Here is a 57,671-nt window from a genome sequence, read left to right on the forward strand (position 1 = left end):
GGATAGATTGAAGCAGGGTGTGGCTTCTGCTGAAGACTTGGCGCCGCTCGCGTACATTCAGCTTCAACTATTTGGCCTGCCGAAGCAGGCCTTCGATCATATCGTCATCGACGAGGCGCAGGATTACTCGCCGTTTCAGCTTGAGGTTCTGCGTTTATGCCAGCGGACGGCATCGATGACCGTGCTTGGGGATTTGCAGCAAGGTATACACGCATATGCCGGCGTTCAAAGCTGGGCCGAGCTGACTTCTTTGTTTGATGAAGAACAAATCGGTTTCTATGAGCTTAATCGAAGCTATCGCTCGACCATGGAAATTATTGAATTTGCGAACAAAATATTAGGCGAAATGACCGGCGGCGTGAAGCCGGCCGTCCCCGTCTTCCGGAGCGGAGATCCGGTCGTAACCGAAGCGGTTCCGGGTGAGCAGTGGCTTGACCGGATAGAAGCGTCCATTCGTGATTGGCAAGCGAAGGGTGAATACGAGACAATTTCAGTAATTGGCCGTACCGCGCTGGAGTGCGAGCAAATCTATCACCACTTGCAAGGCAAAGGGTTTGATGCTTCACTTGTACAAAGCAAGCAGCCGGCTTATGGCGGCGGGTTGTCGGTTGTCCCTGTCTATTTATCGAAAGGGCTGGAATTTGATGCGGTCCTGATTGCTGATGCCGGAGAGAATGCGTATGAGCGCCTGGATGCTAAGCTGTTATATGTCGGATGTACGCGCGCTTTGCACAAGCTGAAGCTGCTGCACAGAGGAAAACTGACATCGCTGCTGGGCGGAGAAGCATAACTTCGGTATAATAAGTAGCATTATAACGTTGCACCGGAGGCTTTCGACATGAACTGGGACGATTGGCTACCCCCTGTGTTGCTCTCATTAAAAGTATCGTTGGCAGCTAGCGTAATCGCTGCTGCCATAGGCATTATTGTAGCGCGTCTCATGACGCTGCGCGCGTTCAAAGGAAAAAGTATAATAGAAACGATAATCATGCTGCCGCTCGTGCTGCCGCCAACGGTCATCGGATTTATTCTGCTAATCTTGCTTGGACGCGGAAGCTGGATTGGGCAAGCCTATGAATGGCTATTTCAACAGCCTGTCGTCTTTTCCTGGACCGCCGCAGTTATCGCGGCAGTCATTGTTGCGTTCCCCCTTGTTTATCAAACAATGAAGGTAGGGTTCTCGTCGGTTGACCGTCACCTCGAGGATGCTGCTCGTTCGTCAGGCGCAGGAGAAGCTCAGGTACTGCGTTTCATTACGATTCCGCTGGCTAAGCGGTCGCTTATCACTGCGTATGTGCTCGGATTTGCCAGAAGCATCGGCGAGTTTGGCGCGACATTGATGATCGCGGGCAACATCCCCGGCAAAACGCAAACGGTGCCGACAGCCATTTATATCGCGGTAGAGACTGGCGATACTACAATGGCGTGGGCGTGGACGATCTCCATCATTGTTTTTTCATTTGTTATGCTGCTGTTTACGGGGCGGAAATTAGAACAATAATGTGAACGACGAATCCTATCTGAATGTGTCGGCGTAATACAATCAGAGAAGGAGAGTGACAGAGGATGCGGCATGTCAACGATACGAAAGAGCAGCTGACGGCTTCCTTGCACGAAATAGAGGCTTGGGAGCGTGAGCAGAAGGATTTATGGTTTTGGGAGAAGCTTGGACGGCTGCCGTTCATGCTGCTCGATAAAGTAACGCCTAAGTTCGTTCAAGAGAAGCTTGGACAAGCAGTGGATGAAATCGGCGGGTATATCCAGAACGGCGGCAAGTATCTCGTTTCCGAGCGTTCCGTAATTGAACGGATGCAGCGTAAGTCGGATCCAAGCGGTTCGAACGCATTGGCATCCGAAAAGGATCTATCTATCGACAGCGTGGCAGCTATGCCGCTTAGCGTAATGAATCAGACAGCTGAGGAGCTAGCCTCGAGCCGCTCTACGATGGCGACGCTGCAAGGCGCGACGACGGGTTTCGGCGGTATTTTTACGTTAGCGGTGGATATTCCGGCTGTGCTCGGTTTGTCGCTCAAAATCATACAAGAAATAGCGATCTGCTATGGATTCGATCCGAAGCTCAAGGAGGAGCGCATTTTCGCGGTGAAGGTCATGCAATTCGCTTCTTCCGATATCGTAGGAAAGAAAGCGATCTTAGAGGAGCTGAGCGCGTACGATTCAGCCAACCGCAGCAGTCAAATGATGTCGCAGCTGCAGGGCTGGCGCGAGGTTGTAGCTGTTTATCGGGATAATTTCGGCTGGAAGAAGCTGTTTCAGCTCATACCGGTGGCCGGCATGCTGTTTGGGGCATTCATTAACCGCGGCATGCTGAATGATGTGGCGGAAGCGGCAACGATGCTGTACAGAAAGCGAAGAGTTGTATTAAAGCTGGCGGAGGGCGGAATTGCACCATGATTGCAACCGGCAAAAAAATCGCAAACGAAGCGGCTGCCTTTATAGGAGAATTGTATTTTGAGCTTGGGAAGAACGAGCGGGATGCAATACAGCGAATAAATGAAGTTGTAAACGAGATTGAACGGACTGGCGCGTATTCACATACGTCCGAGGAGCTGATGCATGGGGCGAAAATGGCTTGGCGCAACAATAACCGTTGTATTGGCCGGCTTTTTTGGCAATCGCTGGAGGTATTTGACGCACGTGACGTTCAGGATGAACCTGAGGCGGCAGAACGGATTTTCCGGCATATGACCTATGCGACAAACAGCGGACGTATCCGGCCGGCGATTACAATATTCCCGCCCAGCCACTCGAACAACTGTATCCGAATATGGAATCATCAGCTTGTCCGTTATGCGGGGTATCGAACGGAAGCGGATATTGTAGGCGATTCTTCGTCTCTAGCCTTCACGGAAGTTTGCGAGAAGCTCGGTTGGAAGGGAGACGGCTCCCGATTCGACGTTTTGCCGCTTGTTATTCAAAAGGGGCAGCAAACGCCTCAGTGGTTTCCTTTGCCTAGCGGAACCGTGCTCGAGGTTCCCTTGTCTCATCCTGACCATGCCGATTTCGAGAAGCTGGAGCTGCAATGGTATGCTGTCCCTTTTATTTCGGATATGGAGCTGGAGATTGGCGGCATTTCGTATTCGGCCGCACCTTTCAATGGTTGGTATATGGGAACTGAAATCGGGGCCCGAAACTTATCCGATGCAGATCGTTATAATCAACTACCCAAGGTTGCTGAACTGTTTAAACTGAACACTTCGACAAACACCTCGCTTTGGAAGGATCGCGCGTTAACGGAATTAAATATAGCCGTGCTACACTCGTTCAAGAAGCATGGCGTTAGCATTGTCGATCATCATACGGCTGCGGAGCAGTTTCTCCGCTTCGAGAAGCAGGAGCAGGAAAACGGCCGGAAGGTCACCGGACGGTGGTCATGGCTCATTCCGCCAATGTCTCCTGCAACGACGGGCATCTGGCACCGCAGCTATGACGATACGGAGCGCAGTCCGGCCTACCGTTATCAAGCTGCTCCATATTAAGCTACAATAGATTCACAATTCTAGTAAGAGACATGAGTAAGCATGGGGGAATAATAGTCGTGGATTTTCAAATGCAATATTTATCCTTTTTCGTTATTCATACTGACGGGGACGAGAGTGCCACCTCATCCGGCAAACGCTTTAAGCATTATCAGACACTCGATGAGGATACGTATGAGGACAGTGAAATTCAGAGATTTCTGGATGATGAATTTAAGCGGATTGTAAAAAGAAAGGTTGAACGCAATCCGAACTCGGCTGGAGCGCCGACGAAGATTGGACGATTTATGGTCGAACCCGGCTATGAGCTTGGGAGCAACCAAAACTATAATTTATTTCAACGGCTCCGCGATGCGGATTCGAAGGAACGGTTCATAGGCATTGCCGATGAGCTCGTTCGGATTTATATGGATACGAGTGCCGTTAGGGGCGGAGCTTTTATCATCGCGCTTTCGAAGCTGAACACTTATTTCGACGAACCTTTTTTATTTTTGCTAAAATGCGACTTCGAGCCGAAGATCGCACGGATTTCTGATGAACGCAACCTCATATCGCAAGTGGAAATGGCTATAAGCGCCCGCAGCATCAAGTCGATCCAATATCCGCATATGCCGGAGGAAGGCATGCTTGAGCATTGGGAGCTGAAAATCCATCAGGCTTCGCATGCGCGGTATTTTGAGGACTTCTTAAAATATGTTTCTTATGAGAAGCCGCTACCTGAGGTGATGGGCGAGCAGGTCGTCGAGATGGTTCATCAATACATTGCCGACAAATGGCAGGAGGATGAAAGCTCGGAACGGCGTGAGGAGGAAAATGCGGTCGAGGTATGGGCGGCAAGCGAGAAGCGCGATTTGCAGGAATGGTGGTCGCAGGAGCAGGTGGAAGTTGCAGCTGCGGCATTAGTCGAGCAAAAACCTGATCTGCCGTTTTCGTTCAAGCTCGACAGCGTAACGATCAAAGGGCTGCTTGCCGACTTCGGCGCGTCGATTCATTTTGCCAAGCATAATGGCCGTTATTTGGTCGTTATTGAAGGGGACGCCTTCCAATTTGATAAAGGAATGTCGCCAGTCGAGCTATTGCAGCCGCTTGATCTCGTTGATGTATTGCCGCTTATCGGCAGCAAGCAGCCGTCTGATGTTCCTAATGAGTCGCAGAGCTACTCACAAATCGGCGAAAACGCAAACAGCGACGAAGGTGTGCCCTGGTAAAGGGGAAAAGATGTATTGAATTAGCAAATTAGGGGGAGGCTGTATAAGTGGACAACTTATTTTTCATAGAAATTGGCATGGGATGCGACCTGCACGGTCAAAATATTACGAAGGCATCGGTGCGCGCGGTTCAAAACGCCATTCACCACAATTCAATGCCGGGACTGCGGTCCGTGCTGCCGGGCGGCACCTTGGACAATATGAAGGTGCGCGTTAAGCTTGCGCTGCCTTGCGACAAGGCTCTGCTGGATGTCGAGCAGGTGAAAGCCGTACTGCCTTACGGCCAAGTCTCTGTTGAGCTGGTAGACGGAGGCATGCTTACGACGAGCGGTGTCGTCCTGCCCGATAAAGATGATAAAAACGATTTGATCTACGTCGTTATTGCGTCTGTCGAGGTGGGCTACTAATATCATCACCAATGCAAAAGGGAGACTACGATGGTTTTAAAGCTTTTTTTATTCGCGGTGCTTCTTGTATTTACAGCCTTCTTCGTTGCTACGGAGTTCGCCATTATCCGGATGCGCTCTAGCCGCGTCAATCAGATGGTTGCCGAGGGAATCAAAAACGCAAAGGCTGTTGAGCAAGTAACAAAAAATTTAGACGGTTACTTATCCGCCTGCCAGCTAGGTATTACGATAACCGCGCTCGGGCTCGGCTGGCTCGGTGAACCGACGATCGAACAATTTCTGCATCCCATATTCGATCGGCTGAATATTGAAGGTGAATTAAGCTCACTGCTGTCGTTTGTCATCTCTTTTGTCATTGTGACGTATTTGCACGTTGTTCTTGGCGAGCTTTTCCCGAAAACTCTTGCTATTATTATGTCGGAGAGGATTAGCCAGCTTACAGCGCCGCTCATCATCATTTTTTATAAAGTGATGTATCCGTTCATTTGGCTGCTCAATGGCTCTGCCAATCGTTTAGTGCGTCTGTTCGGCTATAAACCGGCGAAGGAGCATGAAGCGCATTCGGAAGAAGAGCTTCGGATTATTTTGTCCGAAAGCTATGAGAGCGGTAAAATCAACAAAAGCGAATACGGCTATGTGAGCCGCATCTTCGATTTTGACGAACGGCTTGCCCGTGAAATTATGGTGCCCCGTACAGATATGATTTGTTTATACATCGATCAGTCGCGCGATGAGAACGTGGCGATTATAAAAAAAGAGCAATATACAAGGTTTCCAGTTGCCAAAGGGAGCAAGGACAATATTATCGGCATCTTGAATACGAAACAATTTTTCCTGCAATATGAAAGCGACAGTGAGGTTGACATTCGAATGCTGCTTCAGCCGGTCATGTCAGTACCGGAAGTGACGCCGATAAAGAAGCTGTTGAAAAAGATGCAGCAGGAGCGTGTGCACATTGCCCTATTGCTGGATGAGTATGGCGGAACGGCGGGTCTTATCACAATCGAAGATATTATTGAAGAAATTGTCGGGGAAATTCGCGACGAGTTCGATGCGGATGAAGTGAAGGAGATCGAAGTGATCGAGCAGCAGCGTTACATGGTTGACGGGAAAGCGCTACTTAGCGAAGTGAACGAAGCTGCAGGCACCGATCTTGAAAGCGACGAAGTCGATTCGATCGGCGGATGGCTGTTTAATCAGAAGCCGGAGCTGCCGGTCGGCGAACCGTGGACGTATGGCCACATGACTTTCGTTATTCGTGAGCGCGACGATAACCGGATCCGCAAAATTGAAATTCAAACCGATTTTTTAGAAAGTGAGATTAGTGAATACGGACATGCATAGAGCGGGTATCCGACCTTGTAGCACCAGGGTGAGGATGCCCGCTATTTTGTTTAGGGAAAAACAAGCTATCCAGACAGTCCTGGATAGCTTGTGGTTACGAGTGATTGCGAAGCAGCTTATTGTCGAGAACGAAAGTACCGAACGGGATGAAAGCGGCAATAAACGCGGCTGCAACCTTCAAGATCGACCAGCGGCGTACGAGCCAGACATGTGCGAGAGCAAGCATATAAAGGACGAATAAAAGTCCATGCAGTCCGCCTACAATAGTGACCACCTGCGGAATATCTGCCCAGTATTTGAGCGGCATTGCGATGAGCAGCAGCACAAGAAAAGATATCCCTTCAAAAAATCCGACGATACGCAGTCGGCCTATAGCTGTTTTGAACATCTAATTCCCTCCGTTTGAATGAAGTCGTACAAGTCATAGAAACTTCTACAATAGTTGTACGATTTCGGAGGCAGCTTGTTTCATTGATTTTTTAATTTGCAACCCATTTCCAATTTTATCCTTCCTACCTCCTACATAAAGCTTAAATTAAAAACATAGTCACGACAGTCGTAACTGCAAGACCGATAAGCACCGGCTTCAAATTACGACGTGCCAGCTCGAATGGATCGACTCCACAAATGGCTGCTGCCGGAATGAGCGCCCACGGTATAATTGTACCGCCGCCTACCCAGATGGCCGCTACTTGACCGAGAGCGGTTAAGGTGGCAATACCGGAGCCAATAGCATGCCCGAACAGCTGTGCGATAGAGCCTGCGAGGGATATTCCGGAGAAGCCCGAGCCATCAAGCCCGGTTACGGCGCCAACAATAGTTAGCGTGATGGATCCGACAACGCCGTTCACTGGAACGACATGCGCTAGTGCAATACCCAGGTCATTCACGATTCCGTGAGAGGCTTCAGGGAGCTTCTCGCCGAACATCGCCAGAAAGCCGGAGTCTCCCAAATAGAAAAATGCGGCGATCGGTATGACGGGACCGAACACTTTAAAGCCGAATAGGAACCCTTCGATCAAATAGCTGGTCGTTTTCTCAAAGCCTTTGCCGCGATGCGTCAGCATCGTGATGAGGAGCATGATGAGGATAGCCGTCCCCCCGATAAGTGCGGTAGCATCTCCTCCTTGAAGATCCAGCATATACATCGTGACGACATCTATAGCGAATAAGATTGGTATGATAACGGCAAGCCATTGCTTCGTGCGAAGCGAAAGCGCCTCGCGATCAGCTTTTGCCGAGAGGTCTCGTACTTGCAGCGGATCATTTGTTGAAACGATGAGTCCGTCCTTCCACGTTCCAAGACGCTGATCGCGGCGCATCATCCAGAAGGCTGATACAGTCGTTACTACACCCATGACAATAACAAGCGGAATACTAGCCTGCATCACTTCGCTTACAGATATCCCCGCGGCATCAGCTGTAAGCTTAGGTGCCCCTTGGATAATATAATCTCCTGACAAAGCGATGCCATGACCGAACAAGTTCATGGCAACAGCAGCTCCTAGCGCTGGTAAGCCAACCCGAATCGCTACGGGCAGCAATACGGCTCCGATGAGCGCTACAGCAGGCGAAGGCCAGAAGAACCATGAAGTTACCATCATAATCAGTCCGATTCCCCAGAAGGCCAGTGCAGGCGTTCTTAAAAACCGCGCGAAGGGTGATATCATTATTTCGTTTATTCCCGTACGGATGAGGATGCGACTCATTGCAACGATAATGGATATAATTAAAATCGTACCTAATAATTCTTTAATGGCATAAATAAAACTGTTGAAAATACCGCTTACCGAACCGCTTGCCGATGTAGTTGCAAGTATCCCGATTCCCAAGATCCCCGCAATGCATATGAGTGTTGTGTCGCGCCGCATCAGCATAAATCCAATAATGGCGATTATGAAGCCTAAGTAAACCCAGTGAAGCGCCGATAATTGAATTTCCATCCCAATCACCCTCTCGTGACATACACGAAACCAGCCAGAGCCGATATCGTATTGTAATGTATGCTTGAGAGTGGATAGGCGTTCAACCAAGCAGGTTGCGTGGCAAATTTTGCTATGCTATTCTACTTGAACAAACATTCTTATAGCACTTCACTGAGGAGGGATCGGATGATTAAACGGAGCGTGGCGATGTTGATGCTCTCCATAATGCTTCTGACAGCAGGCTGTGGTATTATTGAGGATGTAGGACAAACGGTAAATTTTGCTACGGAAACGACGGAATACTTACAATCGTTAACGGACTTTGGACAAGATATGAATGCTCTTGCGGAGCAAGCAATGACCGACCTGGACGCAAGAACCGATTTGAAGGAACGTCTACTTGCGCTTAAGGAACAGGTTCAGCAATATGGAGCGCTTCAGGTGCCGGATTATGCGAAAGAGCTTCATCAATCCATATCTGAATATAATGCGACTCTGCAGCAGGGGCTTGATCAAGCTTTAACGAATATTGAGCAAGGAAGAGCTGTGTTCGAATCAACCGGTATTCCGGATACGATCAACAAAATTAATGAGCTGCTCAATCAAATCAATCAGCTCGCGCCGTAACAACAGAATAGGAAGGAAGAACAAAATTGATTAACATCAAAGTACTGGATGCAGCAATGACGTATTCAAAGGAAGACGGTTATGTAGGCAAGGTTCAATTCGGGGTTGAAGATCACGTGAATGAATACGAAATCACTTTGCACAGCAAGAGAGGTACGGAATGGGGCTATGGCTTGTTTTTCTTGCATGAATCGGGCAAGGAGGAGCAGCTGACTGCATTGGAAGATTTAATCGAAGAGGATGATGAGTTGTTTGACTTCCTCGTCGATGCGGCTAAGGAGAAGCTGGAGAAATAAGAAAGCGAGAAGGGGCTGTTCCATATGGTCATTGACCTTATAGAACAGCCCCTATTGTTTAATGTCCGCTTGATAAGGTTATGCCTACCTTGCGAATGATTAATTTACTCTCTTCATTTAGTCCGATGAAATTGACCTGCTTATCCTGCTGCTCATATTTACTTTTCACTTTGGCAATGGCGGTCACCGCGGATTGATCCCAGACATGAGAGTTGTTAAAGTCCAATACCACATGCTGCGGATCATTCTGATAATCAAACGAGGCGACAAAGCTGGTTGTCGTTCCAAAAAACAGCTGTCCTTTTATCCGATATGTTCTTATTTGCGGTTTTTCATCTGAAGTGGATACGCGAATTTTCGCGATTTTCCAAACGAAGACTAGTGCGCTGAGCAGCACGCCTGCAAATACACCTTTCGATAAATCGTGCGTAATAAGGACAATCGTAACGGTAGCAACCATAATGAATGCATCCGTTCGAGGTACTTTATGAATGTTGATGACGGATTTCCAGTCAAATGTGCTGATGGATACCATAATCATAACGCCGACTAATGCTGCCATTGGAATTTTATTGACCACATCGCTTAATACCATAATAAGAAATAACAGAAATGAGCCTGCGACAAGCGTAGAAAGTCTGGTTCGACCACCGGATTTTACATTAATGACCGATTGACCAATCAAAGCACAGCCTGCCATACCTCCAAAAAAGCCGGTCACGATGTTGGCTAAACCTTGACCGCGGACTTCTTTATTTTTGTTGCTGGCCGTGTCCGTCATTTCATCTAGGACCGAAGCCGTCAGCAGCGATTCCAAGATGCCGACGATTGCCAGTGATAAGGAATAAGGGAAAATTATCCACAAGGTGTCAAGTGAGAACAATACGTCCGGAATGTGGAACAGCGGAAGCGTACTTTCTATAATGCCTCTGTCACCAACCGTTTTGAGATCCGCACCAATAGCGACTGCGATAATGGAAACGATTATGATCGCCGCAAGCGGGGATGGAATGACTTTCGTAAATCTTGGCAGTATATAAATGATGAGAAGCGTCAAAGCAACTAATGCATACATGATCCAGGTTGCGCCTACAAAATGAACAAGCTGCGTCGTGAAGATCAGGATGCCTAGTGCGTTGACGAAGCCAAGCATAACCGATTGCGGTATGAATTGGATAAGCTGTCCAAGCTTCAGTACACCCATTACGTATTGCAAAATGCCTGCCAAAATCGTAGCAGCGAACAAATACTCGATACCATGGTCTTTGACCAGCGAAACCATAAGCAAAGCCATTGCTCCTGTTGCGGCTGAGATCATGCCAGGTCTTCCGCCAACAATAGAAATAATGACGGCGATACAGAATGAGGCGTATAGTCCGACCATCGGACCCACGCCAACCATGAGCGAGAATGAAATGGATTCTGGAATAAGGGCAAGCGCAACGGTTATACCCGATAAAATATCACCGCGCAGGTTGGAAAGCCAAGATTGTTTTAGTTTTTGAAGCAACACAAATAAACCTCCTTATAGTTTTGTGAAGCAAAACCCGCTTCGTAAGCATTCGCTTAGTTATGTGAAGCAAAACTCGCTTCGTAAGCATTCGCTTAGTTTTGTGAAGCAAAACCCGCTTCGTAAGCATTCGCTTAGTTTTATGAACAAAACTTTCATTATTTGACTTTCCACTCTCAGAAAAGTCGGGACCGATGCACACTGAGGGTTATTATACAGTAAATGGCGAACGATTTTTGAAATATGAAGATCCATTTAAGCGCATACATTTACTATTTGCATACGATATCTTTCGATATCTTCATTTTGGATAAAGATATGTCCAACAAAAAACACCGCGGAATGCGGTGTTTTAATCAAATCAATCATGGCAGTTGATTACATTGGACGTTCGATTTTTGCCTTTTGATTTCTTCCTCTAAAAAGCTTATATGAGGCGTAGCCGACAATGGCCGCCGCAAGTGCAGATGCAGCCCATACGCCGTATTTATAAATGAGAGCGGAAAGATCTTTCACCTGATCGCCGACGAACGTTCCTATAATGAAGTAAATAAGTGTCCAGACGAAAGCGGAAGGGTAAGCGAAAAGGATAAAACGTTTGAACGGCATTTTGTTTAATCCCATTACATAAGGGGTAACATGCCTCAAAAATGGAAGGCAAAGGCTTATGCTTATTGCATAACCGCCATAACGCTCACTCATTTGTTCGGATTTGATCAAAAACTTGCTAATATTTTTTTTGCTGCTGAACCAATTGGATAACTTGCTTCCGGCAAATCTTCCGATGCTATACCCAAATGTCATGGCTGAGCAAATACCCAAGCATGTCATAATAAATGCTGGTACAGGTGACAATACGTCAGATGCGGCCAAAGCGCCTCCGGTCATGACAACCGCTTCATTCGGTATCGGCAATCCAATTAAGCCCAGGCATAAGACGAGAAATAATGCGAAATAACCGACTTCTTCTATTATACTTAACAATAAATCATAGCCCATTAAGCAACATCCTTACTTTCCAAATAATTGAATTTTTATAAATTTACACTCCTGATAGGTTAACATAAACGAATCATAAAGGATACCTTATTTACGGATTACACTGTAGAAGGATTCAACATTTTGAGTTCGAAAGGATGAACTATGAACGGTAATCAGACTCGCAAAAAAGTAACGATTGCCTTATTTGTAGCCACTTTCCTGGCTGCTATCGAGGGCACGGTCGTCAGCACAGCAATGCCCAGCATTACTGGAGAGCTGCAAGGAATCCAGCAATACAGCTGGGTCATTTCAATTTATTTGCTGGCAACGGTTATTACAACACCTGTATACGGCAAGCTTTCTGACCTATATGGGCGCAAAAGGATGTTTATTGTTGGGGCGCTTATTTTTCTGGCAGGCTCGATGCTGTCGGGCGTTGCTCAAACGATGGATCAGCTTATTTGGTTTCGAGCGCTGCAGGGCTTAGGCGCAGGCGCCCTGACGACAATTCCGTATACAATCATCGGTGATTTGTATCCGTTCGAGCTAAGGGCAAAGGTACAGGGCTGGATGTCGAGCATTTGGGGCATTGCCGGAATATCTGGTCCGCTGCTGGGCGGTCTGTTGGTTGATTATGTTTCGTGGCGGGCAATCTTCTATATGAACCTTCCGTTCGGAATCGCAGCCATCTATTTGCTGTCGACATCGCTGCATGAGGTTTTCGAGAAAAAGAAAAAATATATCGATTACCCCGGAATTGCCACATTCACAATCGGCATGTTCAGTTTTCTATATGCGATGACGTTATTGCGCGATGCAGGGGACGGAAGCGTATCCTCTTGGGTAATCGGGTTGCTGTTTGGGACAGCGGTTGTTTTTATCTTGTTGTTTATCGGAATTGAACGTCGTACGCCGGAACCTATTATTCCGTTTCAACTATTCCGGAACCGAATGATAAGCATGGCCAATCTGAACAGCTTCTTATTGTGTGTTATTAACGTCGTTATCATTTTTTATTTGCCGCTATGGATTCAAGGCGTTTACGGTAAACCGGCTACTTATTCCGGGCTTGTCATGGTACCGTTATCGATTGCATGGCCGCTTGGCTCGATACTAGCGGGCAGCTGGATTGCCAAGTTAGGTTTGCGGTACATAAGTGTCGTAGGGGCATGCTTCCTTTTAGTGAGCAGCATCGGTTTCTCATTAATGAACGCTTCATCGCCGATCGTCCTGTTTATTGTATATACGTTTTTGGCGGGACTTTCATTCGGCTTGTCCTTAACCTCATTAACGGTTGCGGTATCATCAGCTGTTGGCTGGGAGCTTCGCGGTTCGGCGGTAGCCAGCAACAATTTCATTCGTACGTTAGGACAGACGACCGGTATTACCGTCTTTGGACTGCTTCTTAATACGGGTGAGGCGGAACGGATCGAATCAGAAGCGCTTGAAGCCAGCTTACATACGATTTTTATATGGGTAGCGCTGTTGTCGGTTTTTGTCGTATTTGTATCCGTTGGATTGCCTAAGCTGCAGCAGGCCGAGCAGCAGCAAAGAAACGTTTCTTAGGAAAGGTCGAATAGGCGAATGAAACGATTGAATTTGGAAGCACTCAGCGGGCAATTGAAGGAATGGAAGATGAAGTCGGTTATCGTCCTCGAGGGCGGGCAGGTTGCCTCGGAGTGGTACGACCTTAACAAAGATACAATTGGACCGCTCTATTCCTGCACCAAAAGTGTGTTGTCCGCGTTATTTGGTATCGCTCTCGATAAAGGCTATCTCAATAGTGTGGATCAGCCCATTACCGACTATTTGCAGCATCCTCCTGAAATCAGGGGCGCGCTAAGTAAAATCCAAGTGAAGCACTTGCTAACGATGACCCCAGGCTTTGATTGGCCGGATTTCGACAAACCCTATAAGACGTTTAGAGCGGCGGTCGATCCAACCGGATTCATGTTCGAGCAGCCGATTATATCTGATCCGGGTACGGCATTTACGTATAATTCTGGCGGTTCGCATTTGCTGTCGGTGATTTTGACGAAAGCGACTGGCATGACTGCGTTGCAGTTCGCCAAAGATAATTTGTTTGAACCGCTACAATTTCGACGCGTACGATGGATGGAGCGCGATGGAGTGAATGAAGGCGGTACGGGCATGAATTTATACGCACGCGACTTAGCTAAGATAGGGGTGCTGTATGCGCAAAATGGACGGTGGGGTAGTGAACAGCTGTTATCTCCAACATGGGTCCAGCAATCGACGAAGCTTCATCATAGGGGCTTGCTTCAATATGAACCGCCGATCTATGGAGGTTATGGCTATCATTGGTGGCATTCGCCGGAGAGTCATAACGGCCATACCGATTGCTATTTTGCATTCGGCCACGGCGGTCAATATTTGCTAATATCGCCTCAACTCGATCTTGTGATAGTCATCCGCAAGCAAGTGACGAAACGTAACGATGCGATTTTTTCCAGAAGGCTCATATTCGAGCATATCGTGCCGGCTTTTAAAGAGACTAGCGAAGTATTAAAGCATTAATGCTGTTCCATGGATTGTTGAAAAGATAGGAATTGTTAAGGCATCGATTATAGATCGGTGTCTTTTCTTATGTAATATTCATGTTAGACATATGCATTATGAAGTAAAAATCTATGTGATTATTTAGTGAAATGTATTGCCTAACGTCAACCTCTGCATTATTATGTTAGTTAAACTTACACAATGATAGTGCGGTTAATAGTATTAGCCATTAAAGTCAGAATATTTGTGCAATTAGTATCTGCAGCAGTAAAAAGGTATGCATATTGTAAGGAATGAGGGTTTATTTCCGGTGTTTAGCGCTTCTTTTTGAGCAAGTGACGAGAGAGCGGATGGAAACTTTTTGAAACCGATGGTTAGGCGGACTATTAAATAAAGATTCTGAATACGCTGGTAAATGCTCCGGACGCTGGGTGAATAATTTAATGCGATTGAAAATAGCGTTCCTGCTTCAACGGTGTCAAAAGTAGAAGTCTCAGACCGAATTTGGTAAATGGTTTGGCTAACCCGAGGAGGAGATATCATGGAAACTATCCTAATTCACAATGCCGTTGTGATGACGATGAACGAGCAGGATCATATTTTCACAGGCGATGTACTTATTGAAAATAATCAAATAAAACAAATGGGTGAGCGGGTCGATGCAGGCGCCGTTGATCGGATCATTGATGCGGCCGGTAAAGTGCTGTTGCCGGGCTTCGTTCAGACGCATATTCATCTCTGCCAGACGCTGTTTCGGGGCAGGGCCGATGACTTGTCGCTAATTGAATGGTTAAAAGAGAAAATATGGCCGCTTGAAGCCGCACACAGCGAAGATTCGGTTTATTACTCTGCCATGCTGGGCATCGGGGAGCTGATTCGCAGCGGAACGACTACGATACTGGATATGGAAACTGTTCAATATACCGAGTCGGCTTTTCAGGCGATTAAGGAAAGCGGCATTAGAGCGCTATCCGGAAAAGTGATGATGGATCATGGTTCAGAGGTGCCGCTCGCGCTGCAGGAAAATACAGAAAAATCGCTGCAGGATAGCGTGGATTTATTAGAGAAATGGCATGGCGCAGGTAATGGAAGAATTCAATATGCTTTCTGTCCGCGTTTCGTCGTATCCTGTACGGAGGAGCTGCTAATTGGCGTTCGTGATCTGTCTGCTGAATATGGGGTTATGGTGCACACGCATGCCTCGGAAAATTTGGGCGAGATTGCGATGGTTGAAGCGGAGCGCGGCATGCGCAACGTCGTTTATTTGGATCATATCGGGCTTGCAAAGCCGAATTTAATATTGGCCCATAGTATTTGGCTGGATGATGAGGAAAAGCGGATCATTCGCGAACGTGGTGTGAAGATCACTCATTGCCCGGGCTCGAATTTGAAGCTCGCTTCGGGTATCGCGGAGGTGCCGCTTCTACTCGAACAAGGTATTGATGTCGGCATAGGGGCGGATGGAGCTCCTTGCAATAACAACTTGGATATGTTCCAAGAGATGCGCTTGACTGCTTACATGCAGAAGGTGAAGCATGGTCCGACGATAATGAATGCAAGGACAGTGCTGCGCATGGCAACGATGGGCGGGGCACGCGTGCTTGGTTTGGAGCAGCAAATCGGCAGCGTCGAAATCGGGAAGCTCGCAGATTTGCAGCTGCTCGACCTTGAAGACTTTCACGTCTATCCGTCATTTGATGCAGACTGGTACTCCCGTGTCGTCTATGCAGCAACAAGAGGCGATGTGGATACGGTCATCATAGATGGACAGATCGTTATGGAGAGCAAAATCGTGAAGACCGTGGACAAAAAGATCGTACTGAAGGAAGCGGATCGCTCCTTGCGCAAATTGATCGAGAGGCTTTAAGGATGATCTTGATTGTTCGAAGCTAAGGTAGCTTCGTTTGCGAAGCGGATACTTGGGGAGGGACAGCGGATGGATATGTATAAAGTGCTGGCTGCGGTTAGTTCGGACAATCACCCGAGCGTGCTTGCAACAATCGTTTGCGTGGAAGGCCACTCTTACCGGAAGGCAGGGGTAGCCATGTTAATTAAGTTAAGCGGCGAGCACATCGGAACAATAAGCCCAGGCTGTCTTGAACATGATTTGCTGGAGAGGACAGCTGACGTCTGGGCATCCGGCCGGCACGAAGTAATTGAATACAATATGAATCCTGAGGAGGACGCGATTTGGGGTGAAACGGTTGGCTGCGGCGGTAAAATGATGCTGCTGCTCGAACCGGTCGTTGGCCTTTTACGGTCGACGCTGCTTGATGCGTTAAAGAACATTAAATCGGGGGTATCCGTAAAGCTCGAGCGCCGATGGAATGAAACTATTATGGATTATGTTCTGCGTGTGGAGGGAAGTGGGTCTGATGCTGCCGAGGGTCATCCGGAGACTGAAGCTGACGGTTCTAACCGGATGGCTATAAGGATAAGCCCCCGGCCGAGGCTTGTGCTGTTTGGGGTTGGCAATGATGCGTATGCGATCTACTCGCTTGTGAAGCACATCGGATTCCACATTGTAGCAGCGGATTGGCGGCCTTCATTATGCACGCAGGAGCGTTTTCCCGAAGCGGAGTGCGTAATAGGTTCACCTGAGGAAATTATGAAGCAGCTGCAATTATGTGGAGATGATTATTTGATCATTTGCAGTCATAACCTGCAGCAGGATAAAGAAATGATCCGGCTTGCGCTGCCGTTACAGCTCGTCTATATCGGCGTTATGGGATCTAAGAAACGAATACGGTGGCTGTTCGAAACGTTTCTTATTCCGTCCAACGTGAGGGCGCCGATTGGTCTCTCTATCGGAGCGGATGGTCCCTATGAAATTGCCGTCAGCATCGCAGCTGAGCTTATAGCTATACGTGCGGAACATAAATCGCGGTCGCGGAGGGAGGCGGGAAGCGATGCATATTTCAGCCCTTTACTTAGCGGCCGGACAGAGCAGGAGGATGGGGAAAAGAAAGCAATCGTTGGAGCTGGCAACGGGACTTATGCTCGGAAGCATGGCGATTCGTGCCCTATCATTAAGTCCTCTTGACTCAATAGCTGTTGTTGTACATCCGGATGATCCTTTAGATTGGCTACCGGCATTAGGGAATTCGGCTTTTAGTGCTTCACCTTCTGCTTGGCCATCTATTCAAGTGGTTACATGTACGGAAGCATCTCAAGGTATGTCCTTCTCGATTCGCTGCGGGTTAAAGGCACTGATTGACGATAATCCGAAGCTTGATGCTGTTGTTGTCGTATTGGCTGATCAGCCATTCATTACGACGGGGATGATCGCCGAGCTGATCGGTTATTTGTCCGAACGGCCGGAACTGGATTATGTTGCGACTGCAACGGATGTCGGCGGTGAGGGTGAGCAGAATGCCATTCTTATGCCGCCTGCTATTTTATCCCGCTCCATGTTCGAAGTGCTGCTTCAGCTTGAAGGAGATGCCGGCGCCCGTAAATTATTTGGTTTACCGCAATTTAGAGGTGCTGCTCTTCTCGCAGCGGATCGGACAACTGTGTTCGATGTCGATACTCCAGCTGATATGGTGCTTGCGACAAAACAAATTTTGGGTCAAACGTACATTCGGGAACATCGGTTTTAACGATAACAGGAGGGGAGAGCAATGAGCATGAATGTTCAGGAGACTCTGACGTCTCCTCTTGTTTGGCATCCGCAAACCGCTGCGGAAGCATGGCAATACAAACAAACATATGGCATACACAGCGTATTTGTAGCAGGCGGAACACTTCTACGAACCCACTGGGAATCGGGCGCAGCGCCGATGCCGCAGCATTTCATTGACCTTAGCGCCATACGTGGCTTGAACGAGATAAGAGTTGGTGAAGAAGGATTGCTTATCGGAGGACAGTCTAAGTTGCAAGAATGCCGTACGAATCCGCTTTTACAGCGCCATTTCCCAATGGCTGTAGATGCGATTCGCTCGATTGCGGCACCGTCAATTCGAAATTTGGCGACGATAGGCGGAAATATCGCTTCAATAGTAGGGGATTCGGTACCTGCTTTACTCGTCTATGATGCTTCCCTCATCTGGTATAACGGTCAGACAGAGCAGGAGGAGAAGCTGTCCGATTGGCTGCTCGCAGCAGGGCAATCCGGCTATCGGAATGATCGGCTCCTGTTAAGCTTGAAGCTTCCTCTTAAAAGTGAGACATCAAGAGGTGATCGAGATGAGAACTCAACGAATTCGAAGATGAAGCGTTTTGGCGCTTTTCATAAAGTCGGCCGCCGCGAAGCGTTTACGCCTTCGGTTGTAACGGCTGCCGTCAGCGGATCGATAACGGATACAGGGCTTCTGAACAAGATTCAAATAGCGGTCGGAGGCGGTCAGACGATTCCGCGACGGTTAATAGAAGTAGAAAAAGAGATCGTCGGAACAGCAGTGGATGGAGAGATGCTTCGCCACTTGTTCGACCGAGCATTAGAGCTCTATGAACCTCGCGAGGATGTATTTGCATCTGCTTCTTACCGAAAGCAGACAGCGGCCAATTTAATTGTAACCGAGCTATGGAAAGCGAGCGGCAGGTTTATCGGACAGGGAGGATGAGGCGTATGCTGTTAAACCGCACAAGCAGCGGAGGACGGTGGCGAATCCGGCCTGACGGGCCGGCCAAAGTAACCGGTGAATTAACGTATTTAACAGATATGACAAAGGAAGACATGCTTTACGGTCTCGTACTGCGAAGCGAACACCCGCATGCTCGCATTATTTCGGTTCAAACGGATAAGGCGAAGCAATTGCAAGGCGTACATGCCGTGCTTACTTACATGGATGTGCCGGGCCTGAATGCTTTTGGTATTGCCCATCCGGATCAGCCTGTGCTGTGTGAGGATCGCGCCAGGTATGTCGGCGATGCAATAGCAACGGTAGCTGCTGAAACATTAGCCATTGCTCAGCAAGCGCTAGAACAAATAGAGGTGGAGTATGAGATATTACCTCCCGTTGACGATCCGGAGTTAGCGATTTTAGACGATGCTCCACTGCTACACCCCCAAGGAAACACGCTGCATCGAACCGCGTTCAACAGAGGTGATGCCGAAGAAGGTTTTAAGCTGTGCACTCATATTATAGAAGAAACGTATTATACCCCCCGTCAAATGCATACGTACATGGAAACGGAAGGCGGTCTGTTCGTGCCGGGAGATGATGGCCGGCTGACGGTATATTCACCTACTCAACACGGTTTCATGGATCGTCTGCAATTATCCCGTATTTTAGCGATTCCGCAAAGCGATATCCGTATCGTATCGAGCCCGATTGGCGGTTCATTTGGAGGGAAAGACGAGCTGAATGTCCAGCCGTACGGTGCGCTGCTTGCTGTGAACACCGGTAGACCAATTAAAATGCATAACTCCAGATGGGAATCCGTTCGCGCCGGATTAAAGCGGCATCCAATGAAAATTACGATGAAGACGGGAACGGATGCGGATGGAAAATTGCTTGCTCATCAAGTTTATATTATTTCCGATACCGGTCCCTATTCGACGCTTGGCGCCGAGGTGCTGAACTTCGCGACTGAGCATGTTATCGGACCTTACCGTTATGAGCACCTTGACGTAAAGGGCGTTTCAGTATTTACGAATAACGGCATGTCCGGCGAGTTTCGCGGCTTCGGCGGTAATCAGGCGATCTTCGCGCTTGAAGGGCAAATGGATCGGCTGGCTGAGCGGCTCGGTCTTGAACCGTGGGCATTCCGCAAGCTGAACATGAGGCAACTAGACGATTTAGGACCGTTTGATCAACCGATTGCAATGACTGAAGGGGCCGATCAGGTTTGGGATGCGGTATCGACCAGCCCATTGTGGCTTGAAAGGGAAAAGATACCTCTCGAAGGTCAGTCTGCCGCAGAGCCATGGATAAAGACCGGCATAGGGGCCGCCTTCACGATGCACGGTGCTGGACTGGGCGTCGGCATTCCAGATCCGGCAGGAGGACGGCTAGAGCTGGCAGTCGACGGGAAAATCGAAGCGGTGTTCGGCTATGAGGAGTTTGGTCAAGGGCTGATCGCTGCGCTGGAGCAAATGCTGATCGAGCAGTTTGACTTTGCTCAGGAAGATATCCGAATCATCATTGGGGATACGGATGTCGTACCTGATAGCGGGTCAACGACCGCTTCGCGGGCGACCGCGATGATGTGGAAATCGTTGCAGCGGCTGCACACACCGTTTACGGAACAACTGCTTGAGCGTGCGGGCGCAATTGTTGGCCGTCCGGCTGAGCAGCTTCGCTTAAGTGAAGGCGGCGTTAGAAAAAAAGTAGGCGATGAGCTGCTGATTACCTACGGAGAGTTAGCGAAAGCTGAGGGTGAGCCGATACGCTGCGAAACGTCGTTTGTATTTCCGACTTCGCCGACCGATCGGGTAGGCGCGCATTTTATGTACACCTATTCGGCGGTTGCCGTCAAAGTTGAGCTGAACACGCTGACGGGTCGAGTGAAGGTGCTGCAGCAATATCACGCGGTTGCAGCCGGTCCGGTCATTAATCCGCAAGGCTTTCTTGGGCAAATCGAAGGCGGCAGCAGTATGGCGCTCGGCTTCGCGCTAATGGAAGACGCGGTCATGGAAAAAGGTCATTATATGACACGAAATTTAGATACTTATCTTGTTCCGACGATTGCCGACCAAAGAGGCAAGATTGAGGTCCAGCCTATCGAGCATTTACCAGAAAATGACGAGCATGGACCGCGGGGTATCGGTGAAGTTGGATCAGTGACGTTGGCGCCTGCTATTGCTGCTGCCATTCATCAAGCAAGCGGCAAATGGGTAACGAAATTGCCGATTGATCCGAGCTACTTGCAGGAAACGCCATTTTTTCTATCAAAGGCGGTGAATGGGGAATGAGCGATAAAGCTGCGGAGGTTCAAGTACCGTTTCAACTGCAATGCTCGGTCAATGGCGAACTGAAAACAATAGCGGCACCTCCTTCCACAAGGCTGCTGACGATTTTGCGGGATGAAATGGAGCTTACCGGCACGAAGAGGTCTTGTGAAATCGGCAGGTGTGGTGCGTGTATGGTGTTGATTGACGGGAGAGCGGTCAATTCCTGTTTAACAATGGCATATCAGTGCGCGGGTAAACAAATTACAACGATTGAGGGCTTGTCGGCAAACGGATTGGATCCGATTCAGCAAGCGTTTCTGGAGGAGGGCGGCTTTCAATGCGGGTACTGCACGCCAGGAATGATTGTCTCCGTCAAATCGCTGCTCGATGACAAGCCGAATCCGAATGTGGATGAGGTTGCGGAAGCATTATCAGGCAATATATGCCGCTGCACGGGATACGGCGGAATATGGCGCGCGGTGCAGCGAGCTATTGAAGGGAGGCGGTATTGGAAATGACAAAGAGGATTGATCAAATAAATGAATTAAGCCGTGAACAATTTGTCGAGCTGCTGGGAACGATTTTCGAGCGGTCGCCTTGGGTGGCTGCGGCGGTGTGGAAAGATCGCCCTTTCGCTTCAAGGGAAGCCCTTCACACAGCGATGATCAACGTCGTACGGGAATCGCGGGTGGATACGATCATTGACTTAGTTCGTGCTCATCCTGATCTTGGGACGCGTCTCGCTGTCGCTGAATATTCGGCAAAGGAACAAAAGGGAGCAGGACTGGATCAGTTAACGGCCGAGGAGTATGAACGTTTTTATGGACTGAATCAGATGTATGTGAAAAAGTTCGGCTTTCCCTTTATATTAGCGGTGAGAGGCAAGACGAAGGATGATATATTGGCGGCTATGGAAGCTAGAATCGGGAATCCGGCAAGTAAAGAAGCGGCGCAGGCGCTGCTCGAGATTGAAAAAATTTCCGGCTTTCGTATAAGGGATCTCATTACAGAGTAGAGAAAGGATGGAGCGTTATGCTTAAACTACGCAGCGGACGAACACTATATTATGGTAAAGGGGACGTGCTGAGCTATCGGACATATGCTGCTCCGCTCACGGTCAGATCCATTCCGGAATCTCCCTATAAAGGCGATACCAATGTTATTTTTGCACATAATATTAAGTTCTCGGTAAGCAGTGAAGCGCTTCTAACCTCGTTTACGGAAGGCGATAACAAGCAGGTCGTTGCGACCGATTCGATGAAAAATTTCATTTTGAGACAAACCGCCAATTATGAAGGATGCACGACAGAAGGGTTGCTTGCATTCATCAGTGAGCGTTTTTTTGATCGGTATCCGCATATTGATGCTATCGAAATAAGTGCAGATCGGCTGCCATTTAGCTCCGTTACCGTCGGAGAAGGCGGTGGCTGGAGCGATAGTCAGCTTGTGTTCCGTCGTTCCCATAATGAACATGCAAGTGCTGCGCTCAAATGGGTCCGCTCGAATGCCGGTATCCAGCTGGCTCAGCACGAGAGCTCTTTATCACATATTCAGCTTATTAAGGTGAGCGGCAGCTCTTTCTACGGTTTTATTCGAGATGAGTATACGACGCTACCAGAGAGCTATGACCGGCCTTTGTTTATATTTCTTGATATTTTTTGGACATATGCGGATGCAGCGGATGCGTTCGACAGCGAGCGCGGACATTATGTAGCTTCCGAGCAGGTGCATGATATCGCACATACGGTGTTCCATAAGAATAATACGCCTTCGATACAATATCTAATCTATCAAATCGGACATCGCATCTTAACGAGCTTCCCGCAGCTGGCTGAAGTACGTTTTGAATCAAACAACCGGACTTGGGAAACGATCGTGGAGCCGCTTGACCCGAATTCGGCCGGTGTATATACTGAACCGAGGCCGCCATACGGTTTTCAAGGCTTTACCCTGTCAAGGGATGATTTGACCGAAGGGAACGAGGGGCAATGAGCGGGCGCATAACGACTCATGTTCTGGATCTTGCGGGCGGCAAACCGGTTGTCGGAATTACAATTGAGCTATGGTTTTTGGGAGAAGGCGCCGAATCAAATTCACATAATAATAATTATGTTAACCAATATGAAGGCGCTCCGAAGCTTCTTGGCACATTTGAGACCAGCCACGATGGGCGTGTTGATCAGCCTTTGCTGGAAGGGGCGGCAGTGATGCCGGGTATGTATGAGCTTGTTTTCGGCGCAGGCGACTATTTCCGACGGGCGGCTCATTTGTCAGCTATTACCGATAACATATTCGATTTGATTCCAATTCGCTTTCGGATCGGGGATGCAGGCTCGCATTATCATGTTCCGCTTCTGGTTGCGCCTGGCGGGTACAGCACTTATCGCGGGAGTTAGAGGAGACAGATGTATATAGGAAACACATGTATACAGGAAACACATGTATACAGGAAACGTTCGTGGTGCATGAATATACCGAAGATATTGTATGGTTGGATATCGACAAGGAAAGGGGATTTGGCGATGACGTTTATAAATGAAAGGCCGGCAGTGGATAAAGCGTTATTGTCGCAGCTGCCAAAGGTCGATTTGCATGTGCATTTGGACGGAAGCGTGAAGCCTGAAACGTTAAAGGAGCTTGCGCTGGAGCAGTCCGGAACGCTGCCGGTTCATTCGGACGCCGAACTCCTGTCCAACATGCAAGTGAACGAGCAATGTGAAAGCTTAACGCAATATTTGAGCAAGTTCAGCTTTGTGCTGCCGTATTTGCAAACAGGAGCAGCACTTGAACGGGTAGCTTACGAGCTGGTTGAACAAGCATCCAAGGATCGAGTAAAATACGTTGAAGTTAGATTTGCGCCGCAGCTCCACCGGCTGCAGGATATGTCAGTAGATGAAGTTATACATCATGTAGTTGAAGGATTAAAGCGTGGCGAGCAGACGTTTGGGACTATTGCAAGAGCAATTGTCATTTGTTTGCGAAGCCATTCCTACGAAATGAATAAAGACGTTGTTCAGGAAGCAGCGCGATTTTATAAAAAAGGGGTCGTCGCAGTCGATCTGGCTGGAGATGAAGCTTCGTTTCCTGCCGAGCTGTTTCGCCAGCTGTTCGAGGAAGCCCGGCAGCTCGGCTTACCGATAACCATCCATGCGGGAGAAGCAGCTGGCGCCGAAAATGTTCAGGTGGCAATTACTGAGCTTGGAGCAGTGCGAATTGGACATGGCGTACGTATGCTGGAGAATCCAGAAGTGGTACGGCTGGTGAAGGAGCGACGGATTCCGCTGGAAATGTGTCCCCTCAGCAACATTCAGACGAAGGCTGTATCCGGATGGGATGCTTACCCGGTTCGCAGCTATTTGGAGCAGGGGATCATTGTAACCGTCAATACGGACAATATGACCGTTTCTGATACGAACATTTTGAAGGAATATGAGCAGCTGATTGAGCATTGCGGCTTCACATTGACGGAAATTGCGACAATCATAATGAACGGCGTGAAGGCAGCGTTTCTGGAGGAAGAGGAAAAGCGGTTGCTGATTGAGCGGTTTGAGAGTGAATTTACTGCTCTGGGTGTTGGAGTGGGGCCTTTCTGATTTATATGGGAGAATGAGATTTTAAATGGCAAAGCTAGCAGCAAAGAGGCTCAGCGTCTTAATAAAGATGACTGAACCTCTTTTTTTGTATATACGAAGGATTGGTTATTGTTTCCAAGATAATTAGTGATTGGTATACTTGAAGGGAGCGGATAGTGACTGATGAGTAGTATGCTTTAGTTGATACATGAGAGAGCTTGCTGGATTCATTGGAAATGCTGAAATCTCACCTCGCACCTACGTCTTACTTGTTGCCTGGTTGCCATAGTGGATTTTCCCAATAATGTTTATAACAGACTATATCAGATAACTTCTAACTTGGATTAGGGAGATGTCGATTCATTAGTAGTGGTATCGAGGATAACGGTAATAAGTGGCGCTCTGTCCTCATTTTTTTGCTTCAACATCTAAAATAGAGGGGAAATTTGGAGTTATTCTGCGATTTTAGGTAAAAAGAGATCAATTCATAGTGAATAAGACCAAAAAATTCCCCTATTGTTTGGTTACTTCCACCAACAAATGAATAACACCACAAATTCCGTTATATACTCTAGCCTTGCGAACTTTGGATAGTACATCGACAGTCTCTTATATTCAACAAATAAAGATTTACTATTCTGAATAAGTCATATACGAATGATAAAGGAGAGTTTATGAAACAAATATATTTTGTAAGACATTGTAAAGCAATTGATCAAGAACCAGAAGCTCGTTTAACCGAAGAGGGTATTCGGCAAGCGCTGGAGTTGGCTGAGTTTCTTAAAAATAAAAATATTGAATACATTATCTCAAGTCCATTCGAAAGGGCAATTCATACTATAAAACCATTGAGTAAAATGATTCCATGTGAAATTCATATTGATAATCGTTTACAGGAGCGGATTTTAAGCAGAGCCCCTTTGGACAATTGGATGGAAATACTTGAACAATCATATGTGAATTACGAATTAAAGCTTGATGGTGGAGACTCTTCGACTGAAGCGGTTGAGAGAGGTATGAGTGTAGTAAGGGAAATGATTGCAAGACCGGAAAAGTCGATATGTGTGGTAACGCACGGAGCTTTGCTGTCTTTATTGATTAGACAATTTAACAAGGAATTCGGGTTTGAAGATTGGAAGAAGCTTTCTAATCCGGATGTATATAAGCTCGAGATACAGGGAGATCAAGCTTTTATTGAACGAGTTTGGAAGCCTTGGTCCGGACCAAAGTAAAGAGTAATCGCAGAAATGATCTAAAGAACTCTCTACAATAAATTACAGAAAAGGATTGTTATTATGAATCAGTTAATTAATGAAGCAGTTATTAAATTGGTAGATAATTTACAATTACCTGAAAGAGTATTTAATATTGACGATTTACCTTGGGTGCCATTTGATGATGGGACTTGTTTTTTTAAACCACTACGTTTCGATTTAAGTACAGGCTTATGGACATATTTATTTAAAATTAAGAGCAATAAAGTATTAACTCGCAACAGACATACAGGTGGATGCGTTATTGGCTACAATCTTCAAGGACAATGGAGATATGAAGGGCGAAAGTGGATAGCAAAACCAGGGACCTTTATTTTTGAACCACCAGGAGACATACATACGTTGATTACTGAGGATGAAGAGGTAATTGCATTATTTATTCTGGGAGGGTCTCTTCAATACTTTGATGAGAATAACGCAATAATCGGACAGGACGACATTTACACAGTAATAAAGAAGTATAGGGATTATTGTACTGAGAATGGATTGGAAGTTCGTGAGGATTTATTTTACTGATTAAAGAACGCTATTCGGAAAACACCTGGAAAAGGAGAGATTATTTTGAGAACCTTATTTTATTACAATTGGCAGATCAGAGACGAATGGTTTCAAGTTTTAGAGCAGGTACCTGCGATTGATTTGTTAAGAGACAGACATGCTGGGGTTGGATCAATCCTCAAAACAATTTTTCACATCATAGATGTTGAATATAGTTGGATAAGGGTAGTCAAAAATGAGTCAGATATTACTTTTCAGTTTGAAGATTATAACGATCTTAAGTCATTGAGAAATTTATCAGAGAAAATCAGATCAGAAATAAAAGAATTTATTGATAATTGGTCCAATGATATGGAATGTGAAGCCGTTATCCCTTCATGGATGGATAAGACATTTAATAAGGGCGAAATATTACGACATATTTTAGTTCATGAAATTCATCATATCGGACAACTTTCAATTTGGTCGAAAGAACTGGGCATAAAAGTTGTTTCTTCAAACTTCATTGGAAGAGAACTGTTGGAAAGACATTGACTTCTGAAGGAAAAGAGGGCCGGAAATGTTAATTAGAATGGCTGAACACTCAGACATTGAAGCGCTGATCAAAATGAGGCTGGATTTTACACTTGAATACAATGCTGATCTTATTATTACAGAATCAATATTTGAGGAGTATCATCATGAAACGAAGCAATTTCTTAAGAATGCGATCGAATCAAAGCAGTGGTACATATGGGTGGCGGAAATTAACGGTGTCATCGTTTCACACATCTTTTTGGAATTGATTGCTAAAGTGCCTAGACCAGGGAAGAAAACAAACCCATTTGTATACATGACTAACGTATATACGCTGCCAAATTATCGGGGCAATGGAATCGGGAGTGAGCTTCTTTGTAAAATAAAGGAGTGGTCAGAAGCTAAAAATTTTGAATTTATTATAGTATGGCCAAGCGATGAAGGTATTGAATTTTATCGAAAAAATGAATATGTACATTGCAAAGAACCAATGGAGCTCATGCTGGAATAATATTTTGAAGAAATGAAGGTGTACGGGTGGAAGAAGTTAATGTTACTAATTATAACGCTGAATGGATCAATGATTTCGGACAAGAAAAAGCGAAAATTAAGAATGTTATGGATAAAATTATTCTTGGAATTGAACATATCGGTAGTACTTCAGTTCCGGGCCTAGGTGCTAAACCAGTGATTGATATGATGGTCGGGGTAAAAGAATTGTCTCAGGTCAGCCCTGAATATATTGTTCAACTTAAATCAATAAATTATGAATATGTTCATAAGCCTGAGTTTCCGGAAAGGCTCTTTTTTAGAAAGGGTCACTGGAGGGCTGGTACGCATCATCTGCATGTTTATATACATAACGGAGAGCATTGGTTGAATAATATTATGTTTCGAGATTATTTGAGAAGTCATCCGAAGGCGATGGACGATTACTATCGGTTGAAGAAGCAGTTAGAAGGTCTATATAAATCGGATAAAGTTGCTTACACGGAAGCAAAGGCTCCGTTTATTCAAAGCATTTTAACAAAATTAAGATCGGAGAATCAAACATGATTAATTGTCATTTTATAATTACGGGGACTTCTCGGGTATTGGTGAACAGTTAGCTAAAATGCTGCTGGAAGCGGATCATCATGTTCATGGCATTTCAAGAACTCATCTAAGGAATACCATTTGCGGTTCTTTATTAGAATAATTGAACATCTTTATAAAAAATCATAATAACTTAAATGAGCCTGCTGAATTGACATCGAATACTCCATGTTATATTATATGACATATAACCAATTATGTTTAAAAAGAAACTTGTTACATGTGTTATATAACTTGACGCCGTTGAATATTTTATCCAATACGTAACGAGGAGTGGTTCAGATGAGGTTTTTATTCATTATTGCAGGTATGCTTTCTGTAGCTAAACATAGTAAGGTAGATGACGATTGTGTAAGCAAGCTTAACGAAGCTTTTATTGGGAGCGAGCGTCACTGGAAGTCGCTCACACTTTTTGCATAAGCTAAGATGGTCTTTTGATAATTAAGGTGTTTCCTCCATGAGGGAACACCTTTTTTATGTGAAGTAAAATAACTTCGTTAGATAACAGCTTTATCAAATATCCAAATTTTCTGAAATCAACCTATTGTCGAGTACGCATTCATCCGCTTTTCGGTAACAAAGACGAACAATAAAACGCTTACTTATCATTTCATACGTCAATTTGTTTTAAATGTTAAATTACCTGACAAATTTTTATTGAAATATACGTGAAAATGCGGTAAATTATTGATAAAGATAGTTTTGTTAGCAAATGTAACGTCAAATTGATAGCTTGTCTTTTAGAACGAGAGTCTTTCTAGAGAATGTTTAACAAAATAGGAGTGTGGATGCGATGAAAAAGAAGCTGGTCTTGATAGGTAACGGTATGGCGGGAGTAAATTGTATTGAACAGATTTTGAAGCTGGCCCCGAACCGGTATGACATTACCATCTTCGGAAGTGAACCTCATCCGAACTATAATCGAATCATGCTGTCATCTGTTCTAGCAGGCGATGCGGATATTAATGATATTGTTATCAATAGTTGGGACTGGTACAGAGAAAACAACATTATTATCCACGCTGGACATACGGTAAGCAATATCGACACGAAACGCAAGATCGTCAGCACGGAAAGCGGCATTCAAGTGCCTTACGATGATGTCATTATTGCAACCGGCTCGCTGCCTTTCATGCTTCCGCTGCCGGGTGCGGACAAAAAAGGCGTTATCGCATTCCGTGACATTAAAGATTGCGAAACGATGTTTGAGACGGCGAAAAAGTACAAAAAAGCGGTTGTTATCGGCGGCGGCTTACTCGGACTAGAAGCGGCTCGGGGGTTGCTGAATCTGAATATGGAAGTGTCCGTCGTTCATAGCAACAAAATTCTGATGAACAGACAGATGGACGAAACGGGTGGGATTATGCTGCAGAAGGAACTTCAGCAGCAAGGTATGAAATTCCTTCTCGGAAAAAATACAGAGAAGATTCTAGGAAAAGAGCGGGTAACGGGTCTAAGATTTTCGGACGGCTCCGAAGAGTCTGCAGATCTAGTTGTTATGGCAATCGGTATCAAGCCCAACATGGCGATGGCTAAGAAGAGCGGCATTGAAGTTAACCGAGGTATTCTCGTTAACGATTTCATGGAAACAAACATTCCGAATGTTTACTCGGTTGGCGAATGCGTGGAGCACCGCGGCATTTCATACGGACTGGTCGCGCCATTGTACGAGCAAGCCGCCGTCCTTGCAAAGAAACTGGCGGGCCTAGAAACGGAAGGCTATCACGGTTCCGTCGTTTCTACGAAGCTGAAGGTTTCGGGTGTGGATGTGTTTTCGGCGGGTCAATTCTTGGATAATGTTGATACACGTGCCGTTCGTGTGCAGGATGAGTTCGGCGGCGTATACAAGAAAGTCGTCATTCGGGGCGGCAAGGTTGTCGGCGCTGTATTGTTCGGTGATATTAGTGACGGAGCGCGCCTGTTCGCCATGATCCGCAGCGGCGAGGATGTAACCGGGAAAGAAAAAGAAATATTGCTCGGCTCGGGCGGTTCGGCTCCATCCAACGCTGATTTGATTGCCTCGATGAGCGATGATGAAATTGTTTGCGGATGTAACGGTGTTTCCAAAGGCGCAGTTGTAACTGCGATCAATGAAAAAGGATGCACGAGCGTCAATGATATTAAAGCTTGCACGAAAGCGTCCGCTTCCTGTGGCGGCTGTAAACCGCTAATTGCAGATGTGCTGACGTATGTACTTGGCGCGGACGGCGTGAAAACCGTCAAAGAAGGCATTTGCGGTTGTACAACGCTTAGCCGCGATGAAGTGGTTGAAGGCATACGCGAGATGAAGCTGACGACTTCGAAGGAAGTCATGAACGTAATGGGCTGGAACAACCCGGAAGGCTGCTCCAAATGCCGTCCTGCCTTGAACTACTACCTCGGCATGGTATGGCCTGAAGATCACGAAGACGAGCGTGAATCAAGATTCGTTAATGAAAGAAATCATGCCAATATTCAGAAAGACGGCACGTACTCTGTTGTTCCGAGAATTTACGGCGGGGTTACGACACCGCAGGATCTGAAGAAAATTGCCGATGTAGCGGTGAAATATGAAGTGCCGCTAGTAAAAATAACAGGCGGACAGAGGATCGACCTTCTGGGCGTTAAGAAGGAAGACTTGCCTTCGATGTGGACGGATCTCGACATGCCGTCGGGTTACGCATATGGTAAAACGCTTCGTACGGTAAAAACATGCGTAGGATCGACGTTCTGCAGATTCGGAACGCAGGATTCGATGGCCATGGGTATCGAAATGGAGAAGCGCTTCGAACGTTTGAGCACACCGGCGAAATTTAAAATGGCCGTATCCGGCTGCCCCCGTAACTGTGCGGAAGCGACGATCAAGGATTTGGGCGTCGTGGCGATCGACGGCGGATGGGAAATTCATGTCGGCGGAAACGGCGGCACGAAAGTAAGAGTCACAGACCTGCTCGTTAAGGTGAAGACGGAGGAAGAGGTTCTGGAATGGACGGGAGCCTACATGCAGTATTACCGTGAAACCGGCAAATATAACGAACGTACGGCGGAATGGCTTGAAAGAGTCGGCCTGGATACGATTAAGGCTGCCTTAGAGAAGAAAGAAGACCGATTGGCACTCGTCGAGCGGATAGAACTTGCGCTCAGCCTGACGCAAGATCCATGGAAAGAAATTGTGGAGACTGATAAATTGCGCACAACATTTGAAAATCTACCTATTCCCACAATGAACTAGAAAGGGTGTCATCAGCATGAAACAAGTTAAAATCGGTCATATTTCGGAAATTGAGAGCATGCGGTCAAGAGTGATCTTCGTTGGAGATTTGGAAATTGCTTTGTTTAAGCTATCGAACGGTGAAATAAAAGCGATTGAAAACAAATGTCCGCATAAAGCAGGTAAGCTTTCCGAAGGAATCGTATGCGACCATCACGTATTTTGTCCGCTACATGATTGGAAAATCGATTTGAACGACGGCAAGGTGCAAGACCCGGATGAAGGCTGTGTCGTTTCCTTCAAGGTGGAGGCGGATGCTGAAAGCGGTGATTTAATTTTATACGTGGAAGAAAAGGCTTATCAAGCATCCTAAGGAAGACATTCGGGGAGAAACGGACCAATGGAAATGAATCAAACAAAAGCACTCATATATTCAACGTTCGCTATGACCGTATCATTCATGATCTGGTCAGTGTTTCCGCCGATTGCAGGGCAGATTCAGGAGCTTTTTAATCTAAGTACGCTTGAGAAGAGTATTCTGATTGCAACTCCTGTTCTGCTTGGTTCGATTATGCGGATTCCGATGGGTATTTTAACTGACCGTCATGGCGGCAGGAAAGTGTTTACGCTCACGATGCTGTTCTTGATTTTACCGGTAGTAGCAGCCGGATTTGCTGATTCTTATGTATGGATGTTGGTCTGCGCTTTATTTATCGGTATGGCGGGCACCACATTTGCTATTTCTTTAACTTTTGTATCCAGATGGTATCCGCCGCAGAGCCAGGGGTTTATATTGGGCATTGCCGGTCTAGGAAATTTAGGGGGAGCGGGAGCGAATTTTTTGCTTCCCTCCATTTCATCCGCATACGGCATTTCATGGGTATTTTTTAGCCTGGCAATTGGAATCGCGGTAATGGCTTTAGTTTTCCATACCTTTACCAAGGACGCTCCGAAGCCAGCCGAACCGAAAACCTTGAAACAATCATTATCCGTCATGAAAGATAAAGCAACTTGGCATTTGTCCATCTTTTATTTTTTGACGTTTGGAGGCTTTGTCGCTTTCAGTGTTTATCTTCCGACGTTTCTTAAAGAACTATTTCAGCTAAGCGCTTTTGATGCGGGACTTAGAACAGCGGGTTTTGTTTTGGCAGCTACCCTGATTCGGCCGGCGGGCGGTTATTTGGCGGACCGCTTCGGCAGCAAGAACGTATTAACGGTTGTCTTTATCGGGATATTGGTTGCCGCGCTTGTCTTGTCTTTCACGCTTGATCATTTCGTCTATTTCAGCTTCCTATGTTTGTTGATCTCCTTGCTGCTTGGTTTAGGCAATGGGGCCGTGTTCAAAATGGTGCCTGAAGTTTCTTCGGGAAATACAGGAGCGGTTACAGGGATTGTCGGCGCAGCAGGCGGCATTGGTGGATTTTTTCCGCCGATTGTACTCGGTATCGTCAAAGACACGACAGGACAATACAATTTGGGATTTATTTTCATGGTGATATTTGCTTTAGCATGTTTGATTTTGAATTATTCTGCCCTGAAGCCGAAAGAAAAGGCAGTCCAGAATGGCATGGAGTTCACGGCTTAGACGCATGGTACTGGCAGCGCTTGCCGGTACGGCTGGAGATGCGAACGGGACTGCTCATTAAAAGGAAGGTGCAGCCGTTTACCTAATTGGAGGTTTAATGATGGCGAAAAGAAAATTAGTTGTGATCGGAAACGGTATGGCGGGCGTACGCTGTGTCGAAGAAATATTAAACATCGATCGGGATGCTTTTGAAATCACTATTTTCGGCAAAGAACCCCATCCCAACTATAACCGCATTTTGTTATCGAAGGTGCTGCAGGGCGATACGACCATAAAGGACATCACGATCAATGACTGGCAGTGGTACGAAGACAATCATATCCAACTTTTCACGAATGAAACGGTAATTAATGTAGATACTGAACGCAAGAGAGTTGTTACGGAATCCGGCAAGAGCGTCACATACGATGAGCTTATTTTTGCTACGGGCTCCTTGCCTTTTATGCTGCCACTGCCGGGTGCGAATAAACAAGGCGTTACCGCCTTTCGGGATATTCGCGATTGTGAAACGATGGTGGAAACGTCCAAAAAATATGAGAAGGCCGTTGTTATCGGCGGTGGATTGCTTGGGCTCGAGGCTGCGCGTGGCTTGTTGAACCTGGGTATGAAGGTAGATGTTGTTCATATTTTTGACAGTATTATGGAAAGACAACTTGACCGTACGGCAGCCAAAATGCTGCAGACTGAGCTCGAAAAGCAGGGGATGCGCTTCTTGCTTGAGAAGCAATCGGAAGAGATTATCGGACGGAGCCGCGTGGTGGGGCTGAAGTTCAAAGACGGAACCAAAACCGATGCCGACCTCCTTGTTATGGCGGTAGGCGTTAGACCTAATGTACAGCTGGCTAAGGAAGGTAAGATTGAAACAAACCGCGCTATTGTCGTCAATGATTATATGCAGACGAATGTACCCCATGTATATGCAGTTGGTGAATGTGCGGAACATCGCGGCATAGTGTATGGGTTGGTAGCACCGCTCTATGAGCAAGGGAAGGTACTCGCAAAAACACTGTGCGGTATGGAAAATGAAGGTTATCATGGTTCGGTGCTGGCGACCCAGCTGAAGGTTTCGGGCGTAGACGTATTCTCCGCCGGCGAATTTATGGACAGCGACGAGGTAAAGTCGCTGAAATGGATTGACGGTATCCGCAGCACGTACAAAAAACTTGTCATTCGCGATAATAAAATTGTTGGTGCTGTTCTGTTTGGTGACATTAGTGAGGGTACGAAGCTCCTAAACATGATCAAGCAGAAGACGGATATCTCCGTCTATGAGAAGGAAATGAATACTGGAGCAAACGGCAAGGAAGCAGGAGAAGCCGCAATCGCGGCAATGTCCGATAAAGAGCTGGTGTGCGCCTGCAACGGGGTTTCCAAAGGGACGATCATGCAGGCCATTCAGGAGCAAGGATTGCAAACGGTCGATGAAGTGAAAAAATGTACGAAAGCATCCAGCTCCTGCGGCAGCTGCAAAACAATGGTCAGCAGTATTTTGGATTATGTGCACCGTCACGGTTTCGAGAAGACGACGGAGAAAGAAACCGTCTGCGCTTGCACAACATTTAGCCATGATGAACTTATGTTAGAGATTCAGAACCGCCGTTTTAGTGATACAGCAGAAATCATGTCCGCATTGGAGTGGCAAACGGAGTCGGGTTGTGCGGTTTGCCGCCCTGCACTACATTATTATTTAGGCGTACATGGGGCTGCTGCACCGCTGGTGCAAGCAGACGGACCGATAGGCATTCAGGCTGACGGTACTTTTGCAGTTATGCCTAGAATGTATGGGGGTATAACAAGCCCGGAACAGCTGCGGCAAATCGCGGACATTGTAGAGAAATATGGGATTCCTCTTGTGAAGCTGCTGGAAGGACCGCAGCTTGGCCTGCTCGGTATCGCGGCAGAAGACGTCTCGACCGTTATGACAGAGCTGAATTTACCGGGTAATGAACCGGTATACGGGAAATCGGTGAGCACGATTGGAACATGCAGCGGTATTAAATACGCCGTAGATGCGATGCGAGATTCAATCGCACTCGGGACCGCATTGGAGAAGAAGCTGGAGCGACTGCAGCTGCCGCATGAATTAAAGATTGGGGTATCTGCCAGCCCGCACAACCACGCGGGATCCCTTACAAAGGATATCGGAATCGTAGGGGCGCCAGGCGGATGGGAGATGTATGTAGGCGGCAACGGCGAAAGGCAAGTAAAGATGGGTCAACTGCTTTGTACGGCCGCAACGGATGAGGAGATTCAGACACTAGTTGCTGCTTTCCTGCAGTATTACAGAGAGACAGGGTATTATGCGGAACGGGTGACGCAATGGATAGAACGAATGGGTCTGCTGCAAATCAGAGAAGCATTGTTCGATCCGTTTCTATTGCAAATATTAGGAAGCCGTATGGATAAGGTGCTTTCGGTTTCGCCAGAGCAAGCAAATCAGCAGCAGACGGCTGCAGTGACAAGGTGATCAGATGAAACCATTAACGGTATTAACTAATAAACCGAATTTCGAAGCTATTGTCGAACACGACCATGTCATGGATACGCAATGTCCTTTTTGCAGCGTGCAGTGTAAAATGCAGATCGTCGAGCATCCTGGCGAAGAAAGAAATACGTATACCGTTCTTCCGAAGCCTAATGCCGCTTCGGAAGGGCGGTTGTGCATCAAAGGGATGAACGCCTACCAGCACGCTCTCAGCAGCGATCGCCTCACCTATCCAATGGCTAAAGTGGATGGAGCATTCGTGCGGATCAGCTGGGAGGAAGCATACCAGCTGATTCAATCCAATTTTACCAAAGTCGGAAAGCAGTTCGGGAACGATGCAATCGGCGTATACGGCGGTGGATCTTTGACCAATGAATCCGCGTATTTGCTTGGTAAATTCGCACGGGTCGCGCTGCGGACCAAATATATCGATTACAACGGGCGGTTTTGCATGTCTGCGGCTGCGTCCGCCGGCATTAAGGCGTTCGGAATTGACCGTGGTTTGACTAACCAGCTATCTGAAATTTCATCGGCAAAGTGTATTATTTTGGCGGGCACGAATATTGCGGAATGCCAGCCTACGCTCATGCCTTATTTTACGAGGGCGAAAGAGAACGGCTCATATATTATTGCTATTGATCCAAGAAATACAGGCACAACCGAGATGGCGGATTTGCATTTAAAGGTAAAACCAGGAATGGACGCCGCTTTAGTTAACGGTATGTTGAAAGTATTGGTGGATGAAGGTTATGTGGATGAATCATTCACTCAGGACCGTACCAACGGATTTAATGAGCTAAAGGAGCATCTTGCGGCTGTTGACTTGAACGAAATTGCGGAAATTACGGGCGTTCCGCTCGCGCAAATTCGCCAAGCAGCTGAAGCATTCGGCAAAGCGGCAACCGGTATGGTATTTACAGCAAGGGGCGTAGAACAGCAGACAGATGGGCATATGGCCGTACGAAACTTCCTTAATATGGTGCTGATTACCGGGAAGATAGGGAAGGAAGGCTGCGGCTACGGTGCGATTACTGGCCAGGCAAACGGTCAAGGTGGCAGAGAGCACGGACAAAAGGCCGATCAGCTTCCGGGATACCGTTTGATTGAAAACCCGGCTGATCGTTCCTATATCGCAGAGGTATGGGGCATACAGCCTGAAGAATTGCCGGGAAAAGGCGTCTCTGCGTATGAAATGATGGAAAAAGTCCATGAAGAGGAGATTCGTGCTCTGTTTGTTATGGGCTCCAACCCGATCGTATCCAACCCGAACGCTAACTTTGTAGAAGAGGGTCTGCGTAAGCTGCAGTTTCTGGTGGTTGCCGATATGTTCCTCTCGGAAACGGCGAAGCTGGCTGATTTGATTTTACCTACTTCCTCTTATTTGGAGAATGAAGGCACATTAACCAACCTGGAAGGCCGTGTTCTATTGCGGGAAGCTAGCCGGGCAGTTACCGGTGAAGTGAAGCATGATTGGGAAATCTTGTGCGGCATTGCGCATACCCTTGGGAAAGAATCTTATTTCTCCTTTACGTCTTCAGAGCAAATCTTTGAGGAGCTTCGTATAGCAACCCGCGGGGGAGTAGCTGATTACTATGGTATCACCTATGATCGGCTCCGGCGGGAGGAAGGTGTTTATTGGCCTTGTCCAAGTCTGGACCACCCTGGAGAAAAGCGATTATTTGAGACGAAGTTCGCTCATCCTGGCGGTAAGGCAGAACTGATTGCGGTGGATAATCATTTCCCTGATGAGCAGGTAAGCGGCGAGTTTCCGCTATATTTGACAACTGGCCGCGTGCTCTCACATTATTTGACCGGCGTTCAAACACGAAGAAGTCATACACTGGCTGCACGCAGCTTCGAATCCTTCATGGAAATTCACCCGAAGACGGCACAAAAGTACCGGATCGAGGAAGACTCGTTAATTCGTCTGGAATCGAAACGTGGAAGCATCGTCGTCCGCAGCAAGCTGACGAGCGAGATACGGGAGGATACAGTGTTTGTTCCCATGCATTGGGGCGATATTCAAAATGTTAACAAAATTACGAATCAGGCATTGGATCCGACATGCAGAATGCCAGGCTTTAAAGTATGCGCGGTGAATGCAAGGCCGCTTGTGGAATCCATGTAATAGCTAGCAACATGAAAATATTCTTAACCCCGAAGGATTGTGACCTTTGGGGTTTTTTTGCACACAACTTAGCGTTATGATTTATTTATCTTGGATTTCCTCCAGTATAGAGGTAGGGTTTGATGATAAGACGTGGCTATATTGGATTTCCTACAATATAATCGTCTATAAGTACGTATTGAAATCATTAAACATGCAGGCAAGCTAAGTGGTCAGCTTTGAGTTAATTTTATTTTGGAGGCGATTACATGGGCATATTTGAAATTGATTTATGTCAGGAAGCATTAATCGGTTCTTTTACAAAGGAAATAAAACCGTTGCTTACTGTAAACTCCGGAGACACTTTACGATTTCAAACATTAGATGCGGGATGGGGAACGGGGATAAGCAACAGGGAAAGGGAAAAACCGTTTAAAAGAAGAGCTAATATAGATAGCGGACATGCATTAATTGGACCTATTTATATCAATCATGCAAAGCCTGGTATGACGCTTGAAATACAGTTAAATGATATGATTCCTGGTCCCTACGGTTATACATCGGCTGGTCAATATCCAAACTGGCAAAATGAAAAGTTGAAATTAACGGAATACAATGAGATTACTCTGGATTGGAAGCTTGATAAAATCACGATGAGCGGATCATGTGAGTGGAACGGGAGAACGTTTTCGGTTGCTTTACGTCCATTTATGGGTGTAATAGGCATGCCGCCGGAAGAAAAAGGTATTTTCTCAACATGGCCGCCTCGACTTTGCGGAGGAAATTTAGACTGCAAAGATCTTATTAAAGGAAGCTCCTTGTTCTTGCCCATCCCTATAGAAGGTGGCTATTTGGCAATTGGTGATGGGCATGCTTTGCAGGGCGATGGGGAAGTTAGCGGTCAAGCCATAGAATGCCCGATGGAGCTAATCGATGTCACTCTCTATTTAAGAGAGGATATTCAATTAACTACTCCTCGGGCTAATACACCATCCGGCTGGATTACGTTCGGTTTTCATGAAGATTTAAATGATGCTTCAGTTCAGGCAATAGACGGCATGTTGACTTTAATGAATGAATTGTATGGATTAACCAGAGTTGAAGCGATGGCATTTGGAAGTGCGGTCATTGATTTGAAAATAACGCAGATTGTAAATGGGGTAAAGGGTGTACAAGCTTGTTTGCCGCATGGTGCTCTTAGATAAATAATTCAGGAAAGTGTGGATGGTTCTATGGAGTTTAATGCGATTTTCCTCGATTTTTATGGAACATTAGTTCATGAAGACGATGACATTATTCCTATTATTTGTGAAAAGGTGAAATCAACGGCCGCTCAGGAATGTGCTTTAAAAGATATAGGAGCCTTCTGGTGGAATGAGTTTTCTATTATGTTCAAAAATAGTTGCGGGGAATCTTTTCGAACCCAAAGAACGTTAGGCATAGAATCATTGGCAAATACCATTAGAAAATTCGAATCAAATTGTGATGCAGAAGAGATCATTCAATTGCAATTGGAACATTGGACAAAACCTAAATTGTACTCAGATACAAAGCCATTTTTACAAGCGTTTGAGGGAATTCCAGTGTACATACTCTCAAATATTGACTCATCATATATTCAGGCAGCCATAAAGTATCATGACATACATGTAAATGATATATTAACAAGTGAAGATGTACGATCATATAAACCACGACCGGAGTTATTTCTTGAAGCTTTGAAAAGATACCGCTTGAATACTGATGAAGTCATTCATATCGGCGACTCCTTAATAAGTGATGTCGGGGGAGCGCAAAATGTTGGAATACAAGCGATATGGTTAAACCGGTTAAACAAATCTAATACGAGAAGGAATTAAGCCGGATTTTATTTGTAGTGATTTGAATCAAGCTAGAGAAATAATATTATGATTGCTGTTATCGAAACAAACTCAAAATATGGCAGTCCAATAATTAAGAGTTGAATCAACCAAAACAATTAGCATACAAAGGATGTTCACATGGATTTTTATATACTTGTTTTATTAGGCGTAGTCGTTATATTTGCCGCAGGGTTCATACAAGGCTTAACTAGCTTCGGATTTGCTTTGATATCTATGCCACTGCTAACGCTATTTATACCGCTTCAAGAGGCTGTGCCTATTGTAGTCATTTTAAGCTTATGTACTAATGTTTACGTTTTTATTAGCACACGACGGTATATACAATTCAAAAAAATAGGGCTCTTAGTCGTTTCAAGTTTATTAGCCGCACCGGTTGGTACACAATTATTAGTTTACGTTGAACCTTATGTCCTGAAATTATTTGCAGGCTTATTAATTGTCGTCTTTGCATGCTTATTGCTCATGGGAAAAACATTTCCCATAAAAAACGAGCGAATCGCGTTCATTCCAGTTGGTCTAACAAGCGGATTATTAAATGGTAGTATTTCGATGAGCGGCCCGCCTGTCGCTTTGTTCTTGTCAAATCAAGGTGCAAGTAAAGAGACATTCAGAGCGAATATAACGATTTATGGCATCATATTGAATGTTATAACAGTTACTGCCTTTTTCTATAGAGATCTGATTACTCAGGATGTGATGATGTATACGGCGTGGTTTGTACCAGCGACGTTCATAGGAGTAATTATTGGAGTTAAAGCATTAAAGAAGCTAAACGATAAGCTGTTTAGAAAAATAGCATTATGGCTCATTATAACTTCGGGAATTTGGACAATAGTTAGCGCATTAAGAATTGTCTAAGTAAATAGCAGGATGATGATCGCGAGGTGTTTTATGGGCCGTAAATGGGAAGTAGTAGCTTGGACTTCTGAATGGCATTTGATGTATGAGATTATGTCGAAGGAATTACAGCATATTTTTCAGAAAGAAATCATTGAGATCCATCATGTTGGCAGTACTTCTGTACCATCCATCGGCTATGCAAAGCCTATTATTGATATTTTAATTATTGTAGAGAATATTGAAAACGTTAGTTTATACGATGGTTTGATGATGGGGCGAGGTTACAGGGTAAGAGGAGAAAATGGTATTCCGGGAAGAAGATATTTTACTAAAGGCGAGAATCCTCGAACACACCATATCCATATCTTTGAGAATAAAAATCCTCGGATTCTAACTTCTTTAGATTTGAAATCGTATTTAATGGAATATCCACTCGAAGCGGCTAAATATGGTCTGCACAAATTAAAGCTGCTTGAGTCTTATCCTCATGAGCTATATCAACAGGAAAAAGAGAAATATACAGATATCTTGGTCATGAAAGCTTTAAAATGGGGAAAAGCAAATAGAACTGCGGATTGGTAGTTATATATTTCCAACAACCCAAAGACATGATACATTAATAAGACATCATTTAGACGAAGCGCAGATGCCTTCGTCATTTTATTTTATGAAGGAGAACACATGGAAAATAGAATTGAAAAAATAAGAGCCGAAGAAAGAAAATACCATGAAGCTTGTTATGACAATTATAAGTTATTTGAAGCGGGATCGTGGCTGCATAAACCTGTGAGGACCGTAATGGACAACCTTTCATTAATGGAAGATAGAGAGTACCTTTCTGTTTTGGATCTAGGCTGCGGCGTTGGAAGAAATAGCATACCAATTGCTGAAACTCTGCTGAAACGAAACGGGAAGGTCGTTTGTGTTGATCTTATAGAGTCTGCTTTAGGTAGATTGATGAGTTATAGCAGGCAACATAGTGTTGACCATTATTTAGAGCCTATATTATCTGATATTGGCGATTATAATATCCCAATCCATGAATTTGATTTTATTGTTGCCGTATCCGCGTTAGAACACGTGAAATCTGTAGAAGTATTAGTAGATACATTAGGGAGAATGACGTTGGGCACTAAGTCAGATGGGATAAACTGCATTATTATGAGCACCAATATTAAAGAAAATGATGCGCTAACCGGTGAAAGCTTAGAGCCCTATATGGAAATAAACTTAAGTACGGATCAAGCAGTCCAGTTACTTAATAAAGTATATAAAGGATGGGAAGTTCTAGACACCCACGAAAAACCTCTAGAATTTTTAATCGAGAGAAACGGAAGAGAAATCTTGTTAAGATGCGATTGTTTAACTTTTGTAGCTATGAAGAACGGAAAAGGTGAACAATGAATGCTCTATCATTTTAGCGAAGAGTCCAATATAAAAATATTTAAGCCAAGAACGGCAAAAGCATTTTCTCATTTAGAACCTGTCGTATTTGCAATTGATCAAGAGCATGCTCTTCATTACTTTTTTCCTAGAGATTGTCCAAGAGTAATTTATTGGAAAGCAGATTGGAGCACTTCAAGGCTTTTTCTCCGATAGTACAGTAGATAAAATGATTGTCGTTGAAAATGACTGGTTAGATCGGATTCGAAATACAGAGCTGTACGTTTATACATTCGCTGAGGACGGCTTTGAGTTGTTTGAAGAAGCAAAGACAGCTGGGTATTATATTTCAAAACAAGAAATCACTCCATCAAAGGTTGAACTAGTCGGTGATCCTCTTGGAAAAATTTTAGCTGAAAAAGTAGAATTACGATTTACTCCGGATTTGTACCCAATAAGGGATAAAGTCATTTCATCTTCTTTAGATTTCTCGATCATACGGTTTCGTAATGCGAAAGGACCCTGAATGAAGAGGAGCTGCGAATATGAAGAGGAAAGCAGTTATATTTGATTTGTTTGAAACGTTGATAACCGAATATTCAAATGGTAGCAGAACTTCTAAACGAAGCTATAATTACATGGAATTACTAGGTCTGTCCAACGAAGATTTTAAGCAGGAGTGGGGCAGTCGTCAAAGTAGAAGAATGAGCGGTGAATTAGCCGATTATCCCTCGGTCATTAAAGATATTATGTTGAGTAGAAATTTACCATTTAATAAAGAAGCAGTTATGCATTTATATAAGGAACGAAAGAAAGAGAAGACAATCCCGTTTGAAAATATCCGTTTAGACATCCTAGAACTGTTATCCACACTTCATGAAAAAAACATAAAAATAGGCTTGATAAGTAACTGTACAGAAGAAGAGGTGCAGTACTGGAAAAAGAGCATAATTTCTCATTTTTTTGATGATGTTATTTTCTCCTATGAGGTCGGTATGGCTAAACCTGATAAGCAAATATATTTATTAAGCTGTAAGCATCTTTCATCAGCACCAGAGAACACGATATTTGTTGGTGATGGCGGTTCAGGAGAGTTGGAAGGAGCAGATAAGGCGGGATTGAGAGTTTATCATGCAACTTGGTTTAATACCTACATTCAAAGTGATTTCACAAAATTGAAAAGCCCTTCTGATTTATTGAATAAATTGGAGTGATAACATGAAGGATCATGTAAGCCAGGACAAGAAACGGTGAGCATCGTTTTATCCGGGCAGCTTTACTTTGACGGCAAATAAGCTCGAAAGGTAGGTTAACCCAAGATTGTTTTTCAAGATACAGGAATAAAGAAGCCTCAATTACGAGCTGAAGGGCTTATACATAACAAGGATTTTACCCGATTTTTAGTTCAATGCGATGTTGAAGAAACCTTCTATCGATTTCCAGGCGGCGGTGTAGAGTTTGGTGAAACAGCATCTGAAACGATCGTAAGGGAACTGTTCGAAGAGTTTGATTTGGAATTAAACATCGGACAGCTAGCTTTAATCAATGAAAGCATTATTGAGTATGATGGCATACAACGACATGATTGTACGTTAATTCACTGGTGTTGGTTAAATCATGATTCTGTTCTTATAGATATGAAAATGCATAAAGAGCACGATGATATTAAACTGGTCTGGAAATCGTTAGAACAATTAACTGAAAAACCGTTATATCCTGAAGGAATTTTAGAAATGATGATGCGTAAAACCGTGAGTCAAGTGCATCACAGTGTTATTCGAAAAACGTATTGACGATGACTAATAATGAGCAGGGAGACGATGTTTATGTTGCAGGAAAGCATGAATCAGCCTTGGTTAGCCGATCATATTCAGAGAAAAGCGAAAGAGCATAATTTTACAATGTCTTGTGATAATTTAACAGGCAGTTTGCTGCGATTGCTGATCTCGACCAAACCGAATTGTAAAGCACTTGAACTAGGTACTGGAGCGGGATACTCTACGACCTGGCTGCTTGATGGAATGGATCATGACTCATTATTAATAACAGTTGAATCGGAAGAGAAGTATATCAATATTGCTAAGGAGGTCATTCTTGATCGAAGAGTTGATTTTCGAGTAACTGACGGGGTGGATTTTATTAAAGAGCATCTCGACCAGAAATTTGATTTGATATTTGCTGATACGTGGCCAGGGAAATTTTATCTGCTTGATGAAGTGCTAGGCATGCTGAAACCAAACGGTCTTTATATTATTGACGATCTGAATCCTCAGCCGAACTGGCCAGAAGGGCACGGAGACAAGGTTCATAAGCTAATTGAAGCACTTGATCAAAAAGAGGATTTTCATATATTGAAATTAGACTGGTCTACTGGAATTATGATTTTAACTAAGAAGTGATATAGGGAGACTCAGATGAAACTCAAACATTGCAGCTTTCGGGAGCTATTTCCCTTATTATTAGTGAAAAGGAGTGTTCTAAAATGAATCATATTATTCGTATCTTTGATCACATGTACTGGGCCAATACGAAGATTGTTCATTCTTTGCAAGCAATTGAGGGTGATATAGAAAAGCTATTACGCTTATTTGCCCATGTCCTTTCTGCCGAAAAAGTTTGGTTAACACGTATTAATGGAAAAGATGCTTCAATGATTTCGATTTGGCCTGATGATTTTAGCCTTGAAGAGTGTGAGAACATCGTTCAAGAGAACAATGCTGGATTTATGCATTATTTCAAGCAGCATACAGATGCTGATTTGTTAAACGTTATATCTTATCGAAACAGCAAGGGAGAAGGTTTTAATACAACAGTCTATGATATTTTGACGCAAGTTTCCTTGCATGGCAGTTACCACCGAGGACAGTTAGCAGCTCTTCTTCGAAAAGAAGGGATAGAACCCATTAATACGGACTATATAACTTTTGTAAGGCAATTAGATGATGTCGGAACAAACGAATAAGGGAGGTATTTACTGATGAGTAATCACTCGATCAGTAGAGGCACTAAAGAAGAAAGTGAATATGTACGGAACCGATTAATCGCATTCAATGACGAAACCGTCCCTTCAGATTTAAATAGGAACTATGAAGAAATCAATCTTACCTTGAAAAATGATACAGGAGATATCATTGGCGGTTTAAATAGCGTATGGTGCTGGAACTGGATCGAGGTTGATATATTATGGGTCGACCAAAATTATCGGGGCATGGATTATGGATCTAAGCTTCTAACTGAAATCGAAGAAATCGCAAAAGAAAAAAAGTGTACGTTTATTAAGTTAAATACGTTCAGCTTTCAAGCTCCAGACTTTTATTTAAAAAAAGGCTACAATGTTATTGGCGTTATTGAAAATGCTCCTAGAGGATTTAAACATTATTACTTTATGAAAGAACTAGAGACTAGGTGATTAACGTGATTATATGGATAAATGGTGCGTTCGGAGCAGGGAAATCGCAAACTTCGTATGAATTGCATAGAAGAATGATAAACTCCTACTTATATGATCCAGAAAACGCAGGTTATTTTATTCAGAAGAATACCCCAAAAACAATCCATAAGGATGATTTCCAAGATTACTCCATGTGGCGTGAGTTTACTTATTCGATGCTGAAGCATCTTGATACTGCATACGATGGAGTAATTATTGTGCCGATGACCATCGTACATCCGCCTTATTTTAATGAAATTATAGGCAAGCTAAGGGAAGATGGCGTACTCATCCATCATTTTGCTCTATGTGCTTCGAAGGATGTTTTGAGAAAGAGGCTGCGGAGTCGTGGGGAAAGCAGCAACTCATGGGCTGTCCAGCAAATCGACAGATGCGTGACGGGGTTAGCTGACCAGACGTTCCAGCATCATATCGATACAGATAACATGTCGGTGAAAGATAACGTGGAGTATATCGCTTTAATGTCCAATATCAGCCTGTCACCAGATAACAGAAGTTCGCTGAAACGGGTATATGACCGAGTGAAAACTCAAGTAAAACAGATCCGTTTCTAATTATTGTTTAAAATTTAGGAGGAACAACTTTTGTCTAACTTAATGCAAAATAAAACAATCGTCATCATGGGTGTAGCGAATGATCGAAGCATCGCCTGGGGCGTAGCCAAATCTCTTCACAATCAAGGAGCTAAGCTTATTTTCACCTATCGAAAAGAAAGATCGTTAGAAAAGCTCCAGAAGCTATTGGAAAGCCATCAAATAGAAGCTTTACAAACCGTATCCTGCGATGTGTTAGATGACAGCAGCGTAGCATCAGCATTTAAGGAAATTGAATTAGCTGCAGGCACCATTCATGGTGTTGTGCACTCGGTTGCTTTTGCTGAAAAGGATGAGCTGCAGGGGGAGTATGTGAATACGACAAGAGAAGGTTATATGTTAGCCCAGAGCTCAAGCTCGTATTCGTTGGTCGCCGTTGCTCGGGAAGCGAAGAGACTCATGACAGAAGGCGGCAGCATTGTGACTCAGTCCTACATTGGCGCTGAACGGGTAGTGAAAAACTACAATGTTATGGGAGTAGCGAAAGCCGCATTGGAAGCAAGCGTTATGTACTTGGCAGAAGACTTAGGGAAATACGGAATACGGGTAAATGCTATTTCTGCAGGCCCTATTCGCACGTTAGCTGCAAAAGGTGTGTCCGGCTTTAACGCTATCATGTCCACTATTGATGAACGGGCACCGCTTCGTCGAAATATTGATCAGGATGAGGTTGGCGATGCAACCATGTTCCTATTGAGCCATTTATCCAGAGGAATTACAGGAGAAGTTCTTCACGTGGATGCGGGTTATCATATTTTGGGTATGTAGGCTAGTATTCAGAAGAAAGTTGTAGAAATGCCTTTCATTATGAGATATCATTGATTTAGGTAATGATATCCAATATTGGAGGGCGTATTCATGGAACGTTTTGAGATTTCGAACACTAATAAAAGTTTGGAAGTTAACAATGCTAGCATTGCCGATTCTAGATTTGTAAATGTGTGTGCTGAACGTCTCTATATGGAAAACATAACACTTGCCGGTACGAAGATAACGGATGCAAACCTCAGTGATTTGGAGATTGACGGGGCTCAGCTTGGCGGAGCATTCATACATAATATTGGATTGCCGCCGGAAGGACATCCTCATTACGAACCTGACAAGAAACAGAGACCTTTACGGTTTGAAAACTGTATGCTTAACGATAGCACGATCGTGAACTGTAATTTAACCAATGTAGAAATTTCTGATTGCAATATAACGGGTCTGAAAATTAATGGGATACTGGTTGAAGACTTATTGAGAGAGTATGCAAAGTTAAAATGATAGGAATTCTAATTGCCACCTGTATTATATAGGTGGCTTCTTTATCATTTAAGTAACGAAACGGGTGAATAAGTGATGATTCAACTATTCGATATAAGAGATCAGATTAAGCGATTAGATGCGGCGGTCGATTATTTCTGGAAGCAGTGGAAGAGATGCTTCTAATGCAGCTTCGATTTTTCGGTTCACTTTATCGACATCGATACTTATAACAGGATCATCTTTTAAGTTATATTTTGCTTTCAATCGTAAAATACGATAGACGCTCCGGTCTAAGGTTTCTTCAGTCAGTATTCCGTTGTCCGTACTTTTCTTTAGAGCTTGTAGGACGGATACTTGCTTATCGTAATCATGTCCGACAAGCAAGATATCACTGCCAGCTTGTACGGATTTTATGGCAGCTTCACCTATATCATAATGCTTTATGATTCCGCCCATCGTCATGTCATCGGTAATAACGACTCCATCGAATTTGAGGTTTTCCCTTAATAAATTGGTTATTATTGTTCGTGACAACGATGCTGGATTTTGTTTATCGATATTCGGAATAAGCAAATGAGCAATCATTATAGCATCCGCACCCTGCTTTATGGCTTCTTCGAACGGAAGCAGCTCGAACGATTGCAGCTCTTTCAATGTTTTGTAAACGACAGGCAAATCAAGGTGTGAATCGACGGAAGTATCCCCATGTCCTGGAAAATGCTTCACCACAGCCGCGACTTGTTCAGATTGAATAGCTTTCATCGTTTCAATGCCATGACGAACAACGGTTTGTGGATCAGAACCGAATGATCTATCTCCAATTACCGGATTGTTCGGATTGCTGTTAATGTCGAGCACGGGAGCGAAATCCATATTAAAGCCAAGCGAATGCACTTCTTTACCTAATGCCAAACCGATCTGACGGGTATAACTTCTTTGGTTAACCATTCCGACTTGTTGAGCCTTTGGGAGCTCGATGAATTCATCAGGCATTCGACTAACCTTTCCGCCCTCTTGATCAACACTCAACCATAAAGGAGCTGTATTAGAAATATTCGCAGCCTTCAATTGGTTGAGCAAGGTCATGGTTTGGTTAGCGTCAGCTATATTTTCCTTATACAAAATAAACCCGCCAATATGGTAGGATTCGATCATTTTCAGAGCGCGAGCTTGTATGGATGTTCCTTTCAGCCCTACGATTACCATTTGACCAATTTTTTCATCGATGGTCATTCCGGCTATTTTTTCTTTGATGGGATCTATGGCTTCATTAGGTTTATTAGCTGTACTCGTCCCACAACATACTAGCAGTGAAAAGATCAATGAATGAGATAATAATAAAGCTATTTTTTTGTACATGAATTATTCCTCCTTTGTTGCAATATCCCCTGGATCAGCCATCCTCATACCCGTATATTAGTATAGAAAATTAAAATTTCAACCATACATCTATCAAGAAACCTACATATGGGGAGGCTTTATATCAAGATGGATCAAAAAGAAAGCATGAGCAATGATGTGTATAATGAAAATCTGGATCAAATTCGAGCATTATGCTTATCATTTCCAGGAACAAACGAACGGTTGAGTCACGGGGCCCCAACTTTTTTTGTGAATGAGAAGAAGTCGTTTGTACAGTACCATCTGAATCACCATGGCGATGGGAAAGTTGCATTATGGTGTGCCGCACCTTCAGGCGCGCAACCGATACTTGTCGAATCCAATCCAGAAATTTATTATATTCCTGCGTATGTTGGACATCTTGGTTGGGTAGGTGTACGACTTGATCGAGATGCTGAATGGCACGAAGTGAAGGGTGTCATTCAGGACGCATATTTGACTAAAGCTCCAAAGAAGTATGTTGAGATTGTAAGGGCCGGTTTAAAAACATAGTTAATAAGAAAGTAGGGAAAATATGCGGGTCGTACAGCTAGAAAGCAAGAAATTAGTCGGCATTCGTGTTGTTTGTGAAGGAGATCAATACGTAAATGAAATACCGAAGGCTGCTAAGAAATTAGAGGAACAAGTTCTTAAAATAAAGAATGTAATTGATCCTAATAAAATGATAGGTGGATTTGTAGTGGGAGATTACTTGGATGAAGAGGATGGGTACTGGGTTTGCGTAGAAGTAGAAGAATATGATGAGATTCCTGCAGGTATGGTTACTCTAACTGTTCCTGAACAGAGATATGCCGTCATTACACATACGGGATCTAATAGAGAGATTAGAAATTCATATGAAGCTTTACATCATTGGATTAATGAAAATGGATTAGAAAGAGTTCTTAATGCGTGGCATCTGGAGATAACTAAGAATTGGAGAATCCAAGAATCCAATTCATATGAAATCGACTTATATGATACGATTAAGTGAAAAAATCTTTACCCTAAACATTGACGCTACATAATAGGAGAGTATTTTAATGCTTAAATATAATATTTGTTTCATTAAACGCGGACAAGAAATCTTATTGTTGAACCGGGAATATCCGAGCTGGATGGGCTGCTGGAACGGTATAGGCGGCAAGCTTGAGCTGCATGAGACTCCAAGAGAGTCGATGATTCGAGAAATAGAGGAAGAAACGAATATAAGAGATTACGTATTACATTTTAAAGGTATCGTAACGTGGACAAGCGACGGATCAAATTTTGGTGGTATGTACGCTTATGTAGCAGAGGTATCGGAAAGCTTTGAATATCAGACACCAATAAAGACAGTTGAAGGAATTTTGGATTGGAAAAAAATAGACTGGATTATGCATAGCCAAAATGTTGGAGTTGCATCTAATCTCCCTGAAACGCTTGATTTGATGTTAAATGATTCGCATAGCTACGACCATCATTGTGTATATCTAAAGGGAAAATTGCAAGAACATATCCCAACTCTCATTCATCCACATATGGAGACAGATGAATGGTTAAGGGAGCAATATTTCCAGAAATATCTCTTAAAACAAGGATTTACACGATGAAAATTCTTATCGCACAACCCAAATTAGAAAAAGAGATCAGACAGCTTGAACAAGAAGCCCTTAATCATCCTTCCGTTGATATTATTATTTTTCCTGAGGGATATTTGAATCACAATGTAGAATTGGCCTGTGAGCTTGCTAAGACATCTAATAGAATAATCATTTCTGGACATAAAAAACCGAAGGATCGCGCAATTATCATTAATCGGAATGGAGTAATTAGTTTAGATCGTGCGAAATATGATAGCTCCGTAATCGTTGAAGTGGAAGGGAAACGAATTGGACATATCCTATGTGATGAGTTGGTTTTACAAGGATTAAGCGGATTGGCGACTTCCAAAATTGATTTTATTGCTCATCCGATCGGTGTAGGGATGTTCAGTGAAGAGCAGTTTGATGAGTGGATAATTGAAGCTAAGAAAATAGCTGTGGCTTATCAAACGTTAGTGATGGGCACAAGTCATGCTGATGGTTCATATCGCGGCTCGGATGTTTCAATCCCAATCGCTTACTGTGTTGATGAGAATGGGCAGGAAGTGTTTATTGCAAAAAATGATATACGAAGTAGAATTTTGGATACGGATACTAGGACTGTAGAAATTATTGATGTAATCTCTTCTTGAGGTGATTAACGAAGACCATCGGTTTCGGGAACGTATCTAATGATTACGCAAAGTATCGCGATCATTCACCTGCTGTTTTATTCGAATAAAAATAGGATATGAGGCGTTGGAACAAAAGGAGGAGTGGTATTGGACTGTCTCGGATGTCGAATAGCCAATAAGATCGAGAACGTACATGTTGTATATGAAGATGAATTAATTATCTGCATTCTTGATATGGAGCCATTTAATGAGGGACATCTCTTAATATTACCTAAAAACCATTTTCTTGATGTAGACGAAATAACGCTAGAAACGCTATCAGCAATCATGAATGCTTCTGTAAAAATGACCCAGGTGTTAAAGAAGGTGTTTAACCCTCATGGGATAACGATATGTCAGAATGGCGGCATTTTTAATGATTTGACGCATTATCACATGCACGTCATACCTCGTTATTCAAAGGATGGATTTGCTTGGTCGGAGCCGATTATCAATCATGGAGCCGAAAGAAGATTGAATGAAACAAAGCAACGAATGGTAACCGAAGGAGGATTACATTGATAATAGCACTCATATTTGATTTTGAGTCTAGCGTTCTAAAACCATCTTGAAAGAAGGTGATAAGCCATGCATGTAAATATTAATCAATACCTTATAAGTGATGACAAGAGTCTTCTTGATATGGAAACTATAAAAGCCTTCTTATCCCGGTCGTATTGGGCGAGTAAACGAACGGCAGAGAGAGTGGAGAAGTCGATGCAAAACTCGCTCTGCTATGGTGTATATGACGGAAACAAACAAGTTGGGTTCGCACGAGTGGTGACAGACTTTGCAACCATGTATTGGCTATGCGATGTATTTATTGATGAAGAGCACAGAGGACAAGGCATTGGTAAAAAATTAGTAGGGAGTTTAACGACATCAGATGAACTGAAAGATCTGCTTGGGATATTAGGAACAAAGGATGCTCATGAACTGTATGAGCAATTCGGTTTTACATCGGATAAAGAGAGAATGATGAGAAGAATGCCGGATTATATCCGAAACCTAAGTTCCCATTAAATCAAAAGGAGTGATTGGAATGAGTGAACAGCAATCGAAAATAAACAGCCCTATATCAGGTGGAGTGCCAGCTGTATTTGTTCATGTAAAGGATTTGAAATTGTCTATTCAATGGTACAGTCATTTACTTGGTTTATCAGCAACTGACACAAATCCTTCAACCTTCTATATATTCAGGTTGGAGAATGGTGCTAATATTTTTCTTGTGCAAAGTAACGAAGTCACGCCTTCTCCCCACGTTTTATTTAGCTTACCTACGCCCAATCTTGAGCAAGCCCTGCAGTTTTTTGAACAAAACTTGATCGAGATCGTGAAGGAAGATGAAGAAACGATCCACTTTAAAGATCCGGATGGAAATATAGTTATGGCTTGTAATATATAATTGAACATTAATTTTCATAAAGGTTGATTTCTGTTTGCCATATAGGTTATTTTTCTTATAGAGATGTTTACTCAAAGAAAAATACAGAATAGAGGAATCGTGTTGAAATTCAGGCCTTGTATAGATTTGCATGACGGAAAAGTAAAACAAATCGTTGGCGAAACGCTTAATACCGAGATTATTGAAAATTTTGTATCCAAATATGACTCTACTTATTATGCCGAACTGTTTCAGAAGGATGGATTAATTGGGGGTCATGTCATTATGCTCGGTGGCGGCAATGAAACAGCTGCTGTCAATGCACTTAAACATTACCCTGGAGGCTTACAAATAGGCGGAGGTATCACCTCGGACAATGCAATGTATTATTTGGATCAAGGCGCATCTCATATCATTGTCACGTCTTATATATTCCAGGATGGTCAACTGAATGAAAATCATTTGTCAAAGACCGTATCTGAAGTTGGCAAGGATCGGTTAGTTATCGATCTTAGTTGCAAAGAGAAGGATGGTAAATGGTATGTGGTTACGAATCAATGGAAGCAGTTTAGCGATTTTGAAGTAAATAAAGAAAATATCCGATTCCTTGAGCAATATTGCGACGAGTTTCTTGTACACGCGGTTGATGTGGAAGGGAAGCAGCGCGGCATTCAGCAAAGTCTGGTCAGCTCGCTTGCGGATTGGGTTACCATACCCACTACATATGCGGGCGGAGCCAGATCATTAGCTGATATGGATCAATTTAATGAACTGTGCAATGGTAAATTAGATATTACGATTGGCAGCGCACTCGATATTTTCGGTGGAAATCTTTCTTATGAGCAGGTTGTAGAGTATAGCAGAAGGAAACAAGCATGAGGGGTTAATACGCAATAAAATAAAGACACCGTGACCTTCTATGTGAAGGGATAGCGGTGTCTTGTTAGTTATAGCGTAAAGATTTTCAAAAGGAACTTGTAACAAATCACGTTGAATCTGCGTTTATGATGTTATCCTACATGAATCGGAAAAGAATGGTAATCTCGATCGACAGCGCTAAGAATAGTGGGACAAGTTGAGAAGAATCCATGATGCGATCCAAGAGCTCAAGGAAAAGCACCAGAGGTAACGGTTATTTTTGCGAGACTGTACCACGAATGATAGCATCAGCTGCTTGCATTTGGAATCGAAACGAGGTTTATAAATGAATGATATAGAACTATCTAAGCTGTTAGTGGATCAAATCACATCATTACATGGAAGCAGCAGCATATCAAAGATTTATAAAGGTTATTCTAGTGATGAGAAATTCATCGTCGAGAAAGGCAATCAAACGTTTTTGTTAAAAAAATTTGCTTTGGATGACTTCCCGAGTAAGCAGACTGAATATGAAGCATTGAGGATGATGCAGCAATATGACGTCAAATGCTCTAGACCACTAGAAATAGGATCGTTAGAAAATGTTGGTTTTGGCTACATGCTCTTAACGTATATCGAAGGACAAGAAGCAACTGAAGCGCTGCCTTCGTACGCGTCAGTCGTCCAATATGAGATAGGCGCCCAAGCCGGTAAAGAGCTGGCCAAGATGCATAAGTGGCACGCGCCATCTTCGATTGCTCCCTGGTTTGACAGAAAGTTAGCAAAACATAATCAGTATATGGAACAGTATTATAAAGGAGATGTCAGAGTTAAACATGACATGAAAGTCTTAACCTTTATTGACCGAAATTTGCGAGTAATGAAAAATAGGCCCAACATGTTTCAACATGATGATTTTCATGTAGGGAATTTGATTGTGAAGAATGAGAAATTATCGGGTGTCATTGACTTCAATCGGTTATACTGGGGAGATCCCGTACATGAATTTCTGAAGGCTGGCATGTTCAGCTCGGAAATAAGCATTCCGTTTACGATCGGACAAATCAAGAGCTATCATAAGGATCAAGAGCCAGACGAGTTATTTTGGAGGCTTTATTCTCTTTATTTAGCGATGACCATTATCTCTTCGGTTGTATGGATTTTAAAGGTCAAGCCCGAGGAAATCACGATCATGATGGAGAAAATCGAGCGCGTACTTGAGGATCACGATTATTTTAACAACATTATTCCACGGTGGTATTTGGAGGAACAAAAGCAATGAGACCAGATCATTATGCACTACTGTTTGAATTCGTGAAATGGGCAGGTGAGCAATCACATATTGCAGGTATCGCTTTAGTTGGCGCTTGTGCAAGAGATGAAGAAGAAGATGAAGATTCGCACATGAATTTCGTTATTATTTCAGATAAGAAGGCAAAAACACTGGAAGCTATTCTGCATCAATTTCAATTTGATTTGATGGAGCAGGCGACTAAGGAGGAGTGGGGCATCCTCACCTCATTAAGAATAGTATATGCCAATGGAATTGAAGCCGAATATGGCATAGTTGAAGAAGAATGGGTTAAGAATCCACTGAATCAGGGAACAATCGATGTCGTTACAAAAGGATTTAAAGTAATATGGGAACGAGAAGCTTTGTTTGAAGGGATTACACAGTTTATTGCCAATCATAATCAGTAGATAAGTAAACAATAGAAACATCGGAAAAGTGCTGGAGGTTAATGCAGGTTCGACAGCGGATATTGTTCAATATACAGATAATGGCGGAACAAATCAGTAATGGGAATTGGTTCGAATTAACTATGTTGTAAAATAAATAGGCAGCCTCTTCGGCTGCCTATTGAAATTTCATAGATAAGGGGGAGAATATGCTATGCTTCAAACTACTAGAATACTTGCTTTTGGCCGAACAGCAGAGCTCATGGAATATGATGATAAGCATGTTTTGAAATTGTTTAAAAAAGGACTTCCAGACCATCTCGTAAATGAAGAATATGTGATCAGCCTGCGAGTACATCAATCGGGTATGACGGTTCCAGAGCCAATCAAGAAGACAGAAATGGATGATCGGCCCGGAATTGTTTATGAGAGAGTTTACGGAGATACGATGCTCAGCCGTTTAAGTAAAAAGCCTTGGTTAGTATGGAAGGAGGCTGCCAGGCTAGCTCAAACTCATCTCGATATGCATACAAGAAAGGTTAGCGGCCTGCCTAAGCAAAAGGAGTTGCTGCATTATAAAATTAACGAAGCGCCTGTACTAACCCCTGAAGAAAAGAGTGAAATCATTGAGCGATTAAGACAACTGCCGGAAGGGCAGAAACTGTGTCATGGTGATTTTCATCCGGATAATGTCATTGTAGGGAATCGAGTGTGGGTCATCGATTGGATGACGGGAATGACCGGTAATCCAGCAGGCGATGCTGCACGGACGATTTTACTGCTTCGAATGGGTACACTACCAGAAGGAACACCGGCATTAATCGCAGCTTTATTCGCTTTTATAAGAAATCAGCTCGCAAATCGATATACAAAACGATATCTCAAAGGCGGTAATGTAACCGCTAATGATGTTGAAGAGTGGTTGATCCCTATCGCAGCAGCGCGTCTATGCGAATGGGTACCGGACAAAGAGAAGCAAAATCTGGTGAACCTGATTAGAGCTAAGCTTAAGGAGGATTTATGATAAACATACGGACATATTGCGAGGAAGATCTTACTTCGCTTACAGAGCTAATGCATGACCTGGGCTACCCGACAACCGTTGAAAGAATGAGAAAAAGGATGAGTTTTATCGAAAATATCCCATTACAATTCACCTTTGTTGCAACTCGAGAAGAGCGGGTAGTCGGTATGATGGGTATTCGCCAAATTTACTCTTATGAGGAAGACGGCATTACAACGCAAATATCACTTCTGGTTACTAAAAAGGAATATGAAGGTCAAGGTATTGGGAGATCTCTTGTAGGTTTTGCAGAAGAATGGGCTTTGGGGAGAGGTTCCAATTTATTGTATTTGACTAGCGGGATTAGGCCGGAGCGAATTCGAGCGCATGAATTTTATAAATCGATCGGATTTGATACAACAGGCTATCGTTTCGTTAAGAAATTAGAACGGTGAATGAGGTTGGCCGCGTTGTAAATCGACTGATAATTGCAAATAATTGTTTCACATTGGACCTTACAGATGTATAATCATGGAAATGGTACAACAGGGGGATAACGATGAGCAGCATTAAAGCAATTATATTCGATTTGGATAACACGATATTAGATAGAACGAGTACGTTTAGGCAATTTACCGTTTCCTTTTTAAATACTTATTTTGGACATTTGGAAGACAATCAAGAGATTCTTGAACGAATGATTGACCTCGATCAGGATGGTTATAAGGACAAAAATGTATTGTTTCATGAATTATTAGAAGAATTGCCTTGGAACGTGAAACCCGAGCACCATGAATTATTACAATTTTACAGAAACGAATATGTAAAGAGTGCGGTTCTTATGGAGCAGGCATTAGAGGTTATTCGTTATATTCGTAAGAACTACAAAACAGCCTTAATCACGAATGGTAGAAACGAGATACAATACGGAAAAATTGACCGAATGGGTATTCGAGATGAATTTGATTTTATTATCGTCTCGGAGGAAGCGGGATGTAAAAAGCCGGACAGCCGTATTTTTGAAGCCGCGATTAACCATCTGCAGCTGCAACCCGAGCATTGCATTTATGTAGGGGATCATCCCGTTAACGACATGGAAGGTGCTTATAAAGCAGGAATGGAAACGGTGTGGATGAAAGTGAATCAGCCGTGGAGAGATGGACTTTCGGCAAAGCCATTACATACAATCGAGCGTTTAAATGAGCTATTAGCGTTATTTTGAGGAGGCAGGCATGATTGTAAAATTGAACCCGCTAGATTTGAATAGTGATCAGTTATCATGGTTATGTGTTGAGCCTATCCTTATTAAAGTTAACTGCTTGCTATGATTACAGGCCCTTTACGAGAAGTATGCACTGACGGCTCAGCCATTCATCGAACAGAAGAATAATCACGTACGAAATCATATAGACGACTATCTCATTTTATCCGAACAATAAAAGCAGAAAAAGGGGAAGATAGAATGGATGTAAGATTTCCTATTGGCAGGTTCAGTTATGAAGGTGAAATTACGCAGCTGCAAAGAGAAGCTTGGATTAACGAGATTGAGCAGCTGCCGAGGAAGCTTCGGGAAAGTATCGAAGGGTTAGAAGATACGGAGCTTAATACGCCCTATCGTGACGGTGGTTGGACGATTAGACAGGTCGTTCACCACATTGCTGATAGCCATATGAATAGCTTCATACGATTTAAATTGGCTCTTACTAAAGAAACGCCTTCGATAAAACCGTATTTCGAGGACCGTTGGGCCAACCTTCAGGATAGTGCAGCTGCTGAGGTTGACCTATCCCTTTCACTAATCGATACCTTGCATAAGAGATGGGTCATTTTGTTGAAGTCACTTACTAACTCTGATTTTAAGAAACAATTTTATCATCCAGAATCCAAAGAAACCGTCAGCTTAGACTATAACCTTGGTATTTACGCATGGCATGGCAACCATCATGTAGCTCATATTACTGCATTCAGAAGCAAAATTAAATCATGGAACGGGTGAATGGAGATGATACAGTATAAAAACGGTAAAGATCTGACTGCAGAGCATCTATCCCAGGTTTTTCAAAATTCGGGCATTAAGCGTCCTTATCAGGACTTGGAACGGCTGCAAAAAATGATAGATAACTCAGATATTATTATAAGCGCTTGGAATAATGATAGGCTTGTAGGTGTTGCGCGCGCGATCACGGACTACTCCTATTGCTGTTATCTGTCCGATCTGGCAGTAGACCGGGAATATCAACAGCTTGGTATCGGTAAG

General features: G+C 44.2%; 66 protein-coding genes (2 of these 66 cut by a window edge). 61 read left to right on the forward strand and 5 right to left on the reverse strand.

Annotated elements, in window-relative coordinates:
* The 7 genes from DFP97_RS06460 to DFP97_RS06490 all read left to right on the forward strand — a co-directional run.
* Positions 1-790: the 3' end of a HelD family protein gene (locus DFP97_RS06460; RefSeq protein WP_114379155.1), read on the forward strand. 1,292 nt of this gene lie to the left of the window's left edge; 790 of the gene's 2,082 nt are visible here — the last part of the coding sequence; the start codon falls outside the window, past its left edge; it ends in the stop codon at positions 788-790.
* 48 nt (positions 791-838) lie between these two features.
* Positions 839-1,501, forward strand: a complete 663-nt coding sequence (gene modB, locus DFP97_RS06465) for a molybdate ABC transporter permease subunit (RefSeq protein WP_114379156.1) — start codon at positions 839-841, stop codon at positions 1,499-1,501.
* Positions 1,502-1,566: 65 nt separating this feature from the next.
* Positions 1,567-2,412 carry an EcsC family protein gene (locus DFP97_RS06470; protein ID WP_114379157.1) on the forward strand — a complete coding sequence of 282 codons (846 nt, stop codon included), beginning with the start codon at positions 1,567-1,569 and terminating at the stop codon, positions 2,410-2,412.
* Positions 2,409-3,497, forward strand: a complete 1,089-nt coding sequence (locus DFP97_RS06475) for a nitric oxide synthase oxygenase (RefSeq protein WP_114379158.1) — start codon at positions 2,409-2,411, stop codon at positions 3,495-3,497. Before DFP97_RS06470 ends, DFP97_RS06475 begins: the two co-directional genes overlap by 4 nt.
* Positions 3,498-3,556: 59 nt before the next feature.
* Positions 3,557-4,705 carry a DUF3900 domain-containing protein gene (locus tag DFP97_RS06480; protein ID WP_245975941.1) on the forward strand — a complete coding sequence of 383 codons (1,149 nt, stop codon included), beginning with the start codon at positions 3,557-3,559 and terminating at the stop codon, positions 4,703-4,705.
* 47 nt (positions 4,706-4,752) lie between these two features.
* Positions 4,753-5,112 carry a Lin0512 family protein gene (locus DFP97_RS06485; RefSeq protein ID WP_114379159.1) on the forward strand — a complete coding sequence of 120 codons (360 nt, stop codon included), beginning with the start codon at positions 4,753-4,755 and terminating at the stop codon, positions 5,110-5,112.
* A 30-nt stretch (positions 5,113-5,142) separates the two neighbouring features.
* On the forward strand, positions 5,143-6,456 hold the full coding sequence (locus tag DFP97_RS06490; RefSeq protein ID WP_114379160.1) for a hemolysin family protein: 1,314 nt from the start codon (positions 5,143-5,145) through the stop codon (positions 6,454-6,456).
* Between the two features lie 94 nt (positions 6,457-6,550).
* Here DFP97_RS06490 and DFP97_RS06495 read toward each other — a convergent pair whose 3' ends face one another.
* A complete protein-coding gene (locus DFP97_RS06495; protein ID WP_114379161.1) occupies positions 6,551-6,844 on the reverse strand; it encodes a DUF3817 domain-containing protein in 294 nt (97 codons plus the stop codon).
* A gap of 142 nt (positions 6,845-6,986) precedes the next feature.
* Positions 6,987-8,399 carry a hypothetical protein gene (locus DFP97_RS06500; RefSeq protein WP_114379162.1) on the reverse strand — a complete coding sequence of 471 codons (1,413 nt, stop codon included), beginning with the start codon at positions 8,397-8,399 and terminating at the stop codon, positions 6,987-6,989.
* A gap of 168 nt (positions 8,400-8,567) precedes the next feature.
* Between DFP97_RS06500 and DFP97_RS06505 the strand changes: the two genes are divergently transcribed.
* Positions 8,568-9,008 (forward strand): DUF6376 family protein, encoded by a 441-nt coding sequence (locus tag DFP97_RS06505; protein ID WP_114379163.1) that lies wholly within the window; start codon positions 8,568-8,570, stop codon positions 9,006-9,008.
* Between the two features lie 26 nt (positions 9,009-9,034).
* The gene (locus DFP97_RS06510) at positions 9,035-9,304 is read left to right on the forward strand and encodes a hypothetical protein (RefSeq protein WP_342773251.1); all 270 of its coding nucleotides are present in this window, start codon (positions 9,035-9,037) and stop codon (positions 9,302-9,304) included.
* A gap of 58 nt (positions 9,305-9,362) precedes the next feature.
* Here the strand turns inward: DFP97_RS06510 and DFP97_RS06515 are convergent, their stop codons facing one another.
* Entirely contained in the window at positions 9,363-10,814 is a 1,452-nt protein-coding gene (locus DFP97_RS06515; RefSeq protein WP_114379267.1) for a SulP family inorganic anion transporter, read from the reverse strand.
* Between the two features lie 378 nt (positions 10,815-11,192).
* Positions 11,193-11,813, reverse strand: a complete 621-nt coding sequence (locus tag DFP97_RS06520) for a DedA family protein (RefSeq protein ID WP_114379164.1) — start codon at positions 11,811-11,813, stop codon at positions 11,193-11,195.
* Positions 11,814-11,957: 144 nt separating this feature from the next.
* Here DFP97_RS06520 and DFP97_RS06525 point away from each other — a divergent pair, with 144 nt between their 5' ends.
* The 37 genes from DFP97_RS06525 to DFP97_RS06700 all read left to right on the forward strand — a co-directional run bounded on the left by DFP97_RS06525 (position 11,958) and on the right by DFP97_RS06700 (position 46,891).
* Positions 11,958-13,361 carry an MDR family MFS transporter gene (locus DFP97_RS06525; RefSeq protein WP_114379165.1) on the forward strand — a complete coding sequence of 468 codons (1,404 nt, stop codon included), beginning with the start codon at positions 11,958-11,960 and terminating at the stop codon, positions 13,359-13,361.
* An 18-nt stretch (positions 13,362-13,379) separates the two neighbouring features.
* Positions 13,380-14,333, forward strand: a complete 954-nt coding sequence (locus tag DFP97_RS06530; RefSeq protein ID WP_114379166.1) for a serine hydrolase domain-containing protein — start codon at positions 13,380-13,382, stop codon at positions 14,331-14,333.
* A gap of 523 nt (positions 14,334-14,856) precedes the next feature.
* On the forward strand, positions 14,857-16,182 hold the full coding sequence (locus tag DFP97_RS06535; protein WP_114379167.1) for a 5'-deoxyadenosine deaminase: 1,326 nt from the start codon (positions 14,857-14,859) through the stop codon (positions 16,180-16,182).
* 69 nt (positions 16,183-16,251) lie between these two features.
* Positions 16,252-17,358 (forward strand): XdhC family protein, encoded by a 1,107-nt coding sequence (locus tag DFP97_RS06540; protein ID WP_114379168.1) that lies wholly within the window; start codon positions 16,252-16,254, stop codon positions 17,356-17,358.
* The gene (locus tag DFP97_RS06545; RefSeq protein WP_181873379.1) at positions 17,270-17,917 is read left to right on the forward strand and encodes a nucleotidyltransferase family protein; all 648 of its coding nucleotides are present in this window, start codon (positions 17,270-17,272) and stop codon (positions 17,915-17,917) included. The genes DFP97_RS06540 and DFP97_RS06545 overlap by 89 nt, the downstream gene beginning before the upstream one ends.
* Positions 17,918-17,938: 21 nt before the next feature.
* Positions 17,939-18,880, forward strand: a complete 942-nt coding sequence (locus tag DFP97_RS06550; protein ID WP_114379170.1) for an FAD binding domain-containing protein — start codon at positions 17,939-17,941, stop codon at positions 18,878-18,880.
* A 5-nt stretch (positions 18,881-18,885) separates the two neighbouring features.
* Entirely contained in the window at positions 18,886-21,174 is a 2,289-nt protein-coding gene (gene pucD, locus DFP97_RS06555) for a xanthine dehydrogenase subunit D (protein WP_114379171.1), read from the forward strand.
* Positions 21,171-21,671, forward strand: a complete 501-nt coding sequence (locus DFP97_RS06560; protein ID WP_114379172.1) for a (2Fe-2S)-binding protein — start codon at positions 21,171-21,173, stop codon at positions 21,669-21,671. Before pucD ends, DFP97_RS06560 begins: the two co-directional genes overlap by 4 nt.
* Positions 21,668-22,168 carry a 2-oxo-4-hydroxy-4-carboxy-5-ureidoimidazoline decarboxylase gene (uraD, locus tag DFP97_RS06565; protein WP_114379173.1) on the forward strand — a complete coding sequence of 167 codons (501 nt, stop codon included), beginning with the start codon at positions 21,668-21,670 and terminating at the stop codon, positions 22,166-22,168. Before DFP97_RS06560 ends, uraD begins: the two co-directional genes overlap by 4 nt.
* Positions 22,169-22,185: 17 nt before the next feature.
* Complete coding sequence (gene pucL, locus DFP97_RS06570; protein WP_114379174.1) at positions 22,186-23,145, forward strand: factor-independent urate hydroxylase; 960 nt, start codon at positions 22,186-22,188, stop codon at positions 23,143-23,145.
* A complete protein-coding gene (gene uraH / locus DFP97_RS06575) occupies positions 23,142-23,549 on the forward strand; it encodes a hydroxyisourate hydrolase (RefSeq protein ID WP_114379175.1) in 408 nt (135 codons plus the stop codon). Before pucL ends, uraH begins: the two co-directional genes overlap by 4 nt.
* A 126-nt stretch (positions 23,550-23,675) precedes the next feature.
* On the forward strand, positions 23,676-24,746 hold the full coding sequence (gene add / locus DFP97_RS06580; RefSeq protein ID WP_114379176.1) for an adenosine deaminase: 1,071 nt from the start codon (positions 23,676-23,678) through the stop codon (positions 24,744-24,746).
* Between the two features lie 653 nt (positions 24,747-25,399).
* Positions 25,400-25,957 carry a histidine phosphatase family protein gene (locus tag DFP97_RS06585; protein ID WP_114379177.1) on the forward strand — a complete coding sequence of 186 codons (558 nt, stop codon included), beginning with the start codon at positions 25,400-25,402 and terminating at the stop codon, positions 25,955-25,957.
* A gap of 63 nt (positions 25,958-26,020) precedes the next feature.
* A complete protein-coding gene (locus DFP97_RS06590) occupies positions 26,021-26,515 on the forward strand; it encodes a 2,4'-dihydroxyacetophenone dioxygenase family protein (RefSeq protein WP_114379178.1) in 495 nt (164 codons plus the stop codon).
* A gap of 45 nt (positions 26,516-26,560) precedes the next feature.
* On the forward strand, positions 26,561-27,031 hold the full coding sequence (locus DFP97_RS06595) for a DinB family protein (protein ID WP_114379179.1): 471 nt from the start codon (positions 26,561-26,563) through the stop codon (positions 27,029-27,031).
* A gap of 25 nt (positions 27,032-27,056) precedes the next feature.
* Positions 27,057-27,524: a GNAT family N-acetyltransferase gene (locus DFP97_RS06600; protein WP_114379180.1), complete on the forward strand. Its 468-nt coding sequence runs from the start codon at positions 27,057-27,059 to the stop codon at positions 27,522-27,524.
* Positions 27,525-27,550: 26 nt separating this feature from the next.
* A complete protein-coding gene (locus DFP97_RS06605; protein WP_114379181.1) occupies positions 27,551-28,069 on the forward strand; it encodes a GrpB family protein in 519 nt (172 codons plus the stop codon).
* An 832-nt stretch (positions 28,070-28,901) separates the two neighbouring features.
* On the forward strand, positions 28,902-31,319 hold the full coding sequence (nirB, locus tag DFP97_RS06610) for a nitrite reductase large subunit NirB (RefSeq protein WP_114379182.1): 2,418 nt from the start codon (positions 28,902-28,904) through the stop codon (positions 31,317-31,319).
* Between the two features lie 16 nt (positions 31,320-31,335).
* A complete protein-coding gene (gene nirD / locus DFP97_RS06615; RefSeq protein ID WP_114379183.1) occupies positions 31,336-31,671 on the forward strand; it encodes a nitrite reductase small subunit NirD in 336 nt (111 codons plus the stop codon).
* A 33-nt stretch (positions 31,672-31,704) separates the two neighbouring features.
* Complete coding sequence (locus DFP97_RS06620; protein ID WP_147275024.1) at positions 31,705-32,883, forward strand: MFS transporter; 1,179 nt, start codon at positions 31,705-31,707, stop codon at positions 32,881-32,883.
* A 97-nt stretch (positions 32,884-32,980) separates the two neighbouring features.
* On the forward strand, positions 32,981-35,350 hold the full coding sequence (nirB, locus tag DFP97_RS06625; RefSeq protein ID WP_245975942.1) for a nitrite reductase large subunit NirB: 2,370 nt from the start codon (positions 32,981-32,983) through the stop codon (positions 35,348-35,350).
* Positions 35,351-35,354: 4 nt separating this feature from the next.
* Positions 35,355-37,496, forward strand: a complete 2,142-nt coding sequence (gene nasC / locus DFP97_RS06630) for an assimilatory nitrate reductase catalytic subunit NasC (RefSeq protein ID WP_425453496.1) — start codon at positions 35,355-35,357, stop codon at positions 37,494-37,496.
* 248 nt (positions 37,497-37,744) lie between these two features.
* Complete coding sequence (locus DFP97_RS06635; RefSeq protein ID WP_114379185.1) at positions 37,745-38,680, forward strand: acetamidase/formamidase family protein; 936 nt, start codon at positions 37,745-37,747, stop codon at positions 38,678-38,680.
* 27 nt (positions 38,681-38,707) lie between these two features.
* Positions 38,708-39,334, forward strand: coding sequence for an HAD family hydrolase (locus DFP97_RS06640; RefSeq protein WP_245975943.1), 627 nt, complete (start codon positions 38,708-38,710; stop codon positions 39,332-39,334).
* 141 nt (positions 39,335-39,475) lie between these two features.
* Positions 39,476-40,216 (forward strand): sulfite exporter TauE/SafE family protein, encoded by a 741-nt coding sequence (locus DFP97_RS06645; protein WP_114379186.1) that lies wholly within the window; start codon positions 39,476-39,478, stop codon positions 40,214-40,216.
* A gap of 33 nt (positions 40,217-40,249) precedes the next feature.
* Positions 40,250-40,780 carry a GrpB family protein gene (locus DFP97_RS06650; protein WP_181873380.1) on the forward strand — a complete coding sequence of 177 codons (531 nt, stop codon included), beginning with the start codon at positions 40,250-40,252 and terminating at the stop codon, positions 40,778-40,780.
* A gap of 99 nt (positions 40,781-40,879) precedes the next feature.
* Positions 40,880-41,602 carry a class I SAM-dependent methyltransferase gene (locus DFP97_RS06655; protein ID WP_114379188.1) on the forward strand — a complete coding sequence of 241 codons (723 nt, stop codon included), beginning with the start codon at positions 40,880-40,882 and terminating at the stop codon, positions 41,600-41,602.
* Positions 41,603-41,797, forward strand: a complete 195-nt coding sequence (locus tag DFP97_RS32220; protein WP_425453497.1) for a DUF6886 family protein — start codon at positions 41,603-41,605, stop codon at positions 41,795-41,797.
* A 13-nt stretch (positions 41,798-41,810) separates the two neighbouring features.
* The gene (locus DFP97_RS06660; protein ID WP_114379189.1) at positions 41,811-42,107 is read left to right on the forward strand and encodes a DUF6886 family protein; all 297 of its coding nucleotides are present in this window, start codon (positions 41,811-41,813) and stop codon (positions 42,105-42,107) included.
* Between the two features lie 19 nt (positions 42,108-42,126).
* A complete protein-coding gene (locus tag DFP97_RS06665; protein ID WP_114379190.1) occupies positions 42,127-42,795 on the forward strand; it encodes an HAD family hydrolase in 669 nt (222 codons plus the stop codon).
* Positions 42,796-42,954: 159 nt separating this feature from the next.
* On the forward strand, positions 42,955-43,374 hold the full coding sequence (locus tag DFP97_RS06670; protein ID WP_342773254.1) for an NUDIX domain-containing protein: 420 nt from the start codon (positions 42,955-42,957) through the stop codon (positions 43,372-43,374).
* Between the two features lie 33 nt (positions 43,375-43,407).
* Positions 43,408-43,980 carry an O-methyltransferase gene (locus DFP97_RS06675; protein ID WP_245975944.1) on the forward strand — a complete coding sequence of 191 codons (573 nt, stop codon included), beginning with the start codon at positions 43,408-43,410 and terminating at the stop codon, positions 43,978-43,980.
* 83 nt (positions 43,981-44,063) lie between these two features.
* Positions 44,064-44,543 (forward strand): DinB family protein, encoded by a 480-nt coding sequence (locus tag DFP97_RS06680; protein WP_114379193.1) that lies wholly within the window; start codon positions 44,064-44,066, stop codon positions 44,541-44,543.
* Between the two features lie 15 nt (positions 44,544-44,558).
* Entirely contained in the window at positions 44,559-44,990 is a 432-nt protein-coding gene (locus tag DFP97_RS06685; protein ID WP_114379194.1) for a GNAT family N-acetyltransferase, read from the forward strand.
* A complete protein-coding gene (locus DFP97_RS06690; protein WP_281270946.1) occupies positions 44,990-45,586 on the forward strand; it encodes an AAA family ATPase in 597 nt (198 codons plus the stop codon). The genes DFP97_RS06685 and DFP97_RS06690 overlap by 1 nt, the downstream gene beginning before the upstream one ends.
* A 42-nt stretch (positions 45,587-45,628) precedes the next feature.
* Positions 45,629-46,393, forward strand: coding sequence for an enoyl-ACP reductase FabI (gene fabI / locus DFP97_RS06695; protein ID WP_181873385.1), 765 nt, complete (start codon positions 45,629-45,631; stop codon positions 46,391-46,393).
* Positions 46,394-46,483: 90 nt separating this feature from the next.
* Positions 46,484-46,891 carry a pentapeptide repeat-containing protein gene (locus tag DFP97_RS06700; protein ID WP_114379197.1) on the forward strand — a complete coding sequence of 136 codons (408 nt, stop codon included), beginning with the start codon at positions 46,484-46,486 and terminating at the stop codon, positions 46,889-46,891.
* A gap of 114 nt (positions 46,892-47,005) precedes the next feature.
* Here the strand turns inward: DFP97_RS06700 and nagZ are convergent, their stop codons facing one another.
* Positions 47,006-48,232, reverse strand: a complete 1,227-nt coding sequence (gene nagZ / locus DFP97_RS06705; protein WP_114379198.1) for a beta-N-acetylhexosaminidase — start codon at positions 48,230-48,232, stop codon at positions 47,006-47,008.
* Between the two features lie 129 nt (positions 48,233-48,361).
* Here nagZ and DFP97_RS06710 point away from each other — a divergent pair, with 129 nt between their 5' ends.
* The 15 genes from DFP97_RS06710 to DFP97_RS06780 form a co-directional block, all read left to right on the forward strand.
* Positions 48,362-48,766 carry an MmcQ/YjbR family DNA-binding protein gene (locus DFP97_RS06710; RefSeq protein ID WP_114379199.1) on the forward strand — a complete coding sequence of 135 codons (405 nt, stop codon included), beginning with the start codon at positions 48,362-48,364 and terminating at the stop codon, positions 48,764-48,766.
* A 22-nt stretch (positions 48,767-48,788) separates the two neighbouring features.
* The gene (locus tag DFP97_RS06715; RefSeq protein WP_114379200.1) at positions 48,789-49,247 is read left to right on the forward strand and encodes a GyrI-like domain-containing protein; all 459 of its coding nucleotides are present in this window, start codon (positions 48,789-48,791) and stop codon (positions 49,245-49,247) included.
* Between the two features lie 49 nt (positions 49,248-49,296).
* Positions 49,297-49,845, forward strand: coding sequence for an NUDIX hydrolase (locus tag DFP97_RS06720; protein ID WP_114379201.1), 549 nt, complete (start codon positions 49,297-49,299; stop codon positions 49,843-49,845).
* A complete protein-coding gene (locus DFP97_RS06725; RefSeq protein WP_245975945.1) occupies positions 49,788-50,468 on the forward strand; it encodes a hypothetical protein in 681 nt (226 codons plus the stop codon). The genes DFP97_RS06720 and DFP97_RS06725 overlap by 58 nt, the downstream gene beginning before the upstream one ends.
* Before the next feature lie 129 nt (positions 50,469-50,597).
* Entirely contained in the window at positions 50,598-51,011 is a 414-nt protein-coding gene (locus DFP97_RS06730) for an HIT family protein (RefSeq protein WP_114379203.1), read from the forward strand.
* Positions 51,012-51,077: 66 nt separating this feature from the next.
* Entirely contained in the window at positions 51,078-51,512 is a 435-nt protein-coding gene (locus DFP97_RS06735; protein ID WP_114379204.1) for a GNAT family N-acetyltransferase, read from the forward strand.
* Between the two features lie 19 nt (positions 51,513-51,531).
* Entirely contained in the window at positions 51,532-51,894 is a 363-nt protein-coding gene (locus DFP97_RS06740; RefSeq protein ID WP_114379205.1) for a VOC family protein, read from the forward strand.
* Positions 51,895-51,996: 102 nt separating this feature from the next.
* Positions 51,997-52,752 (forward strand): phosphoribosylformimino-5-aminoimidazole carboxamide ribotide isomerase, encoded by a 756-nt coding sequence (gene hisA, locus DFP97_RS06745; protein WP_114379206.1) that lies wholly within the window; start codon positions 51,997-51,999, stop codon positions 52,750-52,752.
* 325 nt (positions 52,753-53,077) lie between these two features.
* Positions 53,078-54,013, forward strand: coding sequence for an aminoglycoside phosphotransferase family protein (locus tag DFP97_RS06750; protein ID WP_114379207.1), 936 nt, complete (start codon positions 53,078-53,080; stop codon positions 54,011-54,013).
* On the forward strand, positions 54,010-54,432 hold the full coding sequence (locus DFP97_RS06755) for a hypothetical protein (protein WP_114379208.1): 423 nt from the start codon (positions 54,010-54,012) through the stop codon (positions 54,430-54,432). Before DFP97_RS06750 ends, DFP97_RS06755 begins: the two co-directional genes overlap by 4 nt.
* 193 nt (positions 54,433-54,625) lie before the next feature.
* On the forward strand, positions 54,626-55,435 hold the full coding sequence (locus DFP97_RS06760) for a phosphotransferase family protein (RefSeq protein ID WP_114379209.1): 810 nt from the start codon (positions 54,626-54,628) through the stop codon (positions 55,433-55,435).
* On the forward strand, positions 55,432-55,869 hold the full coding sequence (locus tag DFP97_RS06765; protein ID WP_114379210.1) for a GNAT family N-acetyltransferase: 438 nt from the start codon (positions 55,432-55,434) through the stop codon (positions 55,867-55,869). Before DFP97_RS06760 ends, DFP97_RS06765 begins: the two co-directional genes overlap by 4 nt.
* A 104-nt stretch (positions 55,870-55,973) precedes the next feature.
* The gene (locus DFP97_RS06770) at positions 55,974-56,636 is read left to right on the forward strand and encodes an HAD family hydrolase (protein WP_114379211.1); all 663 of its coding nucleotides are present in this window, start codon (positions 55,974-55,976) and stop codon (positions 56,634-56,636) included.
* Positions 56,637-56,876: 240 nt separating this feature from the next.
* Entirely contained in the window at positions 56,877-57,410 is a 534-nt protein-coding gene (locus tag DFP97_RS06775) for a YfiT family bacillithiol transferase (RefSeq protein ID WP_114379212.1), read from the forward strand.
* 6 nt (positions 57,411-57,416) lie between these two features.
* Positions 57,417-57,671, forward strand: partial view of a GNAT family N-acetyltransferase gene (locus DFP97_RS06780; protein WP_114379270.1) — the 5' portion only. Its footprint extends 141 nt past the window's final position; only the first 255 of its 396 coding nucleotides appear in the window; its start codon is at positions 57,417-57,419; its stop codon lies beyond the right edge, outside the window.

Source organism: Paenibacillus prosopidis (assembly GCF_003337375.1).
Lineage (GTDB): Bacteria > Bacillota > Bacilli > Paenibacillales > Paenibacillaceae > Pristimantibacillus > Pristimantibacillus prosopidis.

Bases quoted from the DNA above. Each gene is read 5' to 3' on its own strand.
- DFP97_RS06765 (WP_114379210.1), top strand. From the start codon at position 55,432: ATGATAAACATACGGACATATTGCGAGGAAGATCTTACTTCGCTTACA.
- nirD (WP_114379183.1), top strand. From the start codon at position 31,336: ATGAAACAAGTTAAAATCGGTCATATTTCGGAAATTGAGAGCATGCGG.
- DFP97_RS06725 (WP_245975945.1), top strand. From the start codon at position 49,788: ATGGTTAAGGGAGCAATATTTCCAGAAATATCTCTTAAAACAAGGATT.
- DFP97_RS06475 (WP_114379158.1), top strand. From the start codon at position 2,409: ATGATTGCAACCGGCAAAAAAATCGCAAACGAAGCGGCTGCCTTTATA.
- DFP97_RS32220 (WP_425453497.1), top strand. From the start codon at position 41,603: ATGCTCTATCATTTTAGCGAAGAGTCCAATATAAAAATATTTAAGCCA.
- DFP97_RS06665 (WP_114379190.1), top strand. From the start codon at position 42,127: ATGAAGAGGAAAGCAGTTATATTTGATTTGTTTGAAACGTTGATAACC.
- DFP97_RS06540 (WP_114379168.1), top strand. From the start codon at position 16,252: ATGGATATGTATAAAGTGCTGGCTGCGGTTAGTTCGGACAATCACCCG.
- DFP97_RS06775 (WP_114379212.1), top strand. From the start codon at position 56,877: ATGGATGTAAGATTTCCTATTGGCAGGTTCAGTTATGAAGGTGAAATT.
- DFP97_RS06650 (WP_181873380.1), top strand. From the start codon at position 40,250: ATGGGCCGTAAATGGGAAGTAGTAGCTTGGACTTCTGAATGGCATTTG.
- DFP97_RS06750 (WP_114379207.1), top strand. From the start codon at position 53,078: ATGAATGATATAGAACTATCTAAGCTGTTAGTGGATCAAATCACATCA.
- DFP97_RS06770 (WP_114379211.1), top strand. From the start codon at position 55,974: ATGAGCAGCATTAAAGCAATTATATTCGATTTGGATAACACGATATTA.
- DFP97_RS06490 (WP_114379160.1), top strand. From the start codon at position 5,143: ATGGTTTTAAAGCTTTTTTTATTCGCGGTGCTTCTTGTATTTACAGCC.
- DFP97_RS06720 (WP_114379201.1), top strand. From the start codon at position 49,297: ATGCTTAAATATAATATTTGTTTCATTAAACGCGGACAAGAAATCTTA.
- DFP97_RS06740 (WP_114379205.1), top strand. From the start codon at position 51,532: ATGAGTGAACAGCAATCGAAAATAAACAGCCCTATATCAGGTGGAGTG.
- DFP97_RS06735 (WP_114379204.1), top strand. From the start codon at position 51,078: ATGCATGTAAATATTAATCAATACCTTATAAGTGATGACAAGAGTCTT.
- nasC (WP_425453496.1), top strand. From the start codon at position 35,355: ATGAAACCATTAACGGTATTAACTAATAAACCGAATTTCGAAGCTATT.
- uraH (WP_114379175.1), top strand. From the start codon at position 23,142: ATGAGCGGGCGCATAACGACTCATGTTCTGGATCTTGCGGGCGGCAAA.
- DFP97_RS06760 (WP_114379209.1), top strand. From the start codon at position 54,626: ATGCTTCAAACTACTAGAATACTTGCTTTTGGCCGAACAGCAGAGCTC.
- DFP97_RS06620 (WP_147275024.1), top strand. From the start codon at position 31,705: ATGAATCAAACAAAAGCACTCATATATTCAACGTTCGCTATGACCGTA.
- DFP97_RS06560 (WP_114379172.1), top strand. From the start codon at position 21,171: ATGAGCGATAAAGCTGCGGAGGTTCAAGTACCGTTTCAACTGCAATGC.
- DFP97_RS06535 (WP_114379167.1), top strand. From the start codon at position 14,857: ATGGAAACTATCCTAATTCACAATGCCGTTGTGATGACGATGAACGAG.
- DFP97_RS06500 (WP_114379162.1), bottom strand. From the start codon at position 8,399: ATGGAAATTCAATTATCGGCGCTTCACTGGGTTTACTTAGGCTTCATA.
- DFP97_RS06755 (WP_114379208.1), top strand. From the start codon at position 54,010: ATGAGACCAGATCATTATGCACTACTGTTTGAATTCGTGAAATGGGCA.
- DFP97_RS06600 (WP_114379180.1), top strand. From the start codon at position 27,057: ATGTTAATTAGAATGGCTGAACACTCAGACATTGAAGCGCTGATCAAA.
- nirB (WP_114379182.1), top strand. From the start codon at position 28,902: ATGAAAAAGAAGCTGGTCTTGATAGGTAACGGTATGGCGGGAGTAAAT.
- DFP97_RS06640 (WP_245975943.1), top strand. From the start codon at position 38,708: ATGGAGTTTAATGCGATTTTCCTCGATTTTTATGGAACATTAGTTCAT.
- DFP97_RS06550 (WP_114379170.1), top strand. From the start codon at position 17,939: ATGAGCATGAATGTTCAGGAGACTCTGACGTCTCCTCTTGTTTGGCAT.
- DFP97_RS06470 (WP_114379157.1), top strand. From the start codon at position 1,567: ATGCGGCATGTCAACGATACGAAAGAGCAGCTGACGGCTTCCTTGCAC.
- DFP97_RS06715 (WP_114379200.1), top strand. From the start codon at position 48,789: ATGCGGGTCGTACAGCTAGAAAGCAAGAAATTAGTCGGCATTCGTGTT.
- DFP97_RS06710 (WP_114379199.1), top strand. From the start codon at position 48,362: ATGGATCAAAAAGAAAGCATGAGCAATGATGTGTATAATGAAAATCTG.
- DFP97_RS06590 (WP_114379178.1), top strand. From the start codon at position 26,021: ATGAATCAGTTAATTAATGAAGCAGTTATTAAATTGGTAGATAATTTA.
- DFP97_RS06525 (WP_114379165.1), top strand. From the start codon at position 11,958: ATGAACGGTAATCAGACTCGCAAAAAAGTAACGATTGCCTTATTTGTA.
- DFP97_RS06660 (WP_114379189.1), top strand. From the start codon at position 41,811: ATGATTGTCGTTGAAAATGACTGGTTAGATCGGATTCGAAATACAGAG.
- DFP97_RS06530 (WP_114379166.1), top strand. From the start codon at position 13,380: ATGAAACGATTGAATTTGGAAGCACTCAGCGGGCAATTGAAGGAATGG.
- fabI (WP_181873385.1), top strand. From the start codon at position 45,629: ATGCAAAATAAAACAATCGTCATCATGGGTGTAGCGAATGATCGAAGC.
- DFP97_RS06585 (WP_114379177.1), top strand. From the start codon at position 25,400: ATGAAACAAATATATTTTGTAAGACATTGTAAAGCAATTGATCAAGAA.
- DFP97_RS06655 (WP_114379188.1), top strand. From the start codon at position 40,880: ATGGAAAATAGAATTGAAAAAATAAGAGCCGAAGAAAGAAAATACCAT.
- DFP97_RS06645 (WP_114379186.1), top strand. From the start codon at position 39,476: ATGGATTTTTATATACTTGTTTTATTAGGCGTAGTCGTTATATTTGCC.
- DFP97_RS06545 (WP_181873379.1), top strand. From the start codon at position 17,270: ATGGGGAAAAGAAAGCAATCGTTGGAGCTGGCAACGGGACTTATGCTC.
- add (WP_114379176.1), top strand. From the start codon at position 23,676: ATGACGTTTATAAATGAAAGGCCGGCAGTGGATAAAGCGTTATTGTCG.
- modB (WP_114379156.1), top strand. From the start codon at position 839: ATGAACTGGGACGATTGGCTACCCCCTGTGTTGCTCTCATTAAAAGTA.
- DFP97_RS06675 (WP_245975944.1), top strand. From the start codon at position 43,408: ATGTTGCAGGAAAGCATGAATCAGCCTTGGTTAGCCGATCATATTCAG.
- uraD (WP_114379173.1), top strand. From the start codon at position 21,668: ATGACAAAGAGGATTGATCAAATAAATGAATTAAGCCGTGAACAATTT.
- pucD (WP_114379171.1), top strand. From the start codon at position 18,886: ATGCTGTTAAACCGCACAAGCAGCGGAGGACGGTGGCGAATCCGGCCT.
- nagZ (WP_114379198.1), bottom strand. From the start codon at position 48,232: ATGTACAAAAAAATAGCTTTATTATTATCTCATTCATTGATCTTTTCA.
- DFP97_RS06700 (WP_114379197.1), top strand. From the start codon at position 46,484: ATGGAACGTTTTGAGATTTCGAACACTAATAAAAGTTTGGAAGTTAAC.
- DFP97_RS06685 (WP_114379194.1), top strand. From the start codon at position 44,559: ATGAGTAATCACTCGATCAGTAGAGGCACTAAAGAAGAAAGTGAATAT.
- DFP97_RS06505 (WP_114379163.1), top strand. From the start codon at position 8,568: ATGATTAAACGGAGCGTGGCGATGTTGATGCTCTCCATAATGCTTCTG.
- DFP97_RS06520 (WP_114379164.1), bottom strand. From the start codon at position 11,813: ATGGGCTATGATTTATTGTTAAGTATAATAGAAGAAGTCGGTTATTTC.
- DFP97_RS06495 (WP_114379161.1), bottom strand. From the start codon at position 6,844: ATGTTCAAAACAGCTATAGGCCGACTGCGTATCGTCGGATTTTTTGAA.
- DFP97_RS06680 (WP_114379193.1), top strand. From the start codon at position 44,064: ATGAATCATATTATTCGTATCTTTGATCACATGTACTGGGCCAATACG.
- DFP97_RS06635 (WP_114379185.1), top strand. From the start codon at position 37,745: ATGGGCATATTTGAAATTGATTTATGTCAGGAAGCATTAATCGGTTCT.
- nirB (WP_245975942.1), top strand. From the start codon at position 32,981: ATGATGGCGAAAAGAAAATTAGTTGTGATCGGAAACGGTATGGCGGGC.
- pucL (WP_114379174.1), top strand. From the start codon at position 22,186: ATGCTTAAACTACGCAGCGGACGAACACTATATTATGGTAAAGGGGAC.